The sequence below is a fragment of the Planctobacterium marinum genome (assembly GCF_020687805.1).
Classification (GTDB): Bacteria; Pseudomonadota; Gammaproteobacteria; order Enterobacterales; family Alteromonadaceae; genus Planctobacterium; species Planctobacterium marinum.
This window is the reverse complement of record NZ_JAJEWQ010000007.1, coordinates 91,613-149,283: the sequence shown is the minus strand read 5'-3', so window position 1 is coordinate 149,283 and position 57,671 is coordinate 91,613. Positions and strand designations below refer to the sequence as shown.

The 57,671-nt window shown below is 48.5% G+C and carries 48 protein-coding genes and 3 pseudogenes (1 of these 51 cut by a window edge); 27 read left to right on the top strand and 24 right to left on the bottom strand.

What is annotated here, in order from left to right:
• Positions 1 to 284, bottom strand: the 5' portion of a protein-coding gene (locus LJ740_RS20160; RefSeq protein WP_229530931.1) for a class 1 fructose-bisphosphatase. It extends 691 nt beyond the left edge of the window; the window shows 284 of its 975 coding nt (coding positions 1-284); it begins with the start codon at positions 282 to 284; the stop codon falls past the left edge of the window.
• Between the two features lie 213 nt (positions 285 to 497).
• Here LJ740_RS20160 and mpl point away from each other — a divergent pair, with 213 nt between their 5' ends.
• Genes mpl through LJ740_RS20145 form a run of 3 tightly spaced genes read left to right on the top strand, consistent with a single transcriptional unit; the run spans position 498 to position 3,292 of the window.
• The gene (mpl, locus tag LJ740_RS20155) at positions 498 to 1,847 is read left to right on the top strand and encodes a UDP-N-acetylmuramate:L-alanyl-gamma-D-glutamyl-meso-diaminopimelate ligase (RefSeq protein WP_229530930.1); all 1,350 of its coding nucleotides are present in this window, start codon (positions 498 to 500) and stop codon (positions 1,845 to 1,847) included.
• Between the two features lie 7 nt (positions 1,848 to 1,854).
• A complete protein-coding gene (locus tag LJ740_RS20150) occupies positions 1,855 to 2,475 on the top strand; it encodes a flavin prenyltransferase UbiX (protein WP_229530929.1) in 621 nt (206 codons plus the stop codon).
• A 31-nt stretch (positions 2,476 to 2,506) separates the two neighbouring features.
• Complete coding sequence (locus LJ740_RS20145) at positions 2,507 to 3,292, top strand: S1/P1 nuclease (RefSeq protein ID WP_229530928.1); 786 nt, start codon at positions 2,507 to 2,509, stop codon at positions 3,290 to 3,292.
• Between the two features lie 62 nt (positions 3,293 to 3,354).
• On the opposite strand, the gene LJ740_RS20140 is transcribed toward LJ740_RS20145, so the two are convergent.
• Together LJ740_RS20140 and msrA are read right to left on the bottom strand one after the other, a co-directional pair.
• Entirely contained in the window at positions 3,355 to 3,708 is a 354-nt protein-coding gene (locus tag LJ740_RS20140) for a VOC family protein (RefSeq protein ID WP_229530927.1), read from the bottom strand.
• Positions 3,709 to 4,401: 693 nt separating this feature from the next.
• Entirely contained in the window at positions 4,402 to 4,959 is a 558-nt protein-coding gene (gene msrA / locus LJ740_RS20135) for a peptide-methionine (S)-S-oxide reductase MsrA (RefSeq protein ID WP_229530926.1), read from the bottom strand.
• 133 nt (positions 4,960 to 5,092) lie between these two features.
• Between msrA and LJ740_RS20130 the strand changes: the two genes are divergently transcribed.
• The 3 genes from LJ740_RS20130 (at position 5,093) to LJ740_RS20120 (ending at position 7,928) form a co-directional block, all read left to right on the top strand.
• Entirely contained in the window at positions 5,093 to 5,494 is a 402-nt protein-coding gene (locus LJ740_RS20130) for a thiol-disulfide oxidoreductase DCC family protein (RefSeq protein WP_229530925.1), read from the top strand.
• A gap of 7 nt (positions 5,495 to 5,501) precedes the next feature.
• Positions 5,502 to 6,236 (top strand): SDR family NAD(P)-dependent oxidoreductase, encoded by a 735-nt coding sequence (locus LJ740_RS20125; protein WP_229530924.1) that lies wholly within the window; start codon positions 5,502 to 5,504, stop codon positions 6,234 to 6,236.
• A gap of 270 nt (positions 6,237 to 6,506) precedes the next feature.
• Positions 6,507 to 7,928 (top strand): sodium-dependent transporter, encoded by a 1,422-nt coding sequence (locus LJ740_RS20120; protein ID WP_229530923.1) that lies wholly within the window; start codon positions 6,507 to 6,509, stop codon positions 7,926 to 7,928.
• 39 nt (positions 7,929 to 7,967) lie between these two features.
• Here LJ740_RS20120 and LJ740_RS20115 read toward each other — a convergent pair whose 3' ends face one another.
• Together LJ740_RS20115 and LJ740_RS20110 are read right to left on the bottom strand one after the other, a co-directional pair.
• Positions 7,968 to 8,801, bottom strand: coding sequence for an NAD-dependent epimerase/dehydratase family protein (locus LJ740_RS20115; protein ID WP_229530922.1), 834 nt, complete (start codon positions 8,799 to 8,801; stop codon positions 7,968 to 7,970).
• 360 nt (positions 8,802 to 9,161) lie between these two features.
• Positions 9,162 to 9,374 (bottom strand): YgaP family membrane protein, encoded by a 213-nt coding sequence (locus LJ740_RS20110; RefSeq protein ID WP_229530921.1) that lies wholly within the window; start codon positions 9,372 to 9,374, stop codon positions 9,162 to 9,164.
• A 166-nt stretch (positions 9,375 to 9,540) separates the two neighbouring features.
• Here LJ740_RS20110 and LJ740_RS20105 point away from each other — a divergent pair, with 166 nt between their 5' ends.
• Positions 9,541 to 9,948, top strand: coding sequence for a response regulator (locus LJ740_RS20105; RefSeq protein WP_229530920.1), 408 nt, complete (start codon positions 9,541 to 9,543; stop codon positions 9,946 to 9,948).
• Positions 9,949 to 10,042: 94 nt separating this feature from the next.
• Positions 10,043 to 11,185, top strand: coding sequence for a MalY/PatB family protein (locus LJ740_RS20100; protein ID WP_229530992.1), 1,143 nt, complete (start codon positions 10,043 to 10,045; stop codon positions 11,183 to 11,185).
• 3 nt (positions 11,186 to 11,188) lie between these two features.
• On the opposite strand, the gene LJ740_RS20095 is transcribed toward LJ740_RS20100, so the two are convergent.
• Positions 11,189 to 11,770, bottom strand: a complete 582-nt coding sequence (locus LJ740_RS20095; RefSeq protein WP_229530919.1) for a methyltransferase family protein — start codon at positions 11,768 to 11,770, stop codon at positions 11,189 to 11,191.
• A 44-nt stretch (positions 11,771 to 11,814) separates the two neighbouring features.
• Here LJ740_RS20095 and LJ740_RS20090 point away from each other — a divergent pair, with 44 nt between their 5' ends.
• The 3 genes from LJ740_RS20090 to LJ740_RS20080 all read left to right on the top strand — a co-directional run bounded on the left by LJ740_RS20090 (position 11,815) and on the right by LJ740_RS20080 (position 14,755).
• On the top strand, positions 11,815 to 13,059 hold the full coding sequence (locus LJ740_RS20090) for a phosphoglycerate mutase family protein (protein ID WP_229530918.1): 1,245 nt from the start codon (positions 11,815 to 11,817) through the stop codon (positions 13,057 to 13,059).
• Between the two features lie 3 nt (positions 13,060 to 13,062).
• Complete coding sequence (locus LJ740_RS20085) at positions 13,063 to 13,707, top strand: UPF0149 family protein (RefSeq protein WP_229530917.1); 645 nt, start codon at positions 13,063 to 13,065, stop codon at positions 13,705 to 13,707.
• Between the two features lie 73 nt (positions 13,708 to 13,780).
• Entirely contained in the window at positions 13,781 to 14,755 is a 975-nt protein-coding gene (locus tag LJ740_RS20080) for a S41 family peptidase (RefSeq protein WP_229530916.1), read from the top strand.
• 3 nt (positions 14,756 to 14,758) lie between these two features.
• On the opposite strand, the gene folE is transcribed toward LJ740_RS20080, so the two are convergent.
• The 3 genes from folE to LJ740_RS20065 form a co-directional block, all read right to left on the bottom strand.
• Positions 14,759 to 15,328, bottom strand: coding sequence for a GTP cyclohydrolase I FolE (folE, locus tag LJ740_RS20075; RefSeq protein WP_229530915.1), 570 nt, complete (start codon positions 15,326 to 15,328; stop codon positions 14,759 to 14,761).
• 180 nt (positions 15,329 to 15,508) lie between these two features.
• Positions 15,509 to 18,619, bottom strand: coding sequence for an efflux RND transporter permease subunit (locus LJ740_RS20070; protein WP_229530914.1), 3,111 nt, complete (start codon positions 18,617 to 18,619; stop codon positions 15,509 to 15,511).
• Between the two features lie 2 nt (positions 18,620 to 18,621).
• Positions 18,622 to 19,671 (bottom strand): efflux RND transporter periplasmic adaptor subunit, encoded by a 1,050-nt coding sequence (locus LJ740_RS20065; protein WP_229530913.1) that lies wholly within the window; start codon positions 19,669 to 19,671, stop codon positions 18,622 to 18,624.
• A 344-nt stretch (positions 19,672 to 20,015) separates the two neighbouring features.
• Here LJ740_RS20065 and LJ740_RS20060 point away from each other — a divergent pair, with 344 nt between their 5' ends.
• Positions 20,016 to 20,711 (top strand): DUF2982 domain-containing protein, encoded by a 696-nt coding sequence (locus tag LJ740_RS20060; protein WP_229530912.1) that lies wholly within the window; start codon positions 20,016 to 20,018, stop codon positions 20,709 to 20,711.
• Here LJ740_RS20060 and LJ740_RS20050 read toward each other — a convergent pair.
• A pseudogene (locus tag LJ740_RS20050) lies at positions 20,679 to 23,800 on the bottom strand (7TM diverse intracellular signaling domain-containing protein). The gene LJ740_RS20060 and the pseudogene LJ740_RS20050 sit on opposite strands and share 33 nt — an antisense overlap.
• Before the next feature lie 119 nt (positions 23,801 to 23,919).
• On the opposite strand from LJ740_RS20050, the gene LJ740_RS20045 reads away from it, so the two are divergent.
• The 3 genes from LJ740_RS20045 (at position 23,920) to LJ740_RS20035 (ending at position 28,133) form a co-directional block, all read left to right on the top strand.
• Positions 23,920 to 25,032: a PQQ-dependent sugar dehydrogenase gene (locus LJ740_RS20045; RefSeq protein ID WP_229530911.1), complete on the top strand. Its 1,113-nt coding sequence runs from the start codon at positions 23,920 to 23,922 to the stop codon at positions 25,030 to 25,032.
• A gap of 92 nt (positions 25,033 to 25,124) precedes the next feature.
• Entirely contained in the window at positions 25,125 to 27,434 is a 2,310-nt protein-coding gene (gene parC / locus LJ740_RS20040; protein ID WP_229530910.1) for a DNA topoisomerase IV subunit A, read from the top strand.
• 3 nt (positions 27,435 to 27,437) lie between these two features.
• Positions 27,438 to 28,133: an SOS response-associated peptidase family protein gene (locus LJ740_RS20035; RefSeq protein WP_229530909.1), complete on the top strand. Its 696-nt coding sequence runs from the start codon at positions 27,438 to 27,440 to the stop codon at positions 28,131 to 28,133.
• 5 nt (positions 28,134 to 28,138) lie between these two features.
• On the opposite strand, the gene LJ740_RS20030 is transcribed toward LJ740_RS20035, so the two are convergent.
• Complete coding sequence (locus LJ740_RS20030) at positions 28,139 to 29,032, bottom strand: LysR family transcriptional regulator (protein ID WP_229530908.1); 894 nt, start codon at positions 29,030 to 29,032, stop codon at positions 28,139 to 28,141.
• 106 nt (positions 29,033 to 29,138) lie between these two features.
• On the opposite strand from LJ740_RS20030, the gene LJ740_RS20025 reads away from it, so the two are divergent.
• Positions 29,139 to 30,125, top strand: coding sequence for a zinc-dependent alcohol dehydrogenase family protein (locus LJ740_RS20025; protein WP_229530907.1), 987 nt, complete (start codon positions 29,139 to 29,141; stop codon positions 30,123 to 30,125).
• A gap of 34 nt (positions 30,126 to 30,159) precedes the next feature.
• On the opposite strand, the gene LJ740_RS20020 is transcribed toward LJ740_RS20025, so the two are convergent.
• On the bottom strand, positions 30,160 to 31,050 hold the full coding sequence (locus LJ740_RS20020) for a LysR family transcriptional regulator (RefSeq protein WP_229530906.1): 891 nt from the start codon (positions 31,048 to 31,050) through the stop codon (positions 30,160 to 30,162).
• Positions 31,051 to 31,231: 181 nt separating this feature from the next.
• On the opposite strand from LJ740_RS20020, the gene LJ740_RS20015 reads away from it, so the two are divergent.
• Positions 31,232 to 31,987, top strand: coding sequence for an SDR family oxidoreductase (locus LJ740_RS20015; RefSeq protein ID WP_229530905.1), 756 nt, complete (start codon positions 31,232 to 31,234; stop codon positions 31,985 to 31,987).
• On the top strand, positions 31,936 to 32,472 hold the full coding sequence (locus LJ740_RS20010) for a hypothetical protein (protein WP_229530904.1): 537 nt from the start codon (positions 31,936 to 31,938) through the stop codon (positions 32,470 to 32,472). The genes LJ740_RS20015 and LJ740_RS20010 overlap by 52 nt, the downstream gene beginning before the upstream one ends.
• Here the strand turns inward: LJ740_RS20010 and LJ740_RS20005 are convergent.
• Both LJ740_RS20005 and LJ740_RS20000 read right to left on the bottom strand, forming a co-directional pair.
• Positions 32,466 to 32,852 (bottom strand): hypothetical protein, encoded by a 387-nt coding sequence (locus LJ740_RS20005; RefSeq protein ID WP_229530903.1) that lies wholly within the window; start codon positions 32,850 to 32,852, stop codon positions 32,466 to 32,468. The genes LJ740_RS20010 and LJ740_RS20005 overlap by 7 nt on opposite strands.
• A 7-nt stretch (positions 32,853 to 32,859) precedes the next feature.
• Complete coding sequence (locus tag LJ740_RS20000; protein ID WP_229530902.1) at positions 32,860 to 33,771, bottom strand: SPFH domain-containing protein; 912 nt, start codon at positions 33,769 to 33,771, stop codon at positions 32,860 to 32,862.
• 229 nt (positions 33,772 to 34,000) lie between these two features.
• On the opposite strand from LJ740_RS20000, the gene LJ740_RS19995 reads away from it, so the two are divergent.
• The 3 genes from LJ740_RS19995 (at position 34,001) to LJ740_RS19985 (ending at position 38,526) form a co-directional block, all read left to right on the top strand.
• Positions 34,001 to 35,686, top strand: coding sequence for a tetratricopeptide repeat protein (locus LJ740_RS19995; RefSeq protein ID WP_229530901.1), 1,686 nt, complete (start codon positions 34,001 to 34,003; stop codon positions 35,684 to 35,686).
• 102 nt (positions 35,687 to 35,788) lie between these two features.
• On the top strand, positions 35,789 to 38,032 hold the full coding sequence (locus LJ740_RS19990) for a xanthine dehydrogenase family protein molybdopterin-binding subunit (protein WP_229530900.1): 2,244 nt from the start codon (positions 35,789 to 35,791) through the stop codon (positions 38,030 to 38,032).
• A 29-nt stretch (positions 38,033 to 38,061) separates the two neighbouring features.
• Entirely contained in the window at positions 38,062 to 38,526 is a 465-nt protein-coding gene (locus tag LJ740_RS19985) for a (2Fe-2S)-binding protein (protein ID WP_229530899.1), read from the top strand.
• Here LJ740_RS19985 and LJ740_RS19980 read toward each other — a convergent pair.
• Positions 38,523 to 39,353 carry a LysR family transcriptional regulator gene (locus LJ740_RS19980; protein WP_229530990.1) on the bottom strand — a complete coding sequence of 277 codons (831 nt, stop codon included), beginning with the start codon at positions 39,351 to 39,353 and terminating at the stop codon, positions 38,523 to 38,525. The two genes, LJ740_RS19985 and LJ740_RS19980, sit on opposite strands and share 4 nt — an antisense overlap.
• Before the next feature lie 129 nt (positions 39,354 to 39,482).
• Between LJ740_RS19980 and LJ740_RS19975 the strand changes: the two genes are divergently transcribed.
• The 5 genes from LJ740_RS19975 to LJ740_RS19955 all read left to right on the top strand — a co-directional run bounded on the left by LJ740_RS19975 (position 39,483) and on the right by LJ740_RS19955 (position 45,481).
• Complete coding sequence (locus LJ740_RS19975) at positions 39,483 to 40,673, top strand: acyl-CoA dehydrogenase (protein WP_229530898.1); 1,191 nt, start codon at positions 39,483 to 39,485, stop codon at positions 40,671 to 40,673.
• Positions 40,674 to 40,873: 200 nt separating this feature from the next.
• The gene (locus LJ740_RS19970) at positions 40,874 to 43,108 is read left to right on the top strand and encodes a dehydrogenase E1 component subunit alpha/beta (protein ID WP_229530897.1); all 2,235 of its coding nucleotides are present in this window, start codon (positions 40,874 to 40,876) and stop codon (positions 43,106 to 43,108) included.
• 1 nt (position 43,109) lies between these two features.
• Positions 43,110 to 44,159 (top strand): ACP S-malonyltransferase, encoded by a 1,050-nt coding sequence (locus LJ740_RS19965; RefSeq protein ID WP_229530896.1) that lies wholly within the window; start codon positions 43,110 to 43,112, stop codon positions 44,157 to 44,159.
• Between the two features lie 249 nt (positions 44,160 to 44,408).
• Positions 44,409 to 44,813 carry an ExbD/TolR family protein gene (locus LJ740_RS19960; protein ID WP_229530895.1) on the top strand — a complete coding sequence of 135 codons (405 nt, stop codon included), beginning with the start codon at positions 44,409 to 44,411 and terminating at the stop codon, positions 44,811 to 44,813.
• A 146-nt stretch (positions 44,814 to 44,959) separates the two neighbouring features.
• Positions 44,960 to 45,481 carry a lipid-binding SYLF domain-containing protein gene (locus LJ740_RS19955; RefSeq protein WP_377306628.1) on the top strand — a complete coding sequence of 174 codons (522 nt, stop codon included), beginning with the start codon at positions 44,960 to 44,962 and terminating at the stop codon, positions 45,479 to 45,481.
• Between the two features lie 54 nt (positions 45,482 to 45,535).
• Here LJ740_RS19955 and LJ740_RS19950 read toward each other — a convergent pair whose 3' ends face one another.
• Complete coding sequence (locus LJ740_RS19950; RefSeq protein ID WP_229530894.1) at positions 45,536 to 46,621, bottom strand: DUF1513 domain-containing protein; 1,086 nt, start codon at positions 46,619 to 46,621, stop codon at positions 45,536 to 45,538.
• A 42-nt stretch (positions 46,622 to 46,663) separates the two neighbouring features.
• A complete protein-coding gene (locus LJ740_RS19945; protein WP_229530893.1) occupies positions 46,664 to 47,995 on the bottom strand; it encodes a di-heme oxidoreductase family protein in 1,332 nt (443 codons plus the stop codon).
• A gap of 371 nt (positions 47,996 to 48,366) precedes the next feature.
• Here LJ740_RS19945 and LJ740_RS19940 point away from each other — a divergent pair, with 371 nt between their 5' ends.
• Positions 48,367 to 50,508, top strand: a complete 2,142-nt coding sequence (locus LJ740_RS19940; RefSeq protein ID WP_229530892.1) for a TonB-dependent siderophore receptor — start codon at positions 48,367 to 48,369, stop codon at positions 50,506 to 50,508.
• A 98-nt stretch (positions 50,509 to 50,606) separates the two neighbouring features.
• Here LJ740_RS19940 and LJ740_RS19935 read toward each other — a convergent pair whose 3' ends face one another.
• From LJ740_RS19935 to LJ740_RS19905, 7 genes and pseudogenes are all read right to left on the bottom strand, one after another.
• Positions 50,607 to 51,416 (bottom strand): DUF1338 domain-containing protein, encoded by an 810-nt coding sequence (locus tag LJ740_RS19935; protein WP_229530891.1) that lies wholly within the window; start codon positions 51,414 to 51,416, stop codon positions 50,607 to 50,609.
• An 87-nt stretch (positions 51,417 to 51,503) separates the two neighbouring features.
• Positions 51,504 to 52,976: a succinylglutamate-semialdehyde dehydrogenase gene (astD, locus tag LJ740_RS19930; protein WP_229530890.1), complete on the bottom strand. Its 1,473-nt coding sequence runs from the start codon at positions 52,974 to 52,976 to the stop codon at positions 51,504 to 51,506.
• Between the two features lie 2 nt (positions 52,977 to 52,978).
• A complete protein-coding gene (gene astA, locus LJ740_RS19925) occupies positions 52,979 to 54,016 on the bottom strand; it encodes an arginine N-succinyltransferase (RefSeq protein ID WP_229530889.1) in 1,038 nt (345 codons plus the stop codon).
• Positions 54,017 to 54,021: 5 nt separating this feature from the next.
• Positions 54,022 to 55,233, bottom strand: coding sequence for an aspartate aminotransferase family protein (locus tag LJ740_RS19920; RefSeq protein WP_229530888.1), 1,212 nt, complete (start codon positions 55,231 to 55,233; stop codon positions 54,022 to 54,024).
• A 331-nt stretch (positions 55,234 to 55,564) separates the two neighbouring features.
• Positions 55,565 to 56,728, bottom strand: coding sequence for an HDOD domain-containing protein (locus LJ740_RS19915; protein ID WP_229530887.1), 1,164 nt, complete (start codon positions 56,726 to 56,728; stop codon positions 55,565 to 55,567).
• A gap of 38 nt (positions 56,729 to 56,766) precedes the next feature.
• Positions 56,767 to 57,370, bottom strand: a pseudogene (locus LJ740_RS19910) (anthranilate synthase component II).
• Positions 57,371 to 57,509: 139 nt separating this feature from the next.
• A pseudogene (locus tag LJ740_RS19905) lies at positions 57,510 to 57,671 on the bottom strand (bile acid:sodium symporter family protein); the annotation flags it as partial.

Genomic DNA, 57,671 nt, shown 5'->3' with positions numbered 1-57,671 from the left:
TCCGGATGACAGGCAACCACCTCGTCTTCTTCTTCTGAAGAAATGGCTTTTACGTATCCTGATTCACTCAGAATGTCTTTCAGGATTTGATTGGAGATTACATCCAGCTTCTTTTGCCTTTCACCCTGAACGTTGTCACTCAACGTGGAGCCTAAAACGCCGGCTAAAGCGCCCTGGCTGACACGGAAAGAGATTTCCTTGCAACCGGCGAGTAACGTACGAAGTAACAGGATAAGTTCAAGGGGTGCGCCGTCTTCCTGGAGCTGCGAATTTAATCGTTTCATCTATTGGGATACCTATGCGTAGTGTGTCAGTGTGAAATGCTGCCGTTTTATATTGTTTTTATTATATGGCGCTCAATGATAAAACAATTTGCTCAATAACACATCCCGCAACGGCAATTGATGTCATCATTTGCAAAGATTTGCGTTTTACCCACAGCTGAGGCTCTGATAGTCTTTGCCGGTCTTTAGTCAATTTAGTCAGCAAAAAACTTCATGCACATTCACATTCTTGGTATTTGCGGCACCTTTATGGGAGGCATTGCCGCGCTTGCCAGCGCATTAGGCCACAAGGTAACCGGATCGGATAAAAACGTTTATCCACCGATGAGTACGCAACTGGAAAAGCTCGGTATCGGGCTGACTACAGGCTATGATCCGGAGCAGTTAGACCCCTTGCCAGATATAGTGATTATCGGAAACGCCATGTCTCGTGGCAATCCAGCTGTGGAGGCGGTGTTAGCGCGAAAAATTCCCTACACCAGTGGGCCACAATGGCTGCTGGAAAACCTGTTAAAAGACAAGTGGGTGCTGGCAGTAGCCGGAACCCACGGTAAAACCAGCACCGCCAGTATGTTGGCCTGGGTGCTGGAATATGCCGGAATGCAACCGGGCTTTTTGATTGGCGGAGTACCTGAGAACTTTGCCATTTCCGCCCGGGCGGGAGATTCCGCGTTTTTCGTCATTGAAGCCGATGAATACGACACCGCGTTTTTTGATAAGCGCAGTAAATTTGTGCATTACCGCCCGAACACCCTTATTTTTAACAATCTGGAATTTGATCACGCTGATATCTTCGAAGATCTGGCGGCCATTCAAAAACAGTTTCATCATTTGATCCGCATGATCCCAGGAAATGGCCTGATCCTGAAACCCAGTCAGGTACCGGCAATCGAAACCACACTGGACATGGGATGCTGGACCGAACAACAAACCATAGGGGACGACTGGCAGGCGAATTTACTGTCAGCGGATGGCAGTAAATTTGAAGTGTTGTTCCGACAGGAGAAAGTCGCCACGGTGAATTGGTCTTTGATTGGCAATCACAATGTGCACAACGCCCTGATGACCATCGCCGCCGCCCGAAACGTAGGAGTGACGCCAGACACCTCTGCAGAAGCATTGGCCAGCTTTAAAAATGTGAAACGCCGCATGGAATTAAAAGGCGAAGCCAGTGGCATTAAAGTTTACGATGATTTTGCACACCACCCCACAGCGATAGAAACCACGCTTGCCGGTTTGCGCGCGAACGTCGGCAAAGAACGAATTTTAGCGATTTTAGAGCCCCGCTCTAACACCATGAAAATGGGTATTCACAAAAGCGAATTAATCCAGTCTTTGCAGGGTGCCGATGAAATTTATCTGTTACAACCGGAGAATATCAGCTGGCAACTGACGGAATTTGCCGTTGAAAGCCACAAGCCCATCCACATTTTTGATGATCTGGCAGCGATGATCAGCCATATTAGTGAGAGCGCCGATGTTGGCGACCACCTGTTAGTGATGAGTAATGGCGGCTTTGGTGGTATTCACGACAAGCTATTAGCTAATTTGCAACATAAATAGGGTTACTATGGCGTTCCACAAACAAATCACACTGGCCATCACCGGTGCATCCGGTGCCCCCTACAGCCTGAAGCTGTTGCAATGCCTGGTTGAAGCAAATTTTCAGATTCACCTGTTAGTTTCGGGTGCCGCAAAAGTGGTGTTTGCCACTGAAGAAAAACTGACCCTGCCCGGCTCCCCGGATAAGCAAAGTGCTTTTTTTATTGAGTATTGCCAGGCCAAACCGGAACAGATCCGCTGTTATGGCAAAGAAGAATGGTTTTCTCCGGTAGCATCAGGTTCAGCGGCTCCGAAAACCATGATCATCTGCCCTTGCTCCACCAGCACCTTATCCTCTGTAGCGACCGGTGCCAGTAACACCCTGATTGAGCGCGCAGCAGATGTAGTTATCAAAGAAAAAGGACAACTTATACTGCTGGTCAGAGAAATGCCATTGTCCAGCATCCACCTGCAGAACATGCTGACTCTGAGTAACCTTGGCGTCACTATTATGCCCGCCGCGCCGGGCTTTTATCACGAACCCCGGAGCATAGATGATCTGGTGGATTTCGTGGTTGCCCGGATACTGGACCATGTAGCCATCGACAATTCGCTGATGCAGCGCTGGGGTTACAAACCACAAGCTTAACACTACTTTTGATTAGAACTCAGAGAACACTATGAAGAAATTAGCCCTTACTTTACTCGTCGCAGGTTGCGCCTTTATCCATTCGCAGGCAAATGCCTTTGGTGCCAACGGTCATCGCATAACCGGCGCCATAGCAGAGCATTATTTGACCCCCGAAGCGAAACAGCAGCTGAGCAACATAATGGGTGTTGAAACCCTGGCTCAGGCGTCAACCTGGCCAGATGAAATGCGCTCTGATCCGGACGAATACTGGAAGAAAACAACGCCCCCCTGGCACTACGTGACCGTGCCAGACGGCAAAAGTTATGAAGAAGTGGGCGCACCAGAGGAAGGAGATGCTTATACCGCATTGTTAGCCTTCAAAAAAGATCTGCAAAACCCCAAAGCCAGCAAGGCCGAAAAACAGCGGGCCGTGCGTTTTATCGTGCATCTGATTGGTGACTTGCACCAGCCACTGCATGTGGGCAATGGCACCGACAAAGGCGGCAATGATCACAAGGTGGAATTTTACTGGGAATCCAGTAATTTGCACCGCGTCTGGGATTCCGGCCTGATCAATAAAGAAGAATTGTCTTACAGCGAGTTTGCCCAATGGTTACAGGCGGCCATTACTGATGACGAGTTACAAAACTGGCAGCACACAGACCCATTGGTGTGGATGGCAGAAAGCCAAAAAATCCGCATGGAAATATATCCTGAAGCCGATACTAAATTATCCTGGGATTACAAATACGAGCATATGCCAACGATAAAAACACGCCTGAAACAGGCCGGTGTCAGAATGGCATTGTATTTCAACGAAATTTTTGCCAAATAGGACAAGCAAAAAACAGCGCATCTGCGGCAGGTTTAACTGCCGCTTTTGCATCTATGGTGACGTTATTGTGCTGAATACAGCGCAATGCGATTACCTTCAGAGTCCAGCACAATAGCCCGTCGTCCAAACGGACCAATGTCATGCGCTGCCTGTTCAATTTGGCCACCGAGATCCTCAACAAGCGCGACAGCACTATCCAGTCTTCCTGCAACATTGAAGTATAACAATGCCCCATCCCGTGATGGCTGGTGCTCTGTACTCAGACAAAGACAGCCCGACACGTCATTCTCCGTATGAGAAAAAACCGCTACACCGGGAAACTCTTCCGTTATGTCGGTTTCCAGAAGAGTGGAATAGAAGGCCATTGCACGTTGCAGATCCAGTACCGGAAGATCAAACCAGGATATCGTATTCATTATTATTCACAGCAGTAAACAGAATTAACGCTGATAATGCCCGAGAAAACCTCAGCGCTCAATTATCACCCACGACAAATACCCTTTACCCTGCAGATGTGAAAAGCTATCCACCTGAAATAACAGCGATTTTGGCGATAAAGTGACCGGAGAGACGCAGCCTGACATTATCCCGTTTAGGCAAGTTGAGATATTCGCTCTTTTTCTTGTGCGATATTTCTTACATGCATGTCAGAAATATTGGTCAGTTTCCTGCCGCCGCATCTGACCAAAAACACCTATACCACTGTTTTATAAGTACTTTTCATTTTGAAATGTGGATTTATGTCACCAAATTGTCATGAAATAAGCTATTGCGTTAAAAACAAAATCCAATTAATCCCTTATATTTATCCCCGTCACAAGGAAACATTGGGACAGGATTTAAAGCGTCAAGGGAGACCGCAGGGATGGATTCGCGGTTGTAAGGAGAAAGGAAAGGGAACGCAAACGGAGTTGTGTCGTATAGGATATTCAGGACCCGCAATTAATTTTGCGCCCCGACATGAAGTCAGGATAAAAGGACAAAGGGCAGTTTGGAACGGCTTTAGGAGAGGTCGCTGCAAGGAGCGCTGAGAGGGATATTCAAAATGTTGAAAAGCGTCAAAGTCATCTTTGACGCTTTTTTCATTTTTGCCCGTCGCTGTCACGACCTCAGGCCTCATTCGCCGTCAGATCCTTTAGCCGCGAGGCAAAGGTTTTTCTGAATTTAGCCAGTTTAGGGCTCACTACCATCTGACAATACTGATTCTGAGGGTTATCACCGGCATAGCCCTGGTGATACTTTTCGGCCTCAAAATAATTCGCCACTTCGGTCACTTCGGTCACAATTTTTTCCGGCCACATTTTGTCTTCAGTCATTTGTGCAATTATGTTCAGCGCCTGTTGCCGCTGTTCATTGTCATGGAAAAAAATGCCTGAGCGGTACTGTGTGCCAATATCGTTGCCCTGGCGATTTAACTGGGTGGGATCATGCAGCGTAAAGAACACCTGAAGAATCTCTTCGAAACTGATGATATCCTCATCGTAAACCAGACGTACAACTTCAGCATGTCCGGTTTTGCCGGAACAAACCTGTTCGTAAGTCGGCATTTTCACATCGCCGTTGGAATAGCCAGACTTAGCCGAAATAATGCCTTGAAGTTGATTGTAAGCACCTTCGATGCACCAAAAACAACCGCCAGCTAATGTTGCTTCTTTAAGTAATTTCACAGGTTAATCCGTTTGTTGATTTTAGCAGTATATAGTTACCTAAGTGCTTAACTTCAAGGATCTCGCGTACTTTCGCAATTAGCATTTAGTCGAATACCCTATATTTTTTTATTTCTGATTGGGAGGCAGCGACATGACAGGGGAGTACCTGGTCGTATTTTATGATGGTCAATGTCCGTTATGTCTCAAAGAGATGCAGAATCTGAAAAAGCGTGACAAGCAGCAACGCATCAGGCTGGTAGATATCAATCAACCGGTTTTTGAACAGGAGTTCTCAGAAATCCCGCAACATGCGGCAATGCAAAAGCTACACGCTTACTGGACCCGGCAGCAACAGACCACGCTGATCACCGGCCTGGATGTCACTTATCAGGCCTGGCGTTTGGTGGGTAAGGGCTGGATGATTTGGCCACTGCGCTGGCCTGGCGTGCGAATAGTGGCTGACAGGCTGTATCTCCTGTTTGCCAGGCATCGTTTTAGTCTGTCTAAGCTGTTGACCGGAAAAAGTCGTTGTCAGAATTGCTCACTGGAGTAAAAGTGTGATGCCGGATTCACAGAACAACAAACAGGCTTTAGTGATTGGCGGTGCTGGCGGTATCGGTCATGCCTGTGTGCAATACCTGGAACAGCAAACAAATATTGCCACAGTCACCGTTATCTCGCGCAACTCGATTAACTCTACCTGTAGTAAAACCACAGGTATCCAGGTGCAGCAGCAGAACGAAGACAGTATCCGGCAAGTTTGCCAACAGTTCCCTGACAAACACTTTGATTTGGTGATATGCACCCTTGGCCTGTTGCATGACTTTGAAACGGGATTATCACCCGAAAAAAAGCTGGAAGATATAAACGAGCAGGCAATGTTGCGCTATTTCCAGGTCAACTGCATTTTACCCGGATTATGGCTGAGCGCGCTGGTCAATAAGATGAATCCAAAGGACAGCCAGATGGTCTTTTTGAGTGCCAGAGTGGCCAGCATTGCCGACAATCGCCTGGGCGGATGGTATGGCTATCGTTCCTCCAAAGCGGCACTCAACATGCTGCTAAAAACCGCTCAGGTGGAATATCAACGACGGGCCCCAGGATGTCAGCTGATTGCCTATCACCCGGGCACAGTGAATACTGCCCTGTCGAAACCGTTTCAACGCAATGTCAAACCGGATAAGCTCTTTTCACCAGAATTCACCGTGCAGTGTCTGTTTAAGGTGCTGGCAAACCTGCCTGACAAACCACCGCCTTTTTACCTTGACTGGCAAAATCAGGGAATTAGCTGGTGATGAGTCAACCCGCTGCGCAGACAGACTGTAAAGATTTTTTGCGCAATGATTAAATAAATTTGTCACATAAAAGAAGGACTTTTTGGTTGTGGACTGCTAGCATAGCCGCGTTAACATGCGGTTTACATACGATTCCCGCGTTTAAGCAAACAACAAGTAATAAAATTAGCCTTTACCCTTTGCGCAAGTGGGCAAACACCTGGTTTTTCATGGCAAAGCATCTCAGGCTCAAATACAACAATTAAAATAAAGTCTAAGGATTCATCAATTATGAATGCACCCCGCGAAGAGTTCGGCTCTCGAATTGGATTTATTTTGGCCGCGGCTGGTTCAGCCGTAGGTATCGGCAATATGGTGGGCTTTCCTGTAGCCGCCACCAAAAACGGCGGCGCAGCATTTCTGCTCATTTATGCCCTGTTTGTGTTCTTTATCTGTTTGCCGGTTATGTTGGCGGAAATGGCCACAGGTCGACATACCCGCAAAGACCCGTTAGGCGCATACAAAAGCATTGCTCCCAATGAAACTCACTGGAAAGTAGCGGGCTGGTTATCCATCATCACACCGTTCATGATTGCCGTTTTCTACATGGTGATCACTGTCTGGATATTCGGTTATCTGTATTTCTCTGTCACCGGCGATCTGGAGCAACTGGCCGCCCCGGACTTTTACAGTAACTTTGTCAATGAAGGCCGAATTTTTCTGTTTATGGCGGTCGTTGCCGCTATTGTATTCTTAATTCTGCTGGGCGGCGTAAAGCAAGGTATTGAAAAAGCGGCCAAGATCCTGATGCCCACACTGTTTGTGATGCTGATTGGCATGGTGATTTTTGTCCTGACGCTGGACAATGCGTTCGCCGGTGTTGAATATTACCTGGTACCGGATTTTAGTAAGATCAACGCATCGGTGGTCAGTGCTGCACTGTCCCAGGCATTTTTCTCACTGTCGCTGGGTATGGGTATTCTGATCACTTACGGCTCTTACCTGGGCAAACGCGACGGTATTCCCGGCTCTGCGAAAATGGTGGCCCTGATGGATACCGGGGTGGCGTTTATCGCAGGTCTGATGATTTTGCCTGCAGTATTTTCTTTCAACCCGAATACTAACACCGCAGAGCTAAGCGACTCATCACTAAGTATGATTTTTGGCTTCTTACCGCAAATATTCCTTGAGTTGCAAAACACCATCGGTTATCTGGGCGCCAGCGTGGTAGCGTCGATATTCTTCTTGCTGGTATTTTTTGCAGCGATTACCTCACTGGTGTCTATTCTGGAAGTGCCTAATGCAGCCATTATGGATGAGCGCAACTTATCCCGTAAAACGTCGTTATCACTGCTGGCAGCAGCCATGGTGGCGTTTGCCGTGATTTCTGCGACATCCTTTGGCATGTTGGATTTCACCACCCACTTCGTCACCTATGCGGGCGCTGAAAAATCTTTCTTTGATGTGATTTACGACGTTTTTTACGACACCATCCTGCCACTCAACGGATTCCTGATCTGTATTTTTGTGGTGTATCGCTGGAAAGCCTCAAACCTGAATAAAACCCTGGAGGAAGGCGAGCCCGAGTTTAAGAACAGTTTGTTCCAAAAGTATGTGGACTTCTCCATCGGTACCTTTATTCCCTTCATCCTGCTGATGATATTTATCAATACCGTCGCCTTAAAGTACTTTGGTGCCGGACTGGTAGGCTAAAACCACAACATTTCCCGGGCCGGTTGTTACCGGCCTTTTTTATGGCACTTCTTCCTCTGCAATTTTCGGCAACATATCAAATGGACTTGGAAATTTCAGCGTCAGTTGCAGTTCTGCTATCGTCGCTTCTGCGTCCACTTTCTTACCTACAGCCGGTTGCTCACTGTCATCCAAAAACAATGGCGGAATTAACTCCAGCGCCTTAGCTGCATAGGTATAATAGGCGCGGCGAGAAGGATTATCCGTCGCACTTAAATGGAACACTTTCCCCCACTTTTGCAGACTGATAATTTTTTCAATGGCTTCAATGGCATCATCCCTGTGTACCAGGTTAACCATTTTATGGGCTGCAGTAATGTCTTTTTTACCTTCCAGGTAGTATACCGGATGCCGGTCTTCGCCAATTAATCCGGCCAGGCGCAGTATCGTCACCTGTTGCGGAAATAACTCCCGCAGGCAATTTTCAATGTGAACATGAGCGTGGGCGGAATCACTGATAGGTGCAGGTTCGGTTTGCTCGGTAAACACCTGGTTTGCTTCGCCGTATACCGATGTGGTGCTGACAAACAGCAGTTTTTTGTCCGTACTCTCCAGGCATTGGCGACACAAATCCACCATCTTGCTTTGAAACTCCTCCCGTTTAAATCCGCGTCGTCCAGCGCCAATATTGATAACATACAGCTCACAATCCAGCAGTGTTTGCGGCAAAAGGCGCTCACCCAGTTGAAATTGGACACAGGATATCCCTTCAGCATTGAGTCGGGCGACATCTTCTTCGCTTTGCTTGGTCGTCACAACCGGCTGATCTTTTTCAAGGAATGTCTTACACAACCTGTAGCCTAACCAGCCAGCACCTATCACTGCAATTTTCATATTTTTTGAACCAATAGTTATTTTTTTGATCTGGCTCACTGCCATCAACTGGATTTTAGGGCATAATTAGCCAAGGTGAAAAATAATTAGGGGCTTTAAGTTATGGGTGAATGGGTCACTGCACTGGTATTTGGACTATTTTTAGTAGCATTTACATTGGGTACGAGCAGTCTAATCATGGCATTTTTGCCAGCCAAACAGGAAGAAGTAGTGCGTTCTCAGGTGGAATACGGCTTTTTCGGCGTTGCCGGTTTGGTACTGAGCCTGGTCTTTGTTTACGCCTTAATGTAAAGCAAATGGTTCGCACAGAAAAACCGGGTAATGGCCACATTAGCCCGGTTTTTTTGTGTCTGTAAGCACTCAGTATTTTAGGTGGTAGGTGTCTATACCAAGCAGCTTGTACAACAGACAAAATCCGGTTGCGCTGCTGACAAATAAGGCACTGCCCATGACGAATAACAAAAGGGTAACAGCTACGCTGAATAACTGCTCGACAGCCAGCGCCAACAACAGACAGGCCATTACGCCTCTAATCGCGGTGTCTAATACGCCGACATTATCTCTTTCTCTCATGCTGGATACTCCGGTAGTTAATTTTCAGTATCAGTATGTGCCGCAACAGACAAAGCGATATTGATCGCGATCAAAGAAATGCCGCTTTTACTTTTGGGCATTTCCCGCTATCTTTAACGTTTGACGCCCTCATTTCCCCATACTGCCTACAGGAGCCTCATACAGGATGGCATTAACAAAGAAAATCAATATTCTGGTGATTGATGACGAAGAGCTGACTCAGGAATTATTGCGCCATATGTTACGGGAACTGGATCTCGGTGAGATTGATATTCACGCCAGTTGTTCTAAAGCGCTAAACCGTTTTAAGAAAGATCCCTCCTATTTCGGTATGATCATCAGTGACTGGGAAGTACCGGGGATGAATGGTCTGGAGTTTTTAAAAGAAGTCCGTATTCTGAATAAAGAAATCCCGTTTTTAATGGTAACCGGTAACGCCTCCAAATCGTATGTTGTAAAAGCCGTGCAAGCCGGCGTGAACGATTTTCTGGCCAAGCCTTTTACCGCCAACAGTTTACTGAAAAAAGTGCAGAACCTGATCGACGCCAGCACAGCGGAAGAAGCAAAGCGCTAACCCTCCACATATAATATACAACCATCAGGTCTTAGCATTATTTCACCAGCAAAGGCACTATTTGTCACACCTAGCATTAAGAGACGCCAGAAACATGCATTACACCCTTTCTGACTTCGATACCATCATTGACAGACGTGAAACCTACTCAATGAAATGGCAAAAATACCAGGGCAAAGACATCTTACCCCTGTGGGTTGCCGACACCGAATTTAAATGTGCGGATGAGATTTTAACCGCCATAAAACAGCGCACCGATCACGGGTTACTGGGCTACCATCTGCCAGCCCGCTATGAGCCCGCCAACGAAGCAGTTTGTCGCTGGCTCAGCAAGCAGCATGGCTGGGATATTCAACCCGAATGGATTGTCTGGACACCGGGTGTTGTACCCGCCTTTAATGTGGCCTGCCAGGCTTACTGTCAGCCCGGTGATAAGGTAATAGTTCAGACTCCCAACTATCCGCCTTTGTTAGCCGCGCCTGGGATCAATAATCTGCAACGCGTTGATATACCTACCATCGTCGAAAATGACCGTTGGACTATAGATCTCAACGCCCTGGAAGAAGCTGCCAAAGACCCGGCCTGCAAAATCTTTATTGTGTGCAACCCGGGTAATCCGGCAGGAACGGTATTTACACAACAGGAATTGTCTGAAATTGCCCGTATCTGCGAGCAAAACAAAGTGTTGCTGATCTCGGATGAAATCCATTGCGATTTGGTGCTGGATGAACAGGCAAAACACCTGCCCGCCGGCGCGTTGCCGGAATTGCAAAACAGCAGTGTTACCCTGATGGCGGCCAGCAAGACCTTTAATGTTGCCGGGCTTGGCACTTCATTCGCCATTATTCCGGATGCCAGGTTACGCGCCAGCTTCAGTAAAGCTATGATGGGTATTATGCCCTGGGTGACCATCCTGGGTCTGGTGGCCACTGAAACCGCCTTTACTCAATGCGACCAATGGTACGACACCCTGTTGCAATACCTGCGTAAGAACCGCCAGTTTTTATTTGAAGAAATCAACCAAATCGATGGCTTTAACATGCTGTTGCCGCAAGCAACATTCCTGGCCTGGATAGATGCCAGCAAACTCGGCGTCGATTTGCCACAGGCTTATGTTGAAGCCAAAGGCGTTGGTCCTTCACCTGGCGCAGATTTTGGCGATAAGAACTTTATCCGTATCAACTTCGGCTGTCCAAAGTCTTACCTGGAACAAGCGGTACAACGCCTGAAAAGATAATACTCAGATCCAACGCCTGACGCGTTTTTTATAGTCGGGCCATTGTGCCGGAAACAGTTTTGCCATCGCCTGTTCTTCCGGCAGTATCTGAAAACAGGTCAGATACAGAGGAAAGCTCAGCGCCAAGAAGAGTGCCGCAATGTGCTGCCAATATATTCCGGCCGCGATAAGTAACAAAGCCATCCCCAAATACATAGGATTACGAGTCACACTGAAAATGCCACCGCAGACCAGCTTCGAGGCATTTTCCGGTTGTGTCGGGTCTACCGTAGTTTGGGCTTTTCTGAAAGCCAGGACTGCCATTGTGATAATCAGCAAAGCGATAATTAACAGCAGGCTGGCCAGCGGTATATGATAACTCAGCTGAAAGCGCAATTGCGGAAACCCTGTCGTAAGGCCAAACATCACAGCCAGATACAGCGCCACCACCAGCACTGGTGGAATTTTATTTTTCAGCAAACCCATATCCCCTTTTGTCAGACAGCTCCCCCTGATTATCCAGGTTTGCGACTTTGTGTCTATGCCTGACCAGGATTTTTTGTCATAGTAGGGGTTGTTGCTCTTAGCGATACAATTTTGCAGCAAAGCTCAACAACCCCTGGTATCTGAACAGTTTTAGCATAAGTACAATGACTAACGATAAAAATAAAATATTCCCCATCTTCCGTTTGCGTTTCTTTTCCCTATTTTTACTATTTTGGCTGACCAACAGTGTGGCTCAAACACCACCTGACGCCGATCTCTGGCTGGTGCGTCATATGGAAAAACAGCGAGATGGTAGTAAGGACCCACAACTCACCGAAAAAGGCTGGAATCAGGCAAATAAGTTAAAAGACCTGCTACTGGATAAAGGTATTCAGGCTGTTTACGCCACAAACTATCAACGCACTCAACAAACTGCTGAACCGATTGCCAAAGCGTTAGGACTCGATGTTATTCAATACGATCCCAAAAACCTGAAGGATTTTGCAGAAAAGCTCAAAGCTTCAGGTCAAAAAGCACTGGTGGTTGGCCACAGTAACACCACACCAGAGCTGGCTTTTCATTTAACCGGCCTATCGCAAAAAGACATTGATGAAGACGAATACAATCGCACCCTGTTCAGCATCTATCTCAACAGTGAGCTGAAGATGTCGTTAGGGGCGGTGGATATGCAACAGGAATACAAAAAGCCCGCCCTTGCGAAGATTCGCGTAGACCAGCAAAAAATACACAGTTTCGAATCTCATTTCGATATGCTGTTTTCGGAGCAAAAAGTAGGTACCGCGAGACAGAAAATACTCCTCCAGGACAATCAAATACGGCTGACAGAAGTGACTAAAGTGAAAAAGTTTAACGTTGATGCCACCATTAGTGCCACAGCTGAAACTGACAACCTGTTACCGGTTACTTTACGTCTTATCGGTTCCATGGGCACCGCGGCAGACATTAACTTACGATGGCAGGATTACAGCCCTGACGGTGAACTCAAACAGGTAACGGGGCATTCTGAGATTGCCCGGCCAGTTTATAAAGTTCAGGGACGACAACAGATCGATAATCGCACCGGACTTAGTTCTGTTGAACGCACCACAGCGATAATGACAGTACCTTTTTTTGCCAATGATAAAGCCTTCAGCTTTGAGTGGTTCAACGGTTATGACGGCCATGAAACCCGCATCCAATACATTCCAATGGGCAAGGAAACGGTCACCGTGCCGGCTGGTACATTTGAAACACGCAAAGTTAAATTGTCTGGTGGAGCACCATCACAGATTTTTTATATCAGTACCGAAGACAAACCAAAAGTCGTTAAAATCGAAGTGTTACACATGCCCTGGGTTTATGAGCTAACGCAATACACCAACCTGTCTGATAGCCCCCCGGAGAACTAAGCGATGTTAAAAAAAGACAGCATAAAGTCACTGGAACAGTTCTATCAGTGGCAAAACAACAGTGATATTTTCCGGTCACCCGTCTATATCCGGGGCCTGTTATTTGCGGTCTGTGCCAGTCCGGACATTCCCATGCCGGAACAATGGTTTCCCTGGGTAGTGCAGACCGGTGGAGAAATCCAATCCCAACAGGTAGACAAGGTTTCCAATATTCTGATGCAACTGTTGAAAGAACAACTTCAGGCTATGCGGGACAACCAGGTTAATTTGCCTGCCGATTGCCATTACCCGGCCCATGAAGACAATTTACAGCAATGGATGACCGGATTGATCACCGGTCATGGTTTACTGGAGGAGATCTGGCAACAAGCCTGGCAAGCCATGTTGCAGGCACAACCGGAAACGTCTGAGCAGTTTTCCACCAGACTGACCCGTTGCTTGCGCATGTTCACTACGTTTGCCGATATCAACCTGGCTGTGCAACAGGCCAAAGAACGAGATGCCGAAGACTTTCAGGCGAAACTGCCCTTACTTGCCAAATCATTGTCATCATCGCTACAGGAATATGTAAAGTTATCCGGTGAGCTGGTGAGTTACCTGCCCCACCAGTTTGATACGTTCCAAAAAAATATGCCGGGCCGGCATTGATTCGAACTGGTCCCTTGTAATCTTATACATACAACCTACCTAATACCGGTATTAGATTTTTTGGATTGAATTTATGACAAAGGGACTGTGCAGCTGGTTATTACTATGGAGCCTGTCGTGGGCAGCTCTGGGGCAGAATGATACTCAACGATATGATGAGCCACAAATCAGTGCCGATGAAGTGGTAGAGCTGCTGGAGAATTTAGATTCCATGATTCTAAAGCACTACTTGTTCCCTGAAAAACAAAAATTCATTCGTCAGCAGATAGTCAGCGCCCAATTGCAAGGCAAGCTTCTCGGTGCCATGCCTTTCGGTCAATTAAAAATTCAACTTGAGGCATTGCTGATTGAAGCCAGTCAGGACAGCAACTTTGAAATTCACTATGGCGCTCATAATCTGGGTTCCAATGAGATTAGCGCACCAATTACCACATCATCACAAGCTAATGGCAACTACCCAGATAAGTACACTGTTGCTATCGAACAGTTTGACAAGGTTGGCTATCTGGCGTTAAGCGGAAACTTTTTATCATTGAGCGCGTTGCCTGATATTGATCGCGCTATACAAGAGTTAAGTCATAACGAGGCGCTGATTATCGACCTCAGTTCAGTCGGCGAAGGCAATATGCCGTTGATTCAGCATTTGCTGGGCCACTGGTTGTCACCAGATATTCCTTTTTTAAAACTGCACTTCAACCCGGCACAGGCTCCCCGGTTACTTTATCCCGCAGGCCAATCAGAGCCAATGTTTAACGATGTACCCACCTATGTGATTAATTCAAGTTTTGTTCTGGGTCCCTGGGAAGCCTTTGCTTATAGTTTGCAACAATCCGGTCAGGCGGAAGTTTTAGGACAGGACTCTATGGGGCTGGCTTACATGACCCAACAGGTGCAATTGAGTCATAGCACCCAATTAACAATGGCAGTGGCTATTCCGTCAAACCCGAATTCGGGAGAAAACTGGTACCAGCAAGGGGTGCAGCCTGATTATCCGGTAGCGCTGGATGAAGCATTAGCGGCAGCAATAAAGCTTTCCACCGCCCATTAGTCTTTATTTGCCAATCAGTCTTAAGAACTCATCACGAGTGGCCTGGGAGCTGCGGAAGTTACCCAGCATTACAGAGGTCACCATAGAAGAGTTTTGCTTTTGTACACCGCGCATCATCATGCACATGTGTTTGGCTTCCATGATAACACCTACGCCTTTGGCACCGGTGACGTCCTGAATTGCCTCGGCAATTTGCTTAGTCAGGCCTTCCTGAATTTGAAGACGACGGGCAAACATATCAACGATACGGGCAAATTTAGACAGGCCCAATACCTTGTTTTCAGGCAGATAAGCAATATTACAGGTTCCAATAAAAGGCAGTAAGTGGTGCTCACACAAGGAGTAAAACTCGATCCCTTGTACCACCACCATTTCATCGGTATCGGCCTCAAAAATAGCGCCGTTGACCACTTCATCGACGGTTTTTTCATAGCCTGAAGTCAATGCCTGCATTGCTTTGGCGGCACGTTGCGGGGTATCCAGCAAGCCATCACGCGTCACATCTTCACCCAACAACTGAATAATGTCATTGTAGTGCTGCGCTATTTGCGATTGGGTGCGGTTATCTGCCATCTGTTTATCCTGAAAATTAACTGTTTACCACTATAAGGCATTTTTGGGGTGGCGGATTATATCACTTTGCACGCCTGAACATAAAGCGTCCAGGCGCATATAATGATTGTTTAAAACATCAGCGGTATGAATAGTGGCAGAATACCGCTGTACCAGCCTGAAGCCTGTTAACCGTTGCGGTTAAATTTCGCCGCCTTTTTTATAGGGTATTTGTTCTTCCAGATCTTCTACCTGGTGCGCCAGTTTCAGCGGCGAACCGGTATTTCTGGCCAGATAATAGTAGGCAGTGGGTACAATAAACAAGGTTAAAAACGCTGACACCGCCACCCCGGCAAAAATGACCATACCAATAACCATACGACTTTCAGAGCCGGGACCGGTCGCGATCACCAGCGGAATGGCGCTGAATAAAGTGGTAAACCCGGTCATCACAATGGGTCTTAAGCGTTGCGTTGATGCACGCTTTAACGCCGATTCGAACTCATGACCGGCGTCGCGCAACTGATTGGCAAATTCCACAATCAGAATACCATTTTTGGCCGCCAGACCGATTAACATCACCAACCCTATCTGACTGTAAATATTGAGACTTAATCCCGCTAACCACAAACCGGCGAGCCCCCCCACCAGTGCCAGCGGCACCGTTAACAGAATGACCCAGGGATGCACAAAACTTTCAAACTGAGCAGCCAGGACCAGATAGGTGATCACCAGAGCCAGAATGAAAATGAACAGCACTGAATTACCCGAATCCTGATACAACTGAGATTCGCCACGATAATCAATACCAACCCCTTCCGGTAACTCATCCCGCACGATCGTGCGCAGATACTCCAGCGCTTCCCCCAGAGTGTAATCATCGGCCAGGTTGGCGCTGATGGTAATGCTGCGCATGCGATTATAACGATTGAGCTGCGCCGACGTTGCCTGCTCACTGACCGATACCAGATTGTCCAGCGGGATCAACTGACCACTGCTGGCGGAGCGCACATAGATATTTTCGATACTGTCGGGGCTGCGATAGTCTTCTTCTTTACCTTCCAGAATCACATCGTATTCCTCTCCCCGGTCCAAAAAGGTAGACGCGCGGCGTTGCCCTAACATGGTTTCCAGAGTACGACCAATATCACCAATTGAGACCCCCAGATCCGCAGCGCGGTCGCGGTCAATATTCACTAATAATTGCGGTAACGTCTCTTTGTAATCAGAGTCCAGACGCAATAGCTTGTCATTTTCCTGGGCTTTTTCCATCACAATATTGCGGTAACGCACCAGGTCGTCGTAGGTATCGCCCTGCAAGACAAATTGCACCGGCCTGCCAATACCCCGCCCTCCTAAGCTGCTGCGCATCACGGCAAATGCCCGGACATCTGGTATCTCAGCCAACTTGCCACTGATTTCGTTCATGATGTCAAAGGTAGTGCGTTGTCGTTGATCCCAGGGAACCGCACCAAAGATAGCGATACCTGCAGAACCACCAAAGCCCGGAGTTCTGACCAATACCCGATCCGATTCACCGTTATCAATGTAAGGCAATAAAATCGCTTCAATTTTTTTCAGATTCGCCGCGTTGCTTTCAAAGCTGGCGCCTTCGGCCGCCTGCATCAGTACAAAAAAGTTGCCCCGGTCTTCTTTCGGTACAAATTCACTGGGTATCTTTTGTAACAGGCCGTAGATGGCAAACAAACTACCGGCGATTAATAACGCGGTGACCAGTGGCTGATGTAAAGTGCTGTCCAGAACCCGATGATAGGTATTTTCCAGTTTAGAAAACTGTTTATCCACCCAGGCGCCAAAGCCTTTATTGCGCTCTCTTTTTTGCAGAATTTTAGAACTCAACATAGGGCTCAGGGTAAGTGCCGTAAAGCTGGAAAACGCCACAGCTGCGGCTATAGCCAGGGCAAATTCGGTGAACAAACGTCCGATGTTGCCTTCCAGAAATACCAGAGGTACAAATACTGAAATCAACACTAAGGTAGTGGCAATAACCGCGAAGCCCACTTCTCTGGCGCCGCGATAAGCGGCCAGCAATGGCGGCTCGCCTAATTCAATGCGACGGTAGATGTTTTCCAGTACTACAATGGCATCATCCACCACCAACCCAATCGCCAACACCAGCGCCAGCAACGTCAGCAAATTAATAGAGAAACCCAGTGCCAGCATGACAGTAAACGCCGCCACCAGGGAAATGGGTACAGTAATAGCGGGAATAAAGGTCGCGCGAACGTTCCCCAAAAACAAGTATATCACCAGCACCACCATTAACATGGCTATTCCCAGGGTGTTGTAAACTTCTTCTATCGACTCAGCGATAAATATTGAAGAATCGTAGCTGGGCACAATAAAGACATTTTCCGGCAACGATTGCTGGATGGTTTCGATGGCTTCTTTCGCCGCTCTGGCCACTTCCAGGGTATTGGCTTTAGATTGTTTCACAATCCCCAATCCCACCATGTTTTTGCCGTTGCCGCGGAACTCGGTTTCATCGTCTTCAGCGGTAAGCTCTACCACAGCGATATCTTTTAGTTTTACCAGATAACCGTCAATGCCCTGAGCAATAGTTAAATTGGCAAAATCATCCTCGGTCAGGAAAGTGCGGGCAACTCGTACTTCCATATTGCGGTCCACAGATTCCACTTCCCCTGCCGGAAGTTCGACGTTTTCAGAACGGATCACCCGTTCGACATCGGTTACGGTAATCCCTCTGGCGGCCATAGCATTGCGATCCAACCAGACCTTCATGGCGTAGTCACGTCCGCCACCAATCCGTACTCTGGCAACACCATCCGCGGTTGAGAGCCGGTCCACAATAAACCGGTTAGCGTAATCGGTGAGTTCCAGTACCGACAGGTTGTCGCTGCGCAGGTTATACCAGACAATCACGTCTTCATCGGAATCGCTTTTAAACACTTCCGGAGGATCAGCCTGATCCGGCAGGTTATTGAGCACCCGACTCACCCGCTCCCGCACATCATTGGCCGCGGCATCTATGTCTCTGGCGAGTTCAAATTCAATACTGATACTGGAGCGACCATTGCGGCTGTTGGAAGTGATATTCTTAATCCCTTCAATACCGCTGATGCGATCTTCAATTAACTGAGTGATTCGCGACTCTACTATGGTGGCAGAAGCCCCCGGATAGTTTGTATTAATGGACACGATAGGCGGATCAATATCCGGATATTCGCGCAGCGCCAACATATTAAAGGCGACAAAACCAAAGATCAGCAGCAGGGCATTAACAACCGTCGCGAAAACCGGCCTTTTGACAGAAACATCAGACAAAATCATGGCTATTCCTCCACGATTTTGACATCAATACCGTCTTGCAACCTCAGAGTGCCCTGGGTTACCACCTGTTGGCCTTCGGTCAATCCGGCCATAACCTGCACTTCACCGGGTTTTCTAGCTCCCAGTTGCACAGCCAGTCGTCTGACCTTGCCGTTTTCAACCACAAAGACAAACTGCTGATCATCAATCGGCACCAAAGCCGACTCCGGAATTACCAGCGACTGCATCACACTTTTCTGCACCAGTACTTGCAATAACATGCCTGGACGGATCAGTAATTCGGGATTCGAAATCTTGGCTCTGACCCGCACTGCACGGGTGGCAGCATCTACCCGGGAATCAATATGGGAAATCTCGCCTTCAAACACTTGTCCAGGATAGGCGATTGACGTGGCCTGTACCTTTTGCCCCAACTTAACACTGGGTAAATGGCGCTCAGCGACGCTAAAGTCCACTTTCAGGGTTTGAATATCGTCCAGAGTTGTGATCTGATCACCGGGTCGTACCAGGGCGCCATCGCTCACCTGTCTGACCCCCAGCAAGCCATCAAACGGCGCGCGAATTTCCCGGTCTGCAATTTGCGCTTCAGCGACATCGATTTGTGCAATCAGGGCATCTACCTGAGCTTCCCGTTCATCCAGCAACTGTTGTGAGGCGGCCTTTTCTTTAACCAATCCCTTTACCCGGTTCAGTTGTCTTTGCGCCTCTGCCAGATTTATTTTCAGTTCGTTCAGCCTGGCCTGCTCTTCTTTGATATTCATGCGCACCAGCAATTGGCCGCGCTTTACCAAATCGCCATCATCAAACAACAGGGCTTCAATTTTATCGGTTTCCTGGGCGGTTACCACTATTGCCTCATTGGCCGTTGCGGTGCCCAGTGCCTCAACCACCTGAGCAAAAGGTTGTTGCTGCACGACGGTGGCGACAACAGGGATTTCTCCCCCGGCTTTAGCGCTTTCTGTTTGCTCTGTAGGCATATACAACCAGGCCAGTAAGCCAGCCAAAAGCAGAATCGCTAAAATTAGCGGAGAAAATTTAAATTGTTGAGCCATAAGAGATCCTTATCGAGTCGGGTAGCAAGCCATTAACGGGAAACTAAAAAAGTGTAGCAGGCAATGGCCTGAAGTGATTTAGTATTAGAAATTTGATACAGGCAAAACACAATGTTTGGCTCAGTAACTCATCCCGTATATCCGGTTATTTGTCGAAAACAGGCTGAATTTGTTGGATTTTGGGCTACCGGGCCTCATGATATTGGCAAATAAACAAGAGTACTACCGGATGAAGTGGTGGCAAACCGACTGCCCATACTGCAAAAAACTGCGCCTGATACTGCTCTGGGGCGTTATTATGTACCTGATACTGGAAGTATTTTGGTGGTAACTGCGAGTAATCAATGACAGAGATAAAGCACGATATAGACGACAATCAACCGATTCAGATCCGGGCAACCGCAAAACGCAATGGTTTATCCAGCCTGATTTTTGGATTGTTGCTACTGATGATTGCCATACTGATGTTTAAAGTTTTGCCGGAAAATGTCACCCTGGTGGCTATTTTTGTCACTTCTGCCGGCATTGTTGCGTTGCTGTTAGGTTTATTGAAATTGCGGGAGCCGCAACACAGTTTAACCATTTCTAAGACGCAAATTGATTACCAACATCGCAATGGTCGCTGGAGCCTGAGCTGGGAAAATGTGCAACGCATCGATATCCCCAAAGTCAGTTCAGGACTGGAACAGCGCTCTTTGTCATTAGTGGGATTGCGGGTAAAGCACTACGGTCCCATCCTTGAAAGTATTTCACCGCGCCTGATGACCCATCTTTTAATGGAGCAGCGCCCGCTGCTGCTACAAAACAATGCCGATTGCGCTTCGGGCAGTTGTTACGGCGATGATTTGCTGGAAGACGACATCTACAAAGACAGTGATGGCAAGATCTACAAAGGCGTACAGGGTATGTTTGCTAACCGCATGGCTAAACTGCGGGAACGACTTGGTTATGATTTGTTTATCAATAGTGCCGAACTGGACCGCAGCGTGGAAGAATTTGCAGACCTGTTACGCGCCTGCCATCGAAGCCTGCTGAGTTAACACCGCCTGGGTGGCCTGCTGCAATTCATCAACTCCTCGACGGGCTTCTTTGATATGGCCCGACTTAAGATCCCCTTCCACTTCAGCGCAAAGGCGTTGTAGTTTCGGAACGCCGGTATAACAACTGGCACCGTGCAAACGATGCACGGCTTTTTCCATTCCGGACCAATCCTCCAGCTTCGCCGCGCGCGCAATTGCCGCAATGGCTTCCGGGAGTGCTTTAACAAATTCCTGCAGCATCTCGGTGGCCACGTCTTCGTTTTGATTTGCCCGCGTCAGCGCTAACTGCCAGTCCAAATCCGGTAACATGGTCACGTTGTGTTCCGGCACACTGCACCAACGCTTAATCAGGTTGATCAGCGCGCCCAATTCTAGCGGCTTAGGCAGGTAGTCATCCATGCCGGAATTTAACAAACGCTGCTTTTCTTCTTTAAAAGCATGGGCAGTAACTGCGATCACCGGCGTCCCCTGATTCAGCGTGGTTTTTCTGATCAGGCTGGTAGCCTCAAGGCCATCCATATCGGCATTTGCACGTCCATCAGGATCAGATCAAACTCTTCCTGCTGACACAATGCCAGGGCATCAGCACCGCTGTAAACCAGCTGCAACTGAACGGGCGACTCCTGCAACCAGGTATTCAGTAACCTGAGATTGATGGGCATATCATCCACCGCCAGAATTTTCGCCTTGGGCAGATTTAACAGCCGTTCATTCCAGATATTTTTAGGTGCCTGTTCTTCTTTGTCTCGAAAGGTTAGCAAGCGACTGGTTAGCAGCGGAGATTCCAACAATTTATGGAAATGGCTGGCAAAAGGGCCTGTGGGGTTGCCGTTAGCCCCCACCAGCAATACCCGTTGTTCCGCTTCTAACGTGCGGATCACCCGCAGCAGTTGGTCTTCCTGATATTTCGACAGGGAATCTTCATCGGTAAAAAAATAATCATAACTGTCAAACTGCTCTGCCAACCAGCTTAGTTTTGTGCCACTGGTGACATTGGCACCTAAGCGGTGCAATAAGGTGGCGCTGGCCAGACGAGAACGGGGATCATGATCCAGAATTAATACACGTTTGTTCAACCAGTCTGAGTGCTCGGCAATATCATTGTGCTTACTGAATTTATGGCACTTAACCGCGATTTCAAAGCAACTGCCTTTACCGTATTCGCTTTGATAGGTTAATTTGCCCCCCATCAGTTGCATCAATTGACGGCAGATCACCAGGCCCAGTCCGGTGCCCTGATAGTTGCGATTTAAGGAATCATCCAGTTGCGAAAAGGATTTGAACAACTTGTCCTGATTTTCTTCGGCAATCCCAATACCCGTATCCCCGACCTTAACCTGTAACTCCAGCATATCGTTAAGCTTTTGCTGCGATTTAATGTTCAGGGTAATGGAACCTTTATTGGTGAATTTAATGGCGTTGCTCAACAGGTTAGTCAGCACTTGCTTAATTCGTGCCGGGTCACCCACCAGCTTTTTCGGCAATGGACAGGGTTCATAATAAAACTTCAGGCCCTTCTTCTGCGCGTCCTTAGCAAAAACAAACACCAACTCTTCTAACAAATCACCGGGCGAAAAGGCTTCCTGATTTATTTGTAATTTACCGGCTTCAATTTTTGAGAAGTCCAACACATCGTTGACAATCGCCAGCAAATTGGTGGCAGACTGATTAATGATCTGCACATGCTCCTGCTGTTCCAGCGGCAGGCTCTGTTTAGATAACTCCTGACTAAACCCAATAATGGCGTTTAGTGGTGTACGGATCTCATGGCTCATATTGGCCAGAAACTGGGTTTTGACCTTGCTGGCCCGCTCAGCTTCTTTGCGGGCAATGTCCAGATGGACGTTCTGCTCTTCGATGATCTCGATATTATTGCGCATATCGGCGGTAACGGAGTTAACATCGGACTCCAGTTTGTGACGGGTTTTTTCGATTAAGGCTACGGAAAATAGCCCGGCTTCGAAAAATACCCCCACCTGAAAACAATAGGTCGTAAACTGATTTGACGGGAATATCCCGATTAATCCCAACATACCCACCAGCGCGGCAGTCAGCAGGACACTCCAGGCAAACACAAAATAACGGGCCGGTTTAAAATCGTTAAAATAGCTTTCCAGCCCGGCTATCAGGTACAAGCATATGGCCACCACCGAAAACGCGTAAACCAGATAATTTTGCAGGGTTTGCTGCAACAGATCACTGAGTGCCAGAAGCAATAACAACCCCAGGCCCAGCATGATCCCACGAATAAATCGGGCGCTTTTAGGTGCCGTTTGTACGGCATCCAGGAAAGTCAGGGTAAACAAGCCTGCGCCTAACCCCACCAGCAAAAACAACACATCGGTATGAGCTGAAAACCAGACATTCGCCGCGATGGGCAAAACCAGCTGACTGTGGCCGCCCCAGACGAACTGCCACAAAATTGCCGCGCCGATATACGCCACGTAAGCCAGCAAACTGATTTCCCGGGTAACCACGTACAACACTATGTTGTATAACAATAAAATCACCAGGCCACCGTAAAATATGCCCCACCAGATATTGTCCTGTGCCACCGTGGATTCAAAGGATGGCGCGGACTCTATATTGATCGGTACCACCAGTGCTTGCTCGGCACTTTGTACCCGGATAAACAACTGCATTTCTTTGTTAAAAGGTAAATTCATGCGAAAGGTGGGAAAGCGATGCAGTTGTTGCCCGCGAATTTTGCCCTGTTGCACCGCAGAAATGACCTTACCGTCGCTGACCAGGTAAAAGTCCACCAGATCGTTTTGCGCAAAGGCGACATCCACAATCCAGTCGGTATTGTTGCTGACATTCGCAATTTCCGCCAAAAACCAGATGCCTTTGTCAGAAAATCCGTAATTCGGATTGCCATCAGCGGGCCAGGAAAAGGCGTTTTTCTGCTTTAAAACCTGGTCGATTGACAGCGCTGTGCCCGTCGGTTCCCATAGTATCTGAAGCTGCTTGTTTATTTGGGTGGCCTCTTCACTGTTAAACAATTGGATCAGCGCGGAGGCGGGAAAGCTGAATAACAACGCCAATACAAACAGGCAGGATCGGGTATGGGAAAGCTGTGTTTTTTTCATTTTATAACCACTATCAACGTTGGCAGACGATTCTAATAAACAGAAAACATTGTCGAGGGACTTGTGCCAATGGTATGTTTTAACACATAACAATCAGTTCGTGAAATATGATTACCACTATGCGCAAATTAATTCTCGCCGCCAGCCTGCTAGGCTCAGGTCTGGCAAACGCCGCTTTACCACTGGACAAGTTAACCCTGCCGGATGGATTTAGCATTTCAGTGTATGCTGACAATGTAAAAAGTGCCCGGCAAATGGCCCTGGGTGACAAAGGCACCGTTTTTGTGGGCAGTCGCAGTGCTGGCCTGGTTCACGCCGTCATCGACAGCGATGGAGATGGTAAAGCTGATAAGGTGCTGAAAATTGCCAGTGATCTGGTGATGCCCTCTGGGCTGACATTTAAAGACGGTGATTTGTATGTATCTGAAGTGAGTCAGATCAGAAAATTCAGTAATATCGAGTCCAATCTGGCCTCACCGGGCAAGGGCGAAGTTATCATTAATGATTTACCCGGTGACCGGCACCACGGCTGGAAAAACATAGATTTTGGCCCAGATGGTCAGCTTTATGTGCCTGTGGGTACACCCTGTAACGTCTGTATTACCAAAGGCGGTGAAGAGTTTGATGATGAACGCTACGACTCAATTTTGAAATACGATCTGGCAAGCGGCCAACGCACCTGGGTGGCCAGAGGGGTACGCAATAGTGTGGGCTTTGACTGGCATCCCAAAACCCAGGAATTGTGGTTCAGCGACAACGGCCGTGACTGGATGGGAGACGACCTGCCACCGTGCGAAATCAACCGGGTCAGTAAAGCAGGTCAGCACTTTGGCTATCCCTATATTCACGGTGGCGATATTCCGGATCCGGACTTTGGCGAAGGCAAAAAACCTGAGGATTATACCCCGCCCGTTGCCCGGTTAGGGGCACATGTGGCACCGCTGGGCATTCACTTTTATCAGGGCGAACAATTTCCGGCAGAGTATCAAAATAAACTGTTTGTGGCAGAACACGGTTCCTGGAACCGCTCTTCAAAAGTGGGCTACAAGGTTATGATGGCCACAACAACGGAAACTGGCGTAGAAAAATACGAAACCTTTATTGACGGTTGGCTGCAACCCGGTGACGAAGTGTGGGGACGGCCTGTCGCATTCCTGCCAATGCCCGATGGCAGCCTGTTAATTTCCGATGATTTTGCCGATGCCATTTACAGAGTGACCTACCAAAAGTAACATCAGAATATCGCACTGAACGGCAGGCCTAACGCCTGTCGTTCGAATTGTCGAATTACAATTATTCTTATAACAGTGACAACACAGTATCCATGAACGACGACATTACTATTTCTCAGGATGGCGTGGAGCAACTCCCCATCCGCCGCTTCGCAGAAGATGCCTATCTGAATTATTCCATGTACGTCATCATGGACCGGGCATTACCGCACATTGGTGACGGTTTAAAACCGGTACAACGACGTATCGTTTATGCCATGTCAGATTTAGGCTTAAGTGCCAATGCGAAATACAAAAAATCCGCCCGTACCGTAGGTGACGTATTAGGTAAGTTCCACCCCCACGGTGACTCAGCCTGTTACGAAGCCATGGTATTGATGGCCCAACCTTTTTCCTATCGCTACCCACTGGTGGACGGACAAGGCAACTGGGGTGCCCCGGACGATCCCAAATCCTTTGCTGCCATGCGTTATACCGAAGCCCGGTTATCACGCTTTAGTGAAGTGTTATTACAGGAGCTGGGACAGGGCACGGTTGACTGGCAACCCAATTTCGATGGCACCTTAAAAGAACCGAAAGTGCTGCCTGCCAGACTGCCTCATATCTTACTCAATGGTGTTACCGGTATCGCTGTGGGTATGGCGACTGACATACCGCCCCACAATGTCAGAGAACTGGCGAACGCCTGTGCCCATTTGCTGGATAACAGCAAAGCCGAGTTGGCGGAAATTATGGCCTTCGTACAGGGCCCCGATTACCCCACCGAAGCGGAAATCATTACGCCCAAAGACGACATTCGCAAGCTGTATGAAACCGGTAAGGGTTCAGTAAAAATGCGCGCGGTTTATCACGAAGACAATGGTGATATTGTCATCACAGCCCTGCCACATCAGGCATCCGGCGCTAAAGTGCTGGAGCAAATAGCCGCTCAGATGACCGCTAAGAAGTTACCCATGGTCAGTGATTTGCGGGATGAATCAGATCACGAAAATCCGGTCAGACTGGTGCTGACACCCCGCTCCAACCGGGTGGATGTCGCACAAATGATGCAACACCTGTTTGCCACCACGGATCTGGAAAAGAACTACCGGGTTAACCTCAATATGATTGGCCTGGACGGACGGCCTCAGGTGAAAAACCTGGCCATGATCCTGCGGGAGTGGCTGGAATACCGTAAAGCCACCGTAACCCGTCGTCTGCAGTATCGCCTGGATAAAGTACTGGCGCGCCTGCATATTTTAGAAGGTTTATTAATTGCCTTTTTAAACATTGACGAAGTGATCCGCATAATTCGTTACGAAGACGAACCCAAGCAGGAGTTGATGAAGCGCTTTGCCCTGACCGATACGCAGGCCGAAGCTATTCTGGAATTAAAACTGCGTCACCTTGCCAAACTGGAAGAAATGAAGATTAAAGGCGAGCAGGACGAACTGAACGCCGAGCGGGAAAAACTGGAGCAATTACTGGGCTCAGATCGCCGCCTGAAAACCCTGATCAAAAAAGAAATACTGGCCGACGCCGAAAAATACGGTGATGACCGTCGCTCACCACTGGTGGAGCGCAGCGAAGCCAAAGCCCTGTCGGAAAAAGAACTGGTGCCTTCTGAGCAAGTCACGGTGGTATTGTCCGAAAAAGGCTGGGCACGATGCGCCAAAGGTCACGACGTGGATGTTGAGGGCCTGAGCTATAAAGCCGGTGATAAATTCCTCAGTAGTGCCAAAGGGCGCAGTAATCAGCAGGTGGTGTTTATGGATTCATCAGGGCGAGCCTTTTCCTGTGACGCCCATAATCTGCCGTCTGCCCGAAGCCAGGGCGAACCCCTTACCGGTCGCTTTTCAGTGGTGGCCGGTGAAAGCTTCAAACACGCCATCATGGCGGAAGACAGTCAGAAATTCCTGATGGCTTCCGATGCCGGATATGGCTTTGTAGGCCAGTTTACCGACATGCTAAGCAAAGCCAAAGCTGGTAAGGCATACCTGTCGTTACCCACTGGCGCGAAAACCTTGCGTCCCAGACGGGTACACAACCTGGAAACCGACTGGTGTATGGCTATTTCCAACGAAGGTCGATTATTGCTGTTTCCACTGAAAGACTTGCCCAGTTTAGGCAAAGGTAAAGGTAATAAGATCATCAGTATCCCGTCTGCCCGCAGTCAGTCCCGGGAAGAATATGTCAGTGTACTGGAAGTAGTACCTGAAGGTGCATCTGTGAAGGTGACCGCCGGTAAGCGTGCCATGATGCTCAGCAGTAAAGATCTTGAACACTATCGCGGTGAACGAGGCCGACGTGGCAACAAACTGCCCAGAGGGCTGCAGCGAGTGGATAGTGTGGAAATAGAACTGGCTGCGCCGGCATCAGCCACACCTTCGGAAAGTGAACCACAGTCCGATACGGAAAACTAGCTGATGTGTGGCCGACTCAATGTCACCGATGCGCCCGGCGTCAGAGCCTTATGCGACGCCATGGATATCGAGCTGGGGTATGAGCCACAAATCTTTCAGCGCTACATAGGCGCCGCTAACAAGGTGTCTGTGGTGCGTCAGAAAAACGGCCGACGCATCATGGAAAATGCCTTGTGGTGGCTATTGCTGGAAGCCACTGAAACCGGATTTAAACCCTCAAGGTACACCAGTATCAATACCCGCTACGACAGTCTGAATAATCCCAGAAAAGCCGGGTATCGTCCTTTTCGACAAAGCCGCATCCTGATCCCGGTAACAGGTTTTGGTGAGTCAGAATATCAAAAAGGTAAACTGTTGCACTGCCATGATATGCAGGCCAAAGATGGCGCGCTACTTATGGCTGGCCTGTGTAAAGAGTGGACCCACTCCGGAACAGGCGAAAGCATCACCTCCTGCTCGGTCATTACCTTGCCGCCCCACCCCAAACTACAAAACATCCATTCTAAATCAACGCCGATGATGTTTCCGCAGGACAGCGCCCTGATAGACGCCTGGCTGGATGAAGACAATCAGCAAGTAGAACAGTTTGAACCTTTGCTGCAACCCTGTATTTATCAGGACTTAGTGGTGCAGCAAATAGCCAAACCCAGCCAGTATCAGCAAACCCTGGGTGAGCCATTCAGCCTTGCGGCCGACTGAACGACTTAGGACTCCCAATAGGGGTCCTCACCAAAATAGCCACTAAAATAATCAATAAAGGCGCGCACCTTTGGTGCCAGTAAACGCGAGCTGGGATACACCGCCCAGATGGAAGTATTTGAGGCCAACGGATAATCGGACAGTACCTGCACCAGCTCGCCTGACTTTATTTGTTGATAGCAACACCACAATGAGCTGATGGTGATCCCCAGTCCGCTGACCGCTGCATCGCGGACGGCTTCGCCATTGTCTGTACCCAGACGACTTTTTATGCGCAGGGTTTGCACGCCTTTATCCGTTTTAAAATGCCAGTTCTCCAAACCTGTTAAGGTAACCGCAGCAAAATGGGCCAGCTGCTCCGGGGATTCAGGTTCACCATGCTGTGCAACAAAGTCCGGTGAGGCCACCAAAATACGGGTATCTCGAGCCAGTTTTCGGGCAATCAGGGAGGAATCGTTCAGCTCGGCATCGCGGATGGCCACATCAAACCCACCTTCCACCATATCCAAAATGCTGTCACTTAAACGCAAATCAATGTCCAGTTGCGGATACTTTTCCAGAAAATCCTTTAATGCCGGGATCAGATGCATACGCCCAAAAGATGCCGGCGCTGTCACTCTTAGGCGCCCTTGTGGTGTTACTTTACCCGCTCCCACTGCAGCTCGGGCAGTCTCGATACCGGTCAATACATCATGAGCATAAGGTAAAAAGCTACGGCCTTCCTCCGTCAGAGACACCTGACGTGTTGTGCGATGTAATAATCTGACCCCCAAGCCTTCTTCTAACTTATTCATATGTGCGCTGGACACCGCTGCAGAAAGACCCAACTCTTTTCCAGCCTGGCTGATGTTGTGCAGCGCGGCAATGCGTACAAATAATTTCAGATGCTCGACATTCATTATCAACAAATTCTTTAAACAGATTCAGGTAATTACGCAATTATCAATAATAAAATAAAAAAGTAAATTATCTGGACTCTTAAAAACAACAGCAAAGGAAATCCTGATGAAAGCGATGCTTATAAATTCTTTTGGTCGTTCAGACGTATTTGAATCAGCCGAAGTGGCTAAACCTGCGGTTAAATCTGGTCATGTGCTGGTACGCATTGCCGCCAGTAGTGTGAATACCGTTGATACCATGATACGTCAGATGGGTGCAGACCTACCCATTGCCCCGGCGTTGCCCGCCATTCTGGGTATGGACTTTGCCGGAATAGTGGAAGAGGTTGGCGATGGTGTTAGCAATTTTAACCCCGGTGATGAAGTTTACGGTTGTGCCGGAGGGCTGGCAGATTTACCCGGCACACTAGCCGAATACATAGTGGCTGATGCCAATCTGATGGCGCTCAAACCCAAAAACCTGAGCATGCAGCAAGCCGCGGCAATACCGCTTGTAGGTATCACCGCCTACGAAGGTTTACAACGGGCTGCTATCGCTGCAAAGCAAAAAGTACTGGTGCACGGCGGTACTGGTGGTGTTGGCCATATTGCCCTGCAACTGGCTAAATATTTTGGTGCGGAAGTCTTCGCGACCGGCAGTGGATCTGACAAGCTCGCACTTATTGAAGAATTGGGCGCTGAGAGCATTGATTATAAAACCGAAACCGTAGCTGATTACGTCGCCCGTTGTACCGAGGGTGTGGGTTTTGATCTGGTATTTGACTCAGTAGGTGGCGCCAATATGGCTAACTCCTTTGAGGCAGCAAAACTCAATGGTCAGGTGGCGTCTACGGTATCTATGGTGGAGCTGGATTTATCTACGGCTCACTTTAAAGGCCTGTCACTGCATGTGGTGTTCATGCTGATCCCCATGTTGCACAATGTTGGGCTTGCTGAACATCATCACATACTCAACGAACTGACAAAGATTGCCGAAGCAGGGCAGTTAACCCCCATATTAGACAGCCAGCATTTTACTCTGGAGCAAATTGGTCAAGCCCATGATCGCCTCAATAGCGGACAGGCAATAGGTAAAGTGGTGCTCAGTCACTAAGTTCATGCACGTTTTTGCTTTAATCAATTAAAGCTCAAACCCGCTGAAAATGATTACCGCTTAAGGTGCTGCTCAATAAATCGATAAACAAGCGCACCTTAGCGGGCACATACGCACGGGAAACATAGATAGCATGTAAAGGAAAACTCTCCAGCTCAACCTCAGGCAAAACTCGCTGCAATGCACCAGTATCCAGCGCGTCGCGAAAAGCCCAAACCGGCCCCAGGTGAATGCCTTTTCCATTCAGTACCCATTGCCTGATAGCACTGACGCTATTGACGACAAAGGAACCTGAAAGATGCAACCGCTGACCGGCAATAGTTACCGCCTCATACATTTGTGAGCGTTTGTAAAACACAAATTTATGTTGTTCCAGCTCCCTGACTGAGCGCGGTTCACCCTGCTGTGCAATATACTCAGGTGAGGCGACTAAAACTCTGGGAACTTCGCCAATTCGACGGCATATCAAACTGGAGTCAGGCAATTTGCCAATGCGCACTGCGACATCTATACCTTCCGCAGCTAAGTTCTCAAATTGACTGCCCAGGACCAATTCCACCGTGAGTTGTGGATAGTGCTCCACCATATTTTCCAGAATATCACTGATAAAAAATGTGCCAAAATCATGGGGCGCTGCCACTTTCAGGTGCCCGGTTGCTTCATTGACTGTAGCTTTAATGCGGTTTTCTAAGGCATTTTGTTCTTCCAGCAACTTCTGCAACTCAACAAAATACTGTTCGCCCACTTCGGTGGGAAAGGAGTTTTTAGTGGAGCGCTGTAATAATTTCACTGCCAGTCGTTTCTCCAGGGACGAGATTCGGCGACTCACCAGCGAAGGGTCCATAGCCAGCAACTCCGCGGCCTTTTTAAAACTCCCCGATTCCACAACATGGATGAATAATTGTTCGTTACTGATCTCTTTCATCACCTGGCCCCGAATCTAACCATTTTTGAATCTATAAATTTATGAATTTGTTACCGGGCTGTTTCCATTGCCGCAGCGATTAATTGCATTTTTTGCATTTATTTAAGGGCATTTACACCTATTCAAAACAATAATGCAACAAGATTATAGTGTTTCCGACATTAACCATTGAGGAAATATCATGACATTAAGATTCACAGGTAAAGTTGCACTTATCACCGGCGCGGCACGTAACATGGGCAGGGCCTTTGCCCAGGCACTGGCCACCGAGGGTTGTGACATTGTCATTCACTACAACAGTGAGTCATCGGCGCAGGATGCTCAGGTAACGGCAAAACAGGTGGAGGCCGCGGGCAGCCGGGCGTTACTGGTACAGGGAGATCTGACATCAATAGATGCAGTGCAAAAATTATTCAGCGAAGCCAAAGACGCTTTTGGTCGGGTAGACATAGTAATCAACAACGCCGGAAAAATTATAAAACGGCCCTTTACAGATTACAGCGAATCCGATTTTGATCAGTTGTTTAATATCAATACCAAAGCGGCATTTTTTGTGATGCAGGAAGCCGCCAAACAGATTGAAGACAACGGCCGGATTATCAATTTGGGCACCTCGTTACTGGGGGCTTTTACCGGCAATTACGCCTTGTACGCAGGCTCGAAAGCGCCTTTGGAAGACTTTACCCGGGCTCTGGCGAAAGAAATAGGTCACCGGGGCGTTACCGTAAATACCCTGTGCCCGGGTCCCATTGATACCGCATTTTTCCATGGTGAAGAAAATGCGCAAACCGTGGCTTATTTAAAGGCAGCAAGTGTTGCCAATCGCCTGGGTACCATCGAAGACATAGTGCCCCTGGTAACATTTATCGCCTCTACGCAGTCGCAATGGACAACAGGACAGTCACTGTTTGTCAATGGTGGTTTCGTCACCCGATAATCGAAAATAAAGACTACGGGCGCTGTTGCGCCCTGTTTGGTGGAATAGTGATTATGAATACCCGGTTGCAATTCGCTGCTCATGGCGAACATCGTATCGAAAAACTAGATAACATGCTGATTTGCCGTATCCGGGGTGCCTGGAACGGTGAACAGGCGGGGTTATATTTGCAAGATTTGGCAAACCAGATACAGCATTTTTTCACCCCCTTTTCTCAGCGATGGGCCAGAATCATGGATATGCGGCAATGGGAACTGTCTACACCTCAAGCCAGAGACAAGGTCATCGACTTTCTACACTGGGAAACCACACAACATTGCCAGTTGCGGGTGTTTTGCCACTGTAGTGCAGTTCAGAAGCGCTTGATCAGAGACAAATATGCCGCCTCTACCCCATTGGTGCTGATAGACGACCTGCAACAGGGCGTGTTTTTTTGTCAAAATCTGTTGCGCGCTACTTCCCGAAAAAACGCCGCCGGTTACTGATCATCAGATTCTGGCTTGTCCTCATCAACAGCCGGACTGGTGTCCGATTCGGTGTGTAGTGAAGTGCCCTGCTTTTGCGCCTCTCTGAGCTGTGCCAGTCGCTCACTGGACTGTTCTGCCGTTTGCGCTTCTGGTGAACTATCCTGCAATTCCGCCAGTGGTCGTTCATAACTGACCTCCGACTCGGTTACCTGCAATTGCCGGGGCACAGAGCTACTTTGCCCCAATAAGATAATCCAGATAAACATCCCCACAGCAAAGGCGCCAAAACACTTCATGCGCACACTTTTGGATAACTTATCTTTGCTCAGCCAGAACAATAACCCGGCTAAGAGCGCAGCAATGGCAAGTTCAGGTAAGGCTTCAATGATGGAGTTCATACATCACCTAATTGCTTTTGCTCTTGGCGGTTTGTTTCACCTGATCGGCAAAAATTGCCTGTTGTAATCCCAGAGACCCCAAAGCCTCCACAGGGACAAAAACCTTATTTTTTGAGCTGGCCATCTTCTCCAGTACCTCTAAGGAGCGATAGGACAGATACTTATCCGTGACTGATTTAGCCAGAATCTCATTCACTTCTTTGGTGGCTTCCGCCTTTTCACGGTCAATGGCCCGTTGCATTTGTGCCTGCGCCAGCTCCCGCTCCTGCTGAATTTTCTGAATTTCGAACTGAGCTTTTTCGCGCTCTATTTGTTCCCGACGTTCAGCGGCCTGCTCTTTAGCCTTAGTGATGATTTCCGGAAATTGCACATCGGCAAGCCCCAGACGTTTTAATTTTAATGGCGCTGCCTGTAACGCTTCACCTATCGCATTTTGCAACTCGGCACTTAACCGCTCTCTGGAGCTGGCCACTTCATTAATCGTGTACTTTGCCATAATTTGTCGCGCCACATCCCGGATAATAGGTTGCGCATAGGTGACATAAATTTTATTGAAGGAAATTAAGCCCTTTTCAGCGGGCACCCGTTTATAGATGTTATCAATCTGACTGTCGTCAACACTCACCGTCATCCGCAGATCGAACCCCATGTTGAGCTGGTCTTTGGGCATAAACAGGGCGAACCGCTCTGTAACGGGTTGATCCGACGTTTCCAGTAACACCAGGGAATCACAGTAGGCGAAACAGGCATCTAAGCGAAAACGCGACGGGCCGTAGTTATCCTTTTTATAGCCATCTTTAGTCAACACCTTGCCAATGTGCGCCGGTGGTACCTGCACTTTTTCGCCAAATAAACTGCAGCCTGACAATGACAACAATGCGGTGGTTGCCACGGCGGTTTTAATTACAAAAGATTTCATCCTGTTTCTCCATTTCCATTGAATGACTTAGAGCATTAAAAATAACAGCTGCGACAGAATCTTCAATTAAAAAGAAACAAAAAAGACAGAGCTGCGTCCTACAGCTCTGTTTATCAAGGAAGATATCAAGGAACAATAATGAAACAATAGAAACTGGAGATTTCTATGGGGCTTAGTTTATGATCGCAAGCTTAAACAGAGTCTGAACGAAACTTAAACTGAGACAAATATGGCAGCAGCAAGACAATTCCGAATCGGGCGCTTTAGCTACGACTACAACAACGGAAAAGTTTGCGATGGCCAGAATCACACCATTCTCAGAGCAAAAAGCAATGACGTTTTGTATTACCTGTTACAACATCCAAAGCAGATCCTGAGTAAGCAAAGCATTCTCAGCACCATCTGGGATGATGTCAGTGCTCAGGAACACGTGTTATTTCAATCCATCAAAGAAATTCGCCAGTGCTTTCAGGGCATGGAGGTTATCAAAACTCACCCGAGAAAAGGGTATGAATGGATAGCTGAAAGCGTCGAGGAACACAGCGTTGTTCACCAGTCTGTTGTGCCTGCAAACAACAACGCTAAGCCCCGTAGTGCCAGATTCATGTGGTCAATAACCGCTACGATTGTCACAGTACTGGTTTTATTTCTGGCGCTGTTTGTATTTACACCACAAAACAGCGATATCACAGTTGAAACGACTTCGGCCAGCCCGCAGCCCAGGTTTGTCGAGTTGGTGGTCACACCGGTAAAAATCACCGAACAGGATAATCTGCTGCATTGGGTGCCAATCGGCGCAATGGACATGCTGATCCAAAAACTGCAGCAAATACCGATTGAAAAAGCCTCAGGTCATATCATGGTGGTAGATACCGAAGACGTGTTAGAGGCATTGCAACGCAGCGGCTCCCGTCACCAATCGGACGAAGCCCTGCAATCCCGACAGTTGCGTCATGCGATGGGAGAAATCACCAGTTTGCATACCGAGCTGTTTGGCTCTCCGATGGAATACACGCTCAGGTACAGTCTGATCAATCGACACAATACCCAACAGGGTATTCTCAGCGGCGACAATGTGGTGACGCTGCTGAATCAGTTGGCAAAACGCATCCCTGAACTGTTGCAAATGAATACCTCTGCACCTTATGTGGCCTATGAACAACGATTCGCTGACGACGCCTTTATTTTTGGCCTAAGCCATTTCTATCAGGGTAGTTTCGAACTGGCTGAAGATTATTTTACCACTGCCATACATTCCGGCGACAGCTATCCGCAATCACGCCGTTATCTGGCGAAAGCCATAGCTGCTCAGGAGGACATTCCCAGAGCGTTAGCCGCGGCGCAGGAAGCAGTTAACTATGCGCAACAACATTCAGACAACAGTGAGCTGTTGCGCTCCCAATTCGAACTGGGTGTCGCCCAATGGCACAATGGCGACTGGCAACAGGCCAAAAACAACATCACAGCCACGCAACAAATGGCGCAATCCGGGAAAGATTTGCTCTATCTGGCATTTGCCATCGAGGTGCTGGGCCACCTGGCATTTCAGGAACAACAGTATGAGGATGCAGAACATTATTACCAGCAGGCTGTCCGATATCATCAGGGGTTTCAGTGTCCTTATGGACTTTCCAGCAATTACATCAATCTGGCGAAACTCAAAAACCAGCAACAGCATAATGAGCAGGCTGAAGACTTTTTAAATCAGGCATTGTCGGTAGCGCAGCAGAACGAGTTGGGTTATTTCGAAACCCGAATTCAATTACTGCTGGCCAGAAGTGCACAGGAAAATGCGCAAGATGAATCAGTGCAAAACCATCTGTTGGCGGTACAGAATTTACTGCAAAAATACCCCAGTGAAGGGGTTCAGCAGATCGTCAACAACTGGCCAGACAGCCTTAACAAAATAAGATAAACTTATGAATAATAAAGATTTTAAATAATTATAGAAAACTATAGTGGTGTTATATAGCACCTAGTCATAGGGTCAACACATCAGGCAGTGATGGACCTTTTTATGGCAAACAAGTTAACCAACCTTAGTAAGAACAATCCGCTAACGAAACCGATTTCGGGCAATCCCCACCAAAGCGAGAATCCCTCCCGCAGAACATTTTTAAAGTGTTCACTGGCAGGTGGTGCACTCATGGTATCGGCGATACATATTCCCGCAGCAGCGAGAACAGGCTCAAATGAGAGCCATACTGCAAAGCCAGTGCGCTTCCCATTGCTTGCAATTCACGCCGACAACAGCATGACATTATTCAACTGTCGTTCGGAGATGGGACAGGGTGCCACCACTATTCAGGCGCAATATCTGCTGGATGAGCTGGACGCCGACTGGTCATTACTGAAACAAGTGGAACAGGCCGGTGCAGATCCCCAACAATTCGGCCCTCAAAATACGATCGGGGCCATTAGTTCGTTTCTCGGATGGAAATTCCACCGTGATGCCGGTGCACAACTGCGGCAACTTTTAGTTAATCAGGCCATGGCAATCTGGCAGGTAGATGCAGAATCCCTGTACACCCAAAACAGCTATATTTATCACCGCCCCACAGGCCAAAAACTCAGCTATGGCGAACTGGCAGGACTGTTAAAGGATACCACGCTTCCTGAGAAGTTTACCCGCAAGACACCTGAGCAATACACCCAGATAGGCCGCAGTGTTAAACGTCTGGATATGGCAGAAAAAGTGGATGGCCGTGCCAAATTTGGCATAGATGTCAGCTTACCCGACATGAAAACCGCCGTGCTTATCCGGCCGCCAGTGGCAGGTAGCCAGCTAATTTCATTCGATGCAAAAAGCGTGAAACAACAAAAGGGTGTACTGGACACTTTTAGCATTCCACAGGGTGTGGTCATTGTGGCGGATAATTATTGGCATGCCAGTCTCGCACGAAAAGTGGCCAATCCGGTTTGGAACAACAGTGATTTCAGTAACAGTTCGTCCCATAGTTTAATGCAGACCTTTCGCGGACAACTGGATACACCGGCGCAAAAACACAATGAAAGAGGCGATTTCAGCACACAGTTGGCTAACGCTGCCAGCGAGCAAAGATTTGAATTGCACTTTGAATTCCCTTTTATTACCCATGTCACTATGGAACCCATGAACTGTGTTGCCTGGCAAACAGAAAGCCAGTTGCAGATTTGGGCACCTACCCAAAACCGCAATAACGCTAAGCAAAAGCTTCAGGAATTATTTGAGCTTACTCCAGAAGCAATCGACTTTAATACAACCTTGATGGGCGGTGGTTTTGGTCGCCGGGCGCAGGAAGACTTTGTGGTGGAAGCCGCCACGATTGCCCGTCAGGTGTCTTATCCGGTCAAGGTGATTTGGTCCAGGGAAGATGACATTCAGCACGGCTTTTATCGCCCACTTAATGCCCAGAAAGTCAGCGCCAGTGTGGATGACAAAGGCCAGTTACAGGCCTGGCAACACAATGTCGCCAGCCTGTCTACAAAGGCCTGGCACTTTTCCCTTGAGGAACGTGATACCGACGGCGGAGACTGGATAGCCTATGGTGGCGCTGAAATTTCGCTCTATCAAAGTGAGCACTTTAGTTGTGGCGTGACGCTGAACAAAGCGCCACTGCATACCGGCATTCTGCGTGGTATCAGCCATGGCTACACCAATTTCAGCCGGGAAGTGGTGATGGAAGAATTGGCAAAGAAACACAAGCTTCATCCCTTGCAATATCGCCAGCGACACACTGACAACGAGCGGGCTTTGCCGGTGCTTACCAAGCTGCGCAAAGCCTGTGAACCCTACGAACAACAACCCAATCGCAAACTTGGCTATGCTTTCGGATTCGAGAAAGCGCCTAAGGGTCCCTACCAGTACTACAACGCCGCCGCTTTTGTACTGACCAGGAGTAACAATATCTGGAAACCGGAAAAGCTAATTCTGGTTTTAGATCACGGCACCATCATCAACCCCGATGGTTTGCTATCCCAGGTAGAGGGGGCCAGTATCTTTGCCCTGGGCATGTTACTGCACAACAAAATCACCATCGAAAAAGGTCAGGTGCAGCAGACCAACTATCATGACTATCCGCTGCCCCGCTTCGGCTCTCAAATCCCCATTGAACTGCACACCATAGAAAGTGACGCCTGGCCGATGGGAGTGGGCGAAAAACTTCAGGGCACCATACAACCCGCGATTGCCAATGCCCTGACCAGTATTAGCGGTCACCCCATAACCCAACTGCCCATCAGCGCAGAAATATTACAACAACATCAGATTGCACTGGACTAATCCGGGCCTCATCATCAGGAGCACATAGCATGATTAAACTCACCATCAATCAGCAGGAAATAACCACTCAAGCTGATCCAGAGATGCCTTTATTGTGGTTTTTACGGGAAGAAGTACAACTCACCGGCACTAAATTTGGCTGTGGTCAGGGACTTTGTGGAGCCTGCACCGTATTGCTGGACGGCAAACCCATACGCAGTTGTTTGTTACCTTTGGCACAAGCCAAAGGCAAAAGTATAGAAACTATCGAAAACGACAATATCCCTGAATTGCAGGCTTTACAGGCGGCCTGGCTGGAACACAGCGTCCCGCAATGCGGCTACTGCCAATCAGGACAACTGATGTCGGCAACCCATTTATTGCAATCTAATAAGGCCCCTGACAACGACGCCATCCGCAGCGCCATGTCCGGAAACATTTGCCGTTGCGGCACCTACGAACGCATTGCAAAAGGCATCAATCAAGCGGCTCTGGAGTTAGCCAGGGAGATTTAACTCTGCACTATCTCAATCAGGGAGCTGACAATGTCTGAATTTTGCTGCCAGGCCAGAACGATGCGCCTGGAAAAAGGTTCGTCAGTGATTTGTCGAAATTGCATTTCAGCTTCATTGGCAATCTCTTTGTAATTAGGTAGCAATGCACAGCCAACACCAGCTTTAACCAGGCCGATGGCGTATTCGATGGTCTGAATTCTGGCCCTGACATCCAATTTAAGACCAGCGGCATTGAGTTTATTTTGCAGTGCCAAGCCACCTTCGCAGGGCATACGCTGAATAAATGCCAGACCATCGAGATCCGCTAAATTCAGGCGACTTTTCAGGGTCAGCGGATGCCCTGCTGGAATGGCTATCTGAAACGCTTCCTGCCACATAAATTGCATCTGCTCACGATTTTGCAGCATGGTTTCATTAATAATGCGGGCGTCACAATCTTCTTCCGGGGGCACTAAGGTCAATTCGATATCTGGGTTTTCACTGGTGAACTTTTGCAGTATGCGGCTCATCCGCTGCACCCCAAGACCACGCACTACCCCCAGTCGAAAGGGCAACTTCTGTCGCCCGGTTTTAAACAACTCCTCGATGGCACTGGCCTGCCCCAACAGCTGTTTAGCCAATGGATATAGCTGTTCAGCCGCCTCGGTAGCTTTCATACCGCGGGTATGGCGACTAAACAAAGATTTACCCACGGTTTCTTCCAGCTGTTTAAGTGATGAAGAAATCGAAGGCTGTGCCACATAACAACGCCTTGCCGCGCCGCTAATACTGCCGGTTTCTTTAACCGCCACAAAATAACGCAATGCTCTGAGATCCAATTTTCCCACCAATGACTTGTCTTAATCAGCTATAGATTTTACCTATATCAAACCTCAATAAAATATATTTTTTATTTATCTTGTTTTAAGCTTACACTAGGCTCCATTAACAATTTGCTTACATCGCCGAGAGATTCAATGAGTTCTGCCTCAACCAAAGTTGCATTTAATTGGGAAGATCCCTTGTTGCTAGAGTCTTTTCTGGAAGAAGACGAACGTCTGATCCGAGACAGCGCCCACCAATATTGTCAGGAGCGCCTGATGCCCAGAGTGTTGGAGGCCAACCGCCACGAACACTTTGATCGTGACATCATGAACGAACTCGGTGAACTAGGACTGTTAGGTTGTACTCTCCCGGAAAAATACGGTTGCGCTGAAGTAAATCACGTCGCCTATGGATTGATTGCTCGTGAAGTCGAGCGCGTCGACTCTGGTTATCGCAGCGCCATGAGCGTGCAATCTTCTCTGGTTATGTATCCTATCTATACCTACGGCTCCGAAGCCCAACGAGACAAATATCTGCCTAAGCTGGCCAGTGGCGAATGGGTGGGCTGTTTTGGATTAACTGAACCCAATTCAGGTTCTGATCCCGCCAGCATGGCGACCCGCGCTGAAAAAGTTGACGGTGGTTATCGTCTGACGGGTACGAAAATGTGGATCACCAACTCCCCTATCGCTGATGTCTTTGTGGTTTGGGGCAAACTGGACGGTGTAGTACGAGGCTTTATCCTGGACAAAGGCATGGAAGGCCTGTCAGCACCTAAAATCGAAGGCAAGTTTTCATTAAGGGCTTCCATCACGGGTGAAATCGTAATGGACAACGTGTTTGTCCCGGAAGAAAACCTGATGCCCAATGTACAGGGTATCAAAGGACCATTTGGCTGCCTGAACAAAGCCCGTTACGGTATCGCCTGGGGCGCATTAGGAGCCGCAGAATACTGCTGGTACGCGGCGCGTCAGTACACTCTGGACAGAGAACAGTTTGGTCGACCGTTAGCCGCTACCCAGCTGATTCAGAAAAAACTGGCCGATATGCAAACCGAAATTACGTTGGGCCTAAGCGCCTGTTTGCAAGCCGGACGCTTAATGGATCAAAACAAGCTGGCTCCCGAGGGAATTTCGCTAATCAAGCGTAACTCTTGTGGCAAAGCTTTGGATATTGCCCGGGTCGCCCGTGATATGCATGGCGGTAACGGTATCGCCGATGAGTTTCACGTTATCCGTCATGTAATGAACCTGGAAGCGGTCAATACCTACGAAGGCACCCATGATGTGCACGCCCTGATTTTGGGCAGAGCGCAAACCGGGTTACAGGCATTTTCAGGTTAAAAGTTAAGAACGTCAGGCAATAATAATAATAAATCCTGACCGCTGTGCCCGCCCGGCTCTGCCGGGCAACTCTTTTAAGACTGCAGCACGAGTAAAAATAAAAACAATAAAAAGCAGAACCTATTCTGCACCTAACGACAGAGCCAAGGGGCTTTGCCCCGCAGGCTCAACCATTTTTATCCACATAATGAGCCTATAGCATGTTGGATCGCAATCAGTTAATCGAAGATAAATTTCTCGATGCCGTGAAAAACGGCACCTTCCCTACGCCCCGTTCTCATACCGATATTGCCAGTTCCGGATTATCCCCAGAAGAACTCATCGATTTGTTTGAAACCCAAATCATGAGCCGTTTACTGGATTTACAGTCCCGTAAAATGCAAAAGGCCGGTAAGAGCTTTTACACTATCGGCAGTGCCGGACACGAAGGCAACGCCGCTTACGGCAAAGCATTCCGTCACGACGATATGGCATTTTTACACTATCGCAGTGGTGCCTTTATGATCCAACGCTCAAAGCAGGTCAAAGGGCAAACCCCGCTGTATGACATGCTACTGTCATTTGCCGCCTCCTGTGAAGATCCGACATCCGGTGGACGCCATAAAGTATTGGGCAGCAAAAGTCTGTTTATTCCACCGCAAACCAGCACCATCGCCTCACACCTGCCCAAAGCCGCCGGTGCCGCTTTCAGCGTAGCGCTTAAAAGAAAGCTGCAACTGGATGGAGCCCTGCAAGACGATGGGGTAATTTTGTGTAATTTCGGCGATGCCTCGGCCAACCACTCCACCGCGCAAGGGGCCATAAATGCCACCTGCTGGGCGGCATTCCAATCGATTCCTATGCCCATTGTGTTTGTTTGCGAAGATAACGGCATTGGTATTTCCACCCCGACCCCGGGTGGCTGGATAAAGGCAAATTTTGCCCATCGACCAGAACTGACCTATATCGAATGCGATGGCCTGAGCTTAACTGATACTTACCTTAAAGCCTGTCAGGCAGTCAAAATAGCCCGACAAAAACGCAAGCCAGTGTTCTTGCATTTTCACACTGTCCGGCTGTTAGGTCACGCCGGTTCCGATAGTGAATTTTCCTATCGCAAAGGCGCAGAAATTGATGCCATTGAACATCAGGACCCCTTATTGCATAGCGCCCGACTCTTGATGGAAAACAATATCCTGACGGCTGAGCAAATCACTCAGCTGTATCACTCCCTGAAACAACGCATAGCCGCCATCGCGGATATTGCCGGTGATCGCCCAAGGTTGACCTCCGCCGAGCAGGTACTTAAATCGCTGCTCCCAGCAAAGCGAAGCACACCAGAATTTAGGCAAACGATGGCACGTGAGCAGCTGTTTGCCCATGAAAAACACAATCTGAGTAAAAAACAGCACCTGGCGAAAATCATCAACTGGACCCTGATGGATCTGATGAATGAGCAAGACAATATTGTGCTCTGTGGTGAAGACATAGGGCGCAAAGGCGGTGTGTACAGCGTCACCAGTAAACTGGTGGAAAAATTTAGTAACTCTCGTGTTATCAACACCCTACTGGATGAACAATCTATTTTAGGGCTGGCCATCGGCATGGCCCACAATGGTATTTTGCCTATTCCAGAAATTCAGTTTTTAGCCTATGTGCACAATGCTGAAGATCAGATCCGTGGCGAAGCCGCCACCTTACCCTTCTTTTCTGATGGTCAGTTTAGCAATCCAATGGTGATCCGTATTGCCGGTCTGGCCTATCAAAAAGGGTTTGGCGGTCATTTCCACAACGATAACTCCTTTGCTGTATTCCGCGATATTCCGGGCCTCATTGTTGCTTGCCCGTCGAACGGTGAAGATGCCGCATTTATGCTCCGGGAATCAGTACGCCTGGCTCAGGAAGAACAACGGGTGGTGATTTTCCTGGAACCCATCGCCATGTATATGCGCAAAGACTTACATGAAGAAGGTGATGGCTTGTGGACCTTTGAATATCCGGCCCCGGATACCCCAAATTCCATATCCCTGGGCACACCTGGCGTTTTTGGTAAAGGCAAACAACTGGCCATCATCAGCTACGGTAACGGCTACTATCTGTCCCGTCAGGCAGAAAAACAACTGGCGGAACAAGGCATCGACTGTCGCGTAATAGACATTCGCTGGCTGGCACCCCTGAACGAAGCAGGCATTATCGATGCCGTTAAAGAGTGTGAACACATTCTGGTAGTGGATGAATGCCGTAAAACCGGATCTATCAGCGAAGCGATAGTCACCGCACTGCACGAAGCGAAAGAGCAACATAACATTACCGACAAAATAGCGCGGATTGCGGCTGAAGATAGCTTTATTCCGCTGGGCAGCGCCTCTTATGAGGTTTTACCTGATACCCAGGGTATCGTTACTGCAGCACAAAACCTGCTCAACAATAACAATCCACTGAAACAAGTGTCCTGATATGTCGCAAACACAGAAAAAACGTGCCCTGGTGATTTGCCCGGGCCGCGGAACCTATAACAAAGAAGAACTGGGCTACCTGGCTAACTATCACGCTGATAAGCAAGCCATGATAGACACCATTGATGCTGATCGACAAACCCGAAATCAAACGACAATTCGTGAGTTGGACAGCGCAGATAAATATAATATGCGCCTGCACACCGCAGGCGAGAATGCCTCGTCATTGATTTATGCCTGCTCTCGCGGTGACTTTCAGGATATTAACCGGGACAAATACGATATCGTTGCAGTTACCGGTAATTCCATGGGTTGGTATATCGCTTGCGCAGTTGCCGGAGCCTTAAGCCATGGCAACGCTGCAAAGGTCATCAATACCATGGGGTCCATGATGACTGATGGCCTGATTGGCGGCCAGGTTATCTATCCCATCGTGGACGATAACTGGAAATTCAGCCCAGATCGATTTGACCAGGTGCAGACCGCATTACAGCAGGTCAACCAGCAACCCGGTTGTCAGCTTTATGAATCCATCCGCCTGGGCGGTTACAGGGTGTTTGGCGGCAATGAAGCGGCCTTAAAAGCCCTGATGACGAATTTGCCTGAACTGGAAAACCGTTATCCCATGCGTTTATTTAACCACGCGGCATTCCACACGCCTTTGCTGGATGAGATAGCAATAAAAGGGCAACAACAATTACCAGAATCACTGTTTGCTGCCCCCGCCATCCCCATGGTGGATGGCGAAGGTCACATCTGGCAGCCACACAGCACCTCTGTTGCCGACTTGTATCGTTATACGCTGGGCACCCAGGTGAACTGCACCTATGATTTTAGCAAGGCCATCGAGGTCAGTATTAAAGAGTTTGCGCCAGAGGTGCTTATCATCACAGGTCCCGGCGCCACATTGGGCGGTGCAGTGGCCCAAACATTGATAGCCAATAACTGGTTTGGCCTGAGCGATAAAACCAGTTTTATCGAACGGCAAAAAACCGATCCTGTGGTTTTAGCAATGGGTTTGGCTGCACAGCGGAGTATCGCTGTAAGCTGAGGGTAAATTTTTTAACAAGCGTTGCGACACAGATTGGTTATTAATCCAGCAGGCACCGAAAAATTGTTATAAAACAGTTTATTTTTTGTGGGAAGCATGTATTTTTTAATAGCAGCGAAGCACTTACCAGGCTATAGTTGGAAGTCTCCCGTCACCATAGGGTGGCGAGTAATGTGTCTATAACGATAATGATACCGACACCAAACGTATCGAATGTATTTCCCAAATGAGCGGATACGGAGTATTTAAATGGCTAAGAAGCATAAAACAGTAGAAGACGAAGCAGATATCGACATGACACCCATGTTGGATATCGTATTCATCATGTTGATTTTCTTTATCGTAACAACGTCATTTGCGAAGGAAAAAGGCTTAGAAGTTCAGCGTCCAAAGGACCAGCAACAGCAGCAACAAACCAAATCTGATGCTGTAAGCATTCTGATCACTGAAACCGGTCAGATATACATGAACAACCGTCTGGTTGATATTGAGCGTGTTAACGCCAACATTCAAAACTATCTGGCAGAAGTTGAAACTGACGTTGCCGTGGTTAAAGCCGCCAAAGGTGCACCACACGGTATCGTTGTTAAGGTACTGGACCAGGCCGCAGAAGCGGGCATTGGAACATTATCAGTGGCTGTCGACGAAGGTTAACCGTTAAAGTTTGAGAAGAAGCTCCCAATTGGGAGCTTTTTTTATGCCCTGAATTTATGCCATAACGTAAAATATCAGTGACTAAACAAAAAGGAGTCTCTATGCAGTATCTTCGCCGTTTATTTTTGATGATTGCGATAGTTTCAATGCTGGGTTGTGCCGGCACGTCTTCAGAGGGCACAGTGCAGGAACAGCAACAACGTGTATTGCAAATGAAAGATCAGGTCTTAACACAGTTATTCGAGGAAAAACCCGATACCCGAAGCCAGGTCAATACGGCTGCCGGTTACGCAGTGTTTTCCAATGCCAACGTCAATGTGATTTTTGTGGCCGCCGGTGGTGGTTATGGTGTCGCTAAGAACATGCGTACCGGAAAACACACCTACATGAATATGGCAGAAGGTGGGGTTGGTCTGGGCTTTGGCGCCAAAGACTATCGCATTGTCATGGTATTCCACAATGAAAAGGCACTTAACCGCTTTATCGAATCAGGCTGGACCTTTGGTGGCAACGCCGATGCAGCCGCCAAGGCCGGAGATAAAGGCGCTTCCGTGGAAGGCGAAGCCTATTATGGTGATGTTACCGTTTATACCTTTACCGAATCGGGTCTTGCTTTACAGGCCACCATTAAAGGTACCAAATTCTGGGTAGATGAAGACTTAAACTAACCCGTCCAAAGCAACCCATCCAAAACAACCCGCTTCAAAGCGGGTTTTTCTTGCTCAGGCGCTGTACAATGTGGTCATATGGTTGTCAAAGCGAATGCCGTCCACCTCGCTCGCCAGATAATCTTTACCCGCCTGTTTTAACAGCTGGCCATGGCCTGTTGAAGCAGTTAACTGCTGACCCAACAAACACAATCCCGACACATCCGACATACTGTCGCTGGCGATAAAGCGATGTTCGTCGGCATGCCAGGATTTTAGATATCCGCCCCTGGGACAGGTTACAAACAGCTTTTGATCTTTTACCACGACACTACTGGTATACTGATGCATACTACGCCACTGCTCATCCGGGGCATCGAAGGCGATTAACTGGTCTTCGCCTTGGTGCGCGTACACCAAAGGCACAATATCCTGTTCTGGTCCCTGATACTGTACGCCAATGAATACCTTGCCATCTTCCCTGACATCGAGATGCCGCATACTCAACTGATGATTTTGCGGATGATAACTGGCCATCAATTTTCCGCTGCCGATATCCAGATAACTGAGGTTTGGCGCCATCGTATCCAGGTTTAACTTAACGCGTTGATAATCAGGGTGAGTTTGTATACCACCATTGCCTATTGCCAGTGTTTTACCATCAGGCAAAAAGGCGATGTCGTGGGGACCAATACCGCCGGAATCAAATCGCTCCAGCACCTGCAGGTTGTGTAAATCCCGCACCACAATCACGCCCCGTCCATCAGAGAACCGGTTCTCAGTGGTATACAGGTATTGGTTATCAGGCGAAAGACAGGCGTGACCATAAAAGTGCGTGTCCGGCTCACTGGTGATCTGTCGACTAATCACGCTGTTGTTAAAATCTACTTCCACCAGATAACGGTCCGGGCGACGTGCAACCACCAACGCATGTCCCGGTTTGTGGGGTAATGCCAGTACTTCATGGCCTCGTTGCGGCAATTGCACCTTACTGAGTAACTCCCCGGCAAGGTTGACCGCTACCGCATAATAATTCCCGATATAATCGGAAGAGGCACTTGCCAGTACCACGTCAGATGCCTGACTGAACCGGCTGCAGCCTGGTAACAGCCCACTCAATGACAGCGCGCCGGCATAGCTCAAAAAATCTCGTCGCAGCAATTCACTTCTCCTGATTGATAGTTATATTGAACACTGACACCCTTAAATCGAATTTAGAAAACGGATAAGTGCCTGTCGCTCATCGGTACGCAGTGCAATAAAGCGTTGTTTACTTCGCTCAGCCTCTCCACCATGCCAAAGTATTGCCTCCACCAGACTGGTGGCTCGCCCGTCATGCAGGTAGGCCTGCTGTTGTCCATACTGAGATCTCAGCCCGATTCCCCATAGTGGCGGAGTGCGCCATTCAGTGCCTGTGGCTGAATGTTCCCGCACGCCATCAGCCAACAGCGCCCCCATATCGTGCAATGCCAGGTCAGTGTATGGCCAGATAGTCTGTCCTGCCAGCGCAGTAACCGGATAGCCGGGATCAGTCCGGTAACTCGGTGTATGGCAGCTGGCGCATCCTGACTGATAAAAACTCTGCCGCCCTTTAAGAAACGCCTCACTTTGCGTATTACGCGCCGGAGGCACTGCCATAAATGCTGAAAAATTCAGCACCAGGTTCAGCAGCTTATCGGGGATTTCCACTGACTCGTGCCCCCCTGATTCGGCCAGTTTCCGGCAATCTTGCTGGTACTCAGTACAGGCCTCATTGGGAAACAGTGTATTGGTGATACCAATATCATCCCGAAAGGCAGCAGCAATCTGTTGTTTTAAATTGGGATGTTTCGCTTTTAAGCCCAGACGACCCAATGCCAACTCGCCGGTAGCTGCATCAGGCACACGGTTATAACGCCCGGAAATACCATCCTCGTTGCTATCCTGCGCATCTTCCTGGGCTAACAAATCAACATCTGAAATGGCATCCAGTAACCCCAGACCATATATCACAGGTGCCAGCCGTGGTGACAGGCCAATACCTTCGGCCAGCTCACCATAAGCCAGATCCACCAACTGGTATTGCGGCTGCATCAGTGGATAGTCAACACCATCTATCTGATAGCGCGCCACTTCCAGATAGCTGAGGCTTAATTTTCCCTCGGGTTGCAGCGGGGCCGCCATGTTGCTATGGGCAAGCGCGATGGCACGTGATTGCAGCTGCCCACCATAATTTGGCTCTGTTAATGGTGCTGAATCCTTTTCTGGCCCCAGGCGCAATACCAGCGCCGATGGCTTACTGATCCCCTCAATAGCGACATCCCCCCGACCGCCGGCAGTGTGACAACTAATGCAGGAACGGGTATTAAACAGGGGCCCCAGGCCATCCCGGTCGGTTGTGGAGCTGGGCGCAATGACCCAGGGATCCCGAAACAAAGAAAAGCCGGTCCAGTAATCCAGCTTCTGAGCATTATCTAAATTCTGCCCCGGAACGATATAGGTTCGCTCTGATAATCGGCCGGCCGTCATACCACCGCCGGGCTGCGCTTCACGCATATCGTAATCCGGCACGGGCGCAGGGACACACCCAAAGAGAGCCAGGTTCGCGAAAGCCCACAAAATGACGGGGAAATGACGGTTCAAATCTGCTCCGGGTAGTATCAGGATTCTGAGTTTGGTTTGTCTGCCGATCCGGCAATGATGTGCAGCCAGCTCATAACCAGAGATTGATATCAGCTGCAGTAAATATTATTGATTCTTATTTACATTATAATGCGACTCATTGCGATGTCCAGTGCTGTGACTGAGTGTTGCTTGTGCCAGGAAACGATGACTTAGACCAACATTGTTATAAAAACCCCTCGACACACCGTATTGATAACCATTATCATTCGCGCCAGAACAATACAGCAACACAAGGCCATTTTATGAACACATTTAAGCGAAATCTCTGTCGTTTGGCGGTAGTTTCCGCACTTTTACCGATAGTTTCCAACGCACAACAAAATGAACAGGCAGCACCCGCTTCTCAGGATGACAACGTCAGAGAAAAGATCTTCGAGCATATAGAAGTCACAGGTAGTCGCTTAGATCAGGCAACCACGGCAACAGGATTGCCACTGACCTTGCGTGAAACGCCTCAGTCTATCTCCATTATTGATAGCACCCTGATAGATAGTTTTGCACTGGATACCGTCGCGGACGTGATGCAGTTTGCGCCCGGCATTCAGGCACAACAGGCAGAAACAGACCGCTATTTCTTCCGTTCTCGTGGCCGGGATGTCACCAATTTCCAGTTAGACGGTGTACCCATCGCTTACAACAGCTTTTTCAGTGAAGCGCTGGCAGACTCTATTTTGTTTGACCGGGTTGAAGTGGTGCGCGGTGCCACCGGCCTGCTAACCGGCTCCGGTGAACCTTCAGCGGCCATCAACTTAATTCGCAAACGTCCCAAAATGGATAACACTGGCTATGCCAGTCTGGAAATCGGTTCATGGAGTAACGTCAGACTGGAAGCGGATCACTCGCAATTACTCAGCGATGACGGCAATGTCAGAGCCAGAGTGGCAATAGCCCATGAACAAGGCGACAGTTATGTACGTTTATCAGAAAAAGACAATACCCAGGTCTATGCCGTAGTCGCCGCAGATATCACTGACCAAACCCGGATCACCGCCGGCGCAGATTACAGTGAGCGCAACCCCAAAGGCAGTATGTGGGGCGCCTTGCCACTGTTCTATTCAGACGGCACACAAACCGACGACTTACCCGTGGAAACAACCACCGCATCACCATGGAACAGCTGGGCCCGTGAAGGTATGAACGCCTTTATCAAACTGGAACACGCCTTTGACAACAACTGGAACTTGCAGGCCGATATTGAGCAAAGAGAAGATGATATGAATGGCTACCTGCTGTATTTTTCCGGGTTTCCCAGTCGCGAAACCGGTGAGGGATTTAGTGCATCTCCCAACAATTATGTATCAGACAGAGAGCAGACCTCGGTGAGACTATTACTGTCTGGTCCCTTTACACTGTTTGGCCGTGAGCACCAGCTAACCGCGGGCCTGTTACACGCCAAACAGGATGTTGATGCAAGCTCATACGGCACGGCCGATGCCATAGTGATCCCCAGTATCTTCAACTGGGGTCAGGGAGTGCCTGAATTAAACTTTGGTGATACTCCTAATTATTCCACCACCGAATCCCACACCCAGCAGGGTGTTTACGCAGCCGCAAAGCTGAGCCTGACAGACAAGCTGACCGCCATCATAGGTAACCGGATCACCAACTACGAGTACGATGCCGCATCGCCCTGGGCGAGTAGTAAGTATGATAATGACCATGTAAATACCCCTTATGCGGGCCTGGTATATGCGATCAATCGTTATATTTCAGTGTACGGCAGCTACACAGAAATTTTCCAGCCGCAGGAAGCGCGTAACGCCAACAATGAACTTATTGGTCCGGTGGAAGGTACGAACCTCGAACTAGGCATTAAAGGGGACTTTTTCAATGACATGCTCAGTGCCAGTGTCGCAGTGTATGAAGTCGAGGAAGACAATCTGGCCATTTCAGATCCCAATAATACCGAACCACTACCCGGCACAACAATCTTCCCGTCGATAGCTGTGAAAGGAGCGAAAACCACGGGCTTTGAAGTGGAACTAAACGGGCATATTACTGAGCAACTTAACGTTTTACTAAGCTATACCTACAATGATGCAGAAGACGTGGATGGCAGTAACTTTGCCCCCTTCTTACCGAAATCCATGATAAAAACCAGTGCCCTGTACTCACTGTCAGACGCGATCACCTTTGGCATTAACGCCAACTGGCAAAGCAAAACAGAAAATCCTGGCGCAGGTCCCAATGGCGAAACATTTACACAAGACAGCTACACCGTCGTCAATCTGATGGCCAGTTATCAATTGACTCCTGCCTGGGTGCTATCGGCAAATATTAACAATGTATTTGACGAAAAGTACTTTTCCAGTATCGATTTCTACAATCAGGGATTTTTTGGCGCTCCAAGAAATGCCCAGGCAAGCATTCGCTACAGTTGGTAGTTAAGTTACCGGGATAGAGAAATGAAACTGAAGTAGCTCCGTCGGGAGCTACTTCTATTTTTTACACTGACGTGCAAACTACGTCATACTGAAACTGATTAACTGTCCAGCTTTCGGGCGTTAGTACTTTCAAAGATCTTATCCGCAGAAGCCGCTACAAATCCCTGATATAACTGACCATTCGGCATGGGGTAACGCTGTGCGAATTCATAAAAGCAGCTGGGGATAACGCGCTCAATGTCGCTGAATTTCACTGCGGCCTTATCCGCCATTGTGGAAGATTGTGCTAAAAACACCTCTTCACCACCTTTAATTTCGCCACCAGAGGTATTCAGCTCGAAACCCGCTTCTTTCAGGGTTTCATTGATAGCGGTAAGCTGGCTCAGTCTATCAAGGTGATTGGAGCTGACGGTAAAGTGGTTGGCACGGAAACCCCAGGCCGCCATCCAGGCCGCGTATTCCGACTCCTGCAACAGGGCGTCGTACTGCTCGCTGCTGATTTGCCAGTGTACGCCTGAATAGACAAAACCTTCAGCACTGACGGCTGCCGAATCTATCTGCGCCACCATGTCTTGCACCGTTGCCTGTAACTCAGCAGAAAACTCTTCCACCAGCAGTTCACTGATAAACACTTTTGGGCGGTTGGCTTCAGGGTGTTCAAAATGCTTGGCACGCAGTTTCTTTTCTTCAAACTGGTATTGGCCTTTTTCAACATAACCAAGCTCTGTGAAATGAGCCGAGATCTTGTCCAGGTTCACTTTCTCAAGATTGAAGGTACGCAGGGCGATATGATCATTGATAATTTCACCGTGCATGCCCAGCAGATCGTGGATCTTGTGAGCAGAAGGCGTGATATTAATATAGTCTTGCCACAAATTGGCAAACAGGGAATCGAGTTTCGTATTCATAGATTTTCTTACTTCAAACAACCAGAAAATGCCCATCGCCTAAGCGATGAGCATGAATGTAATTAAAGGTGATTTTAAATCAGAGATTTAGAATTTGAGACCTGGACTTAGCGTGCCAGGCATAGCCACTTTTTCTAACTCTACTGATGCCACCGGATACGCGCAATAATCTGCGGCATAATAGGCGCTGGCGCGATGATTACCACTTTCACCAATTCCACCAAACGGCGCAGCACTGCTGGCACCGGTAATTGGACGGTTCCAGTTAACAATGCCGGCTCTGATGCGGCTGAAGAAATGCTGATAATCCGCTTCGCTATCCGCTAACAAACCCGCAGACAACCCAAATGCCGTATTGTTGGCCTGATCGATAGCGGTATCGAAATCGTCGTAACGCACCACTTTCAAAAGCGGACCAAAATGTTCTTCATCCGGCATAGTATCGATGATGTTTGTCACATCAATAATACCAGGTGTGACAAAGCCGCTTTCGGTGTCGGTATGGGTCAGTTCCACCAGCGAGCTGGCACCCAGGTCTAATAACGACTGTTGCGCCTGCACCATCAAACTGGCGGCATGAGCAGATACCATGGCACCCATAAAAGGCTGCTCATGGGCATCATAATGGCCGACACTGATATTGCGGGTAACTTCGATAAGGCGCGCCAGAATTGCATCACCCTGCTCACCTTTTGCTAAAAACACCTTACGGGCACAGGTACAGCGTTGACCGCTGGTGATAAACGCAGATTGCACTATGTCGTGTACAGCGGCATCAATGTCAGCCACATCCTTAACGATAAGCGGGTTATTGCCGCCCATTTCCAGCGCCAGTATTTTACCAGGATGGCCGGCGAATTGTTCGTGTAATAACTTGCCGGTTCTGGAGCTACCGGTAAAGAACAAACCGTCAATACCGGCGTGAGAAGCCAGAGCTTTGCCGGTTTCAACATGCCCTTGTACCAGGTTTAAAACGCCTGCCGGTAATCCCGCCTGCTGCCATAGCTTAACGGTTTCTTCCGCTACCATTGGAGTTAAATCACTGGGCTTAAATACCACAGTATTCCCCGCTAACAGCGCAGGAATAATGTGGCCATTAGGCAGGTGCCCCGGGAAGTTGTAAGGGCCAAATACCGCCACAACACCGTGTGGCTTATGGCGAATAAAGGCCTTACCCACAGGCATGGCGTTTTCCACAGTACCGGTACGTTCGTTGTAAGCGCGAATCGAAATCGCGGCTTTACCGATCATGGCACCCACTTCAGTGGCAGTTTCCCACTCGGGTTTACCGGTTTCTTTGGCAATCACTTTCGCCAGATGTGCTTTGTGTTCACCTAACAGTGCGGCGAATTTTTCAATAATGGCTACGCGCTCATCAAAGCTGACCTGCTGCCAGCTTTGAAAGGCTTCTCTGGCCGCAGCTACAGCGCTGTCAACCTGAGCGGCACTGGCAGCACTTCCCTGCCAGATTTGTTGTTTTTTGGCAGGATCAACGGAATTCACACCGTGTCCTTCACCGGCAACCCACTGGCCACCAATGTAATGAATCTGTTCAGACATAATTATCCTCCTAAATGGATCGGAGCGAAACGAATGGCCTCACCGGCGCTCAGGTTCAGTGCGCCCGCTGCTTGCGGAGCAATGCGCGCCACCTGCCTTTCTTCGTCTACCTTGACGCAAGCCATAACGCCGCGGAACTCCTGCACCCGGGTATTGATGACAAAGTGCGTGTCCTTCGCGTCTTCCAGTGCAGCGTCTATTTCAATCGGCAAATTGCGACTGGCCTGTGCGGTGCGAATGTAATTTACATTCGCCTCGACGGTCGGGCCACCGTCAAAGATATCGACGTAACCGCCTTTGCTAAACCCTTCACTCATCAGCAAGTTCAGGGCGGGTTTGGTTTTTTCGTGCACCTGACCGATCACCGCCTGCGCTTCGGCGCTGAGCAAATTGACGTAGATGGGGTACTTTGGCATCAGTTCTGCGATAAACACCTTTTGACCTATACCAGTGAGGTAATCCGCTGTGGGAAAATCCATGGAAAAAAAGTGTTCTTCCAGCCACTGCCAGAAGGGTGAGCTACCGTTTTCATCACTGACACCACGCATCTCTGCAATAATAGTGTCAGAGAAGCGATGACGATGCTCAGCAATAAACAGAAAGCGGAATTTAGACAGAAATCTGCCGTTGGCGCCTTGTCTGGCTTCTTCGCGTAAGAACAGGGTACAAATCTCTGACGCACCGGTGTAATCGTTACACAGAGTCAGAGTCCCTACTTCGTTGCGAATGCCTAATTCGCGGGAAGCGTGTACCACTTTACCCAAATGGTAGCAGTAAAAGGTATTGTCCATACCTACCGCGGCTTCAATGCCACTGGTCCCCAGTACACGCTTGGTTTGTGCATCTTCCATCACAAACAGATAATCCTCAACACCAGGCTTTGAAACGTCTTTTTTGGCAAAAGACGCTTCGGCATGGGCGATTCTCTTGCGTAAAATTTCCTCGTTAACAGGCAAAGACGTAAAGCCAATGCCTGACTCGTTGGCAATCTCATAGAGCGCCTGATAATCATCTGCTGCGATTGGACGAATAATCACCATGGGACTTATTCCTGGCCGTTAACCACGGCAGCAACCGCCTTTTCAAAGCGCGCTAAACCTTCTTTGATGTCAGCGTCAGGAATAACCAAAGACGGCGCAAAACGCACCACGTTGGCACCCGCTACCAGACACATCAGGTTCGCTGCCGTTGACGCAACCAGAAAGTCCCGGCTACGACCAGCGTAATCTTCGTTCAGGGCACAACCTAACAACATACCTTTACCGCGAATTTCGCTGAACACATTGTATTTTTCGTTAATGGCATTCAGGCCATCGCGGAACAGTTGTTCCTTGCGCTTAACTTCGTCCAGAAGTTCGCGATTGTTAACAATATCAAAAACGCGCTCTGCAACAGCACAGGCTAAGGGGTTACCGCCATAAGTACTACCATGAGTACCAGGCTTCAGACTTTCTGCAATCGCAGCTGTGGTTAACATGGCACCAATCGGGAATCCGCCACCCAGCGCTTTAGCCGTGGTCAGGATATCCGGGGTAACACCCAGTCCCATGTACGCATACAATTCGCCAGTACGGCCAACACCAGATTGCACCTCATCAAAAATCAACAGGGCATTGTGTTGATTACACAAGGCTCTGACGCCTTCTACAAACTCTGGCGTAGGCGAGATAATGCCACCTTCACCTTGCAGCGGCTCCATCATTACCGCGCAGGTTTTGTCGCTCATGATCGCTTTCAGGCTGTCCAGATCGTTGTATACCGCGTGATCGATAGCACCTGGCTTAGGACCAAAACCGTCGGAATAAGCAGCCTGACCACCCACAGTAACCGTAAAGAATGTACGACCGTGGAAGCCTTGCTTAAAAGAAATGATTTGATTTTTGTCTTCACCGTGGTGATCTAATGCCCAGCGACGCGCCAGTTTTAACGCGGCTTCGTTGGCTTCTGCACCGGAGTTGGCAAAATAAACACGTTCAGCAAAGGTGGCGTCAGTCAGCTTTTTCGCCAATCTGATTGCTGGCTCGTTGGTAAATACATTACTTAAGTGCCAAAGCTTTTCACTTTGGTCTTTCAATGCAGCCACCATTTCCGGGTGACAATGACCCAATGCGTTAACTGCAATACCACCAGCAAAATCAATGTACTCGTTGCCTTCCTGGTCCCACACTTTTGAACCTTCACCGCGAACTGGCACCATCGCCGCCGGGTTGTAATTTGGTACCATGACATCAGCAAACATTTCACGAGTCACATTCATATATTGCCTCCTGTAGAGTAAATTCGGTAATACACCGTGAAAAAAGAGAGCGCATTATTCCAGAAAATTCCCCTTTTGTCTTCCCGAAAAAGGGGGCCCAGCCTTTAGTATAAAAGGGCTTCGTTAGAATTGCATAGAAAATGAATAAGTATGTGAAAGTTTCAGAAAAGACTTTCAAAAAGCAGGGCAAAAGCCTCAAATCTGGCGTATTTATCAACACCCCACTCTTATATAGAACTGAATTCTTATTTTTTAGATTATTTTGCTATATAGAAGGGAAAAGCCTGAATGCCAGCTAAAGACCTCCATTCTGAGTACATTAATCCGGCGATTATTCTTCGCCAAATGCCAGGCTTAGCTGTCGCATATCAACGGTTTTTAAGGCGGCAACTGCGCCTTTGGGCATCCGACAGGCAATCAGGTATTGTTTGGCATCTTCCATGTTGATCAATTTATAACTGCGCAGCATTCGAAAGCGGGCATAACAACGGCCCTGTTCCAGTACCCGTCCAAGGGGTGAACGGTCAACAATCGCGGTTTTATCGGCCAGCTCCTGCAAAGCACCGGCCACCATTACCCGTTTCATGTTCATGTGCTTCATCACGTTGGCTGAAATCTGATAAGACTGATTCCACATCATGGCCAACCACACATCGGGATCAATTTTAACCTGCTGCAGGGCTAAATGCTCTTCTCGCTTTTGCTCTTTGTGGGCTTCCATCATGGCCTCCTGCAGCACCTTGTCAAAGAACTTGAAAAACATTTTGCTGATGGCAATTTTTCCCATTTCATGGTGCATTCCGGCAACGTACCCATGAAACGGATCCACTTTGGAAAGTTCTGCGATTTTGCGGCAACTAATACCGGTGGCAATAATCTGTTCCCACAGTTTTTGTTTAAAGGCGGGATACGGATCGGTGATTTTGGGGATCCAGCGTTGCACCGAAAGCATAGGTATAAGTAACTTCAGGTTTTCAATGCCAAAGAAACTCAGTGCCATACGCAACGTTTCGTACCTGACAACTTTCCCCAAGCGGTCCGTTTTACGGTATTTGGGGCTGTTGGCCAGATCCATCAATTCTTTGGCTAACCAGGGAATGGCGGCAATGCCAGGTTCAATTTTGGCAATTGACGCCGCTTTCACAGACAGGCCGTCATACACTGCGGCCAGACCATCATCAATACCAATGATTTTACTGCTCAGTTCATCAATATTGTCGATTTTTTTCTGCATTCGGTCACAAACTTCTTCATGCACTATGGTACTGATATTTTCCAGATAATGTTGTTTGGAACGCTGATTGAGCTCTTTGTCCCGCATTGCAATCCGTTCTACATCCAGCAATTTCCGGCGGGCATTTAACTGTTCCGACTGTTCGGCCTTAACCTTGCCTTCGACTTCGATTCCGGCGGCGGCCTGACCGGTTTGTAAGCCCATTAATAAATGGTAGTAACGGTTGTCTATATCTGTGCGAATGTCTTGCTGGCCAGTCATGCCGGTTCTCAATATCTTCTTGTCAAACTAGTCTGTTGTTAAGCCCGGGCAGAATCCGCGACCAAAGCTAATATGTTGTGTAAAATTCGGTGACCAAACTCAGTCAAATGAGACTCAGGATGAAACTGCACCCCCCCATAAGGGTAAAGTCTTGTGTGCTATCGCCATGACTTCCACAGACTGATTGTTGCTGTTGTCTGTGACGGCAGTCACCTCAAAATCTGCCGGTAATGATGGCGCTGCCACTACCAAAGAATGATAGCGTGTAACTGTGAACTTTTCAGGTATGCCAGTAAACATTTTATGACCCGAATGGGCCACGGTTGAAACTTTACCATGCATCACTTTCGCAGCGCGCTGCACATCCGCGCCAAACACCTGAGCAATGACCTGATGGCCCAGACAAACACCAAATATCGGAATTTTACCGGACAACTCCTGCACCAATTGCAGCGAGATACCGGCTTCATTGGGTGAGCAAGGGCCAGGCGATATAACGATTAGGTCCGGTCTGAGTTTTTTAACTTCAGCGATACTGATCTGATTATTTCTCACCACCTGCACCGAACACGCCAGCTCTTCAAAGTAACGAGCCAGATTGAACGTAAAAGAGTCGAAATTATCAATTAACAGTACGCGCATGTTTCCCGGGCGAGCGAATAAAACTGCGGAATTAAACAGGTTAAAGGCCATAAAATCAAGCCTCGCAAGGCATTGACCGGGTTTTAATTAAAATAAGTGCACCGGGGCTGCAATATTGGCCTTAATACGCCGGAATAATTTAGCGACGCTGATATTGTTTCTTAGCCCAGACAGCCAGAAACACCGCGCCGATGTACATGGTTACGCCGTAAACTCCGGCGGAAGTGGCGTAGGCCGGATTGGATAAAAAGGTAATAGCAATCAAAATAGCCATTGAGGCATTTTGAATGCCCACCTCAAT

Bases quoted from the DNA above. Each gene is read 5' to 3' on its own strand.
- LJ740_RS20100 (WP_229530992.1), top strand. From the start codon at position 10,043: ATGCATTACACCCTTTCTGACTTCGATACCATCATTGACAGACGTGAA.
- mpl (WP_229530930.1), top strand. From the start codon at position 498: ATGCACATTCACATTCTTGGTATTTGCGGCACCTTTATGGGAGGCATT.
- LJ740_RS20020 (WP_229530906.1), bottom strand. From the start codon at position 31,050: ATGAAAGAGATCAGTAACGAACAATTATTCATCCATGTTGTGGAATCG.
- LJ740_RS20105 (WP_229530920.1), top strand. From the start codon at position 9,541: ATGGCATTAACAAAGAAAATCAATATTCTGGTGATTGATGACGAAGAG.
- astA (WP_229530889.1), bottom strand. From the start codon at position 54,016: ATGGTGATTATTCGTCCAATCGCAGCAGATGATTATCAGGCGCTCTAT.
- LJ740_RS20060 (WP_229530912.1), top strand. From the start codon at position 20,016: ATGACAGAGATAAAGCACGATATAGACGACAATCAACCGATTCAGATC.
- LJ740_RS19940 (WP_229530892.1), top strand. From the start codon at position 48,367: ATGAACACATTTAAGCGAAATCTCTGTCGTTTGGCGGTAGTTTCCGCA.
- LJ740_RS20130 (WP_229530925.1), top strand. From the start codon at position 5,093: ATGACAGGGGAGTACCTGGTCGTATTTTATGATGGTCAATGTCCGTTA.
- LJ740_RS19945 (WP_229530893.1), bottom strand. From the start codon at position 47,995: ATGCGTGAAGCGCAGCCCGGCGGTGGTATGACGGCCGGCCGATTATCA.
- LJ740_RS19935 (WP_229530891.1), bottom strand. From the start codon at position 51,416: ATGAATACGAAACTCGATTCCCTGTTTGCCAATTTGTGGCAAGACTAT.
- LJ740_RS20005 (WP_229530903.1), bottom strand. From the start codon at position 32,852: ATGAACTCCATCATTGAAGCCTTACCTGAACTTGCCATTGCTGCGCTC.
- LJ740_RS19995 (WP_229530901.1), top strand. From the start codon at position 34,001: ATGGCAGCAGCAAGACAATTCCGAATCGGGCGCTTTAGCTACGACTAC.
- LJ740_RS20090 (WP_229530918.1), top strand. From the start codon at position 11,815: ATGACTAACGATAAAAATAAAATATTCCCCATCTTCCGTTTGCGTTTC.
- LJ740_RS20010 (WP_229530904.1), top strand. From the start codon at position 31,936: ATGGACAACAGGACAGTCACTGTTTGTCAATGGTGGTTTCGTCACCCG.
- LJ740_RS20120 (WP_229530923.1), top strand. From the start codon at position 6,507: ATGAATGCACCCCGCGAAGAGTTCGGCTCTCGAATTGGATTTATTTTG.
- LJ740_RS20030 (WP_229530908.1), bottom strand. From the start codon at position 29,032: ATGAATGTCGAGCATCTGAAATTATTTGTACGCATTGCCGCGCTGCAC.
- LJ740_RS19920 (WP_229530888.1), bottom strand. From the start codon at position 55,233: ATGAATGTGACTCGTGAAATGTTTGCTGATGTCATGGTACCAAATTAC.
- LJ740_RS19975 (WP_229530898.1), top strand. From the start codon at position 39,483: ATGAGTTCTGCCTCAACCAAAGTTGCATTTAATTGGGAAGATCCCTTG.
- LJ740_RS20125 (WP_229530924.1), top strand. From the start codon at position 5,502: ATGCCGGATTCACAGAACAACAAACAGGCTTTAGTGATTGGCGGTGCT.
- LJ740_RS19965 (WP_229530896.1), top strand. From the start codon at position 43,110: ATGTCGCAAACACAGAAAAAACGTGCCCTGGTGATTTGCCCGGGCCGC.
- LJ740_RS20045 (WP_229530911.1), top strand. From the start codon at position 23,920: ATGCGCAAATTAATTCTCGCCGCCAGCCTGCTAGGCTCAGGTCTGGCA.
- astD (WP_229530890.1), bottom strand. From the start codon at position 52,976: ATGTCTGAACAGATTCATTACATTGGTGGCCAGTGGGTTGCCGGTGAA.
- LJ740_RS20025 (WP_229530907.1), top strand. From the start codon at position 29,139: ATGAAAGCGATGCTTATAAATTCTTTTGGTCGTTCAGACGTATTTGAA.
- LJ740_RS19985 (WP_229530899.1), top strand. From the start codon at position 38,062: ATGATTAAACTCACCATCAATCAGCAGGAAATAACCACTCAAGCTGAT.
- LJ740_RS20145 (WP_229530928.1), top strand. From the start codon at position 2,507: ATGAAGAAATTAGCCCTTACTTTACTCGTCGCAGGTTGCGCCTTTATC.
- LJ740_RS20115 (WP_229530922.1), bottom strand. From the start codon at position 8,801: ATGAAAATTGCAGTGATAGGTGCTGGCTGGTTAGGCTACAGGTTGTGT.
- LJ740_RS19915 (WP_229530887.1), bottom strand. From the start codon at position 56,728: ATGACTGGCCAGCAAGACATTCGCACAGATATAGACAACCGTTACTAC.
- LJ740_RS20080 (WP_229530916.1), top strand. From the start codon at position 13,781: ATGACAAAGGGACTGTGCAGCTGGTTATTACTATGGAGCCTGTCGTGG.
- LJ740_RS20070 (WP_229530914.1), bottom strand. From the start codon at position 18,619: ATGATTTTGTCTGATGTTTCTGTCAAAAGGCCGGTTTTCGCGACGGTT.
- LJ740_RS20110 (WP_229530921.1), bottom strand. From the start codon at position 9,374: ATGAGAGAAAGAGATAATGTCGGCGTATTAGACACCGCGATTAGAGGC.
- folE (WP_229530915.1), bottom strand. From the start codon at position 15,328: ATGGCAGATAACCGCACCCAATCGCAAATAGCGCAGCACTACAATGAC.
- LJ740_RS20000 (WP_229530902.1), bottom strand. From the start codon at position 33,771: ATGAAATCTTTTGTAATTAAAACCGCCGTGGCAACCACCGCATTGTTG.
- LJ740_RS20140 (WP_229530927.1), bottom strand. From the start codon at position 3,708: ATGAATACGATATCCTGGTTTGATCTTCCGGTACTGGATCTGCAACGT.
- LJ740_RS19970 (WP_229530897.1), top strand. From the start codon at position 40,874: ATGTTGGATCGCAATCAGTTAATCGAAGATAAATTTCTCGATGCCGTG.
- LJ740_RS19955 (WP_377306628.1), top strand. From the start codon at position 44,960: ATGCTGGGTTGTGCCGGCACGTCTTCAGAGGGCACAGTGCAGGAACAG.
- LJ740_RS20065 (WP_229530913.1), bottom strand. From the start codon at position 19,671: ATGGCTCAACAATTTAAATTTTCTCCGCTAATTTTAGCGATTCTGCTT.
- LJ740_RS20015 (WP_229530905.1), top strand. From the start codon at position 31,232: ATGACATTAAGATTCACAGGTAAAGTTGCACTTATCACCGGCGCGGCA.
- LJ740_RS19990 (WP_229530900.1), top strand. From the start codon at position 35,789: ATGGCAAACAAGTTAACCAACCTTAGTAAGAACAATCCGCTAACGAAA.
- parC (WP_229530910.1), top strand. From the start codon at position 25,125: ATGAACGACGACATTACTATTTCTCAGGATGGCGTGGAGCAACTCCCC.
- LJ740_RS20150 (WP_229530929.1), top strand. From the start codon at position 1,855: ATGGCGTTCCACAAACAAATCACACTGGCCATCACCGGTGCATCCGGT.
- LJ740_RS19960 (WP_229530895.1), top strand. From the start codon at position 44,409: ATGGCTAAGAAGCATAAAACAGTAGAAGACGAAGCAGATATCGACATG.
- LJ740_RS20035 (WP_229530909.1), top strand. From the start codon at position 27,438: ATGTGTGGCCGACTCAATGTCACCGATGCGCCCGGCGTCAGAGCCTTA.
- LJ740_RS20085 (WP_229530917.1), top strand. From the start codon at position 13,063: ATGTTAAAAAAAGACAGCATAAAGTCACTGGAACAGTTCTATCAGTGG.